Genomic DNA, 56,536 nt, shown 5'->3' with positions numbered 1-56,536 from the left:
CGGCGACTTCCTGAAGGGCCGCGACAGCTATCTGGACGCCACCACCGGCTATGCCTCCAGCAGTCACCAGAAGATGGCCGGCTTCACCGGCGCCCTGCGCAGCGGCGAGTTCGAGAACCTGCTGCGCTACACCTGGCGTGACGGCGGTGTGACCCAGAACTACGACGGCGACAAGAACGAATTCGACATCGCCAGCCAGGCCGTGCTGTTCAAGAGCAAGTGGAACCTGAGCGAGGATCAGTTCCTCAAGCTGACCGCCGACTACTTCAGCGAGGGGCAGGATCCGGATGCCGTCGATCTCACCAAGGCCGCCTCCGTCTTCAATCAGCCGATCACCGACAAGGACACGGACAACCTCTCGCTGGTGCTGGATCACGGCATCGCCCTGAACGCGCCCTGGGTCGATCGCATCGACAGCAAGCTCTACTACGCCCGCACCAAGCAGACCCTGGATCAGTACGCCTCGTCCAAGTACCCGGTCAAGCCGACCAACCCCTATGTGACCAAGAACTCGCTGGACAGCAACGGCTTCGAGCAGAAGAGCCTGGGCGCCCAGGTGAAATTCAGCAAGGCGCTGGCCAGTCAGCGTCTGGCCTGGGGCCTGGAGTATGAGCATACCGACAACGAGCGGACCCGCTTCAAGGCGCCGACCGTGCCGGGGGACTTCGTCGGCTACAACGAGTTGAGCTTCCCCTCCACCACCAGCGAGCACGGCGCCCTGTGGGCTTTCGACGAAATCAAGTTTGGCGAGCGCTGGGTGCTGACCCCGGGGGCCCGTTACGACTATTACCAGATGACGCCGGATGAGGATCCCGCCTACACAGGTGAGAAGCTCAAGCAGTTCTCCGAAGGGGAGTTCTCGCCCAAGCTGGGGCTGGTGTTCAAGGCGCACGAGGCGGCCAACCTGTTCGCCCAGTACAGCCACGGCTTCAAGGCGCCCATGTATGACAACGCCTTCTCCACCCTGAACCATCAGGCATACGGTTATCGCATCGAGCCGAACCCGAACCTCAAGCCCGAGAGCAGCGACGGCATCGATCTGGGGGTGCGCGGCAGCGCCGGCGGTTTCAGCTATGAAGTGGCGACCTTCTACAACAAGTTCGATGACTTCATCGAGTTGACCGAGATCGGTACCGAGGGCCGAACCGCGCTGTATCAGTACCAGAATCTGGACAAGGCGACCACCAAGGGGGCCGAGGCCAAGGCGGATTACTGGCTCAATGATCTGGTCAACGTCTGGGGCAATCTGGCCTACATCGAGGGCAAGGATGGCGATGGCAACTACATCAACAGCCTGAGCCCGCTCAACGGCAGCCTGGGAGTACGGCTGGAACAGCCCAACTGGAACATCAACACGGCGCTGCGCTTTGCCGACGACATGGACAAGGTGGGCAAGGATGCCAAGGGCAACGACAACATCAAGAGCGCGGGCTGGGGCGTGGTGGACATCTATGCCCAGTTCAAGCCGATGCAGGATCTGCAGCTCAACGTGGGTGTCTTCAACCTGTTTGACAAGGAGTACGTCAGCTACGAGAGCATCACAGGTCAGAGCGCCAGTGCCAACACCAGCAACCAGACAGAGCCGGGCCGCAACCTGAGCGCACGGGTCAAGTACATATTCTGATCCCACAGCACGGCAGTACATTGAACAGGGGGTCGTCAGGCCCCTTTTTCATGGGGTGAAACCGGCCCATGCCAGCTAAATGGCAGCCAAAAAGAAACCCGCCGGAAGCGGGTGGAAGGATTGCAACACTAACCAGGAGGAGGTGTTACTCAATAGACACCGGCCTTGCGGCAATAGTTCAATTTTATTGATGTTTTTCATTTCGGCTTGCGCCTGGCTCGCAGGATCCCCGTCCTAAAATCGGTTATCATTTGTGCCCCTTCTGCTCGTTGTCGAGGATCTATGCCCGCCTTCTCCTGGTTAGCCCTGTTCTTTGGCGCCTTCTACTTCGTCTATGGCGCCTACCTGCCGTTCTGGTCGCTCTGGCTGGAGGGCATAGGCGTGAGCGCCGAGATGATAGGTCTGCTGCTGGGGGCCGGGATGGCGATCCGCTTTGCTGGCAACCTCTTGGTGATGGGGCAGATCAAGGGAGCCGGGCACCTGCTGCCCGTTACCCGGCTGCTCTGTCTGCTGAGCCTGCTGGCCTTCCTCGGCTTTTATCTGAGTCACAGCCTTTGGTGGCTGGTGGGGCTGACCCTGGTGGCGAACTTCATCTACCCGACCCTGATGCCGGTGGGGGAGGCGCTGGCCACCCGCATGGTGGTGCAGGCGCACCTCGACTACGGCAAGGTGCGGCTGTGCGGCTCCTTTGCCTTCATAGTCGCCTCGACCCTGGTCGGGGCCCTGGTGGGCAATTTTGGCAGCGACTGGGTGCTGCACACCATGGTGGCAGGGCTGGTGCTGATGTTGCTGCTCAGCTGGCTGCCGCTGCATCCGGCGCCGCGGGACATTCAGGGGGAGCGGGCGAAAGCCTCCCTGCTCGATACCCTCAAGTCCCCCTCGGTGCGCCGCTTCCTGCTGATCTCGGCCCTGCTGCAGGGCAGCCATGCCGCCTACTACGGTTTCAGCGCCATGCACTGGAAGGCGGCGGGTTACAGCGGCACCACCATAGGCTATCTGTGGGCGCTGGGGGTGGTGGCGGAGATCGGCATGTTCGCAGCCGACAAGCGCTTCCTCAACCGGTTCGGCGCCCAGACCCTGTTTCTGGTGGGGGCGATCGGGTGCGTGGTGCGCTGGATCCTGCTCGGTGCCTCCACCGAGATCCTGGTGCTGGTGGCGGGCCAGCTGCTCCATGCGGTCACCTTCTGCGTCAGCCACCTCGGCGCCGTGCGCTTCATGACCCGCCAGCTGCCGGCCGAACAGCTGATCCCCACCCAGGCGCTCTATGCGGCGCTCGGCCTCGGCATGACGGTGGCTGCCCTGATGACCCTGTGCGGCCTGCTGTTCGAGCCGCTGGGTGGCGGCATCTTCTTCATCATGGTGCTGGTGGTGGCGCCCGTCTTCTTCCTGCGGCTGCGCCCTGGCGAGGTGGCGTCAGCCTGAACCGGATGGAAGATGAAGGCGCCAGCCGGAGAAAAGGGGAGCATATGCTCCCCTTTTTCATGGCACTTGCGTCACTTCTGCCCGCTCAGATAGCGGCGGATCAGGGATTGCCAGACCTCGTTGCCCAGGGTACCCGCCAGCAGTGCGCTGGAGGAGGCATCGAAGCGGCCGTCCTCTTGCCAGGAGAGGCGTGGCAAGAGTGCCGACAGGGTGCGGTGATGAGGTTGCAGGGCCAGCTCCAGTGCCTCCCAGAAGGCACTCCCCTTGAAGTAGAAGAGGGGATAGTAGGAGAGATCCCCCGCCTTGACCGCATCATTGGCCCGATAGAGGCCCGCATCGGCATGGGGCAAGCGGGTGCCATGCTGCGCCAGCTCGTCGGCGGCCGTGGTGCTGTCCAGGCGGAAGCGGCGCAGCGACTTGATGGCAAGGTATTCCGCCAGGCTCTCGGCGACCCAGGTCGGTCTGGCCCGGGTGTCGAGCATGTGCACCGCCTCGTGGGCACTGGTACGCAGCAGGCGCAGTGGGGCATCGGCGGTGGGCTGGTTGTCGCTGACCGGATAGTTGGCGACAGCCGCCCCGGCCCCGGCGGCGCCCCCCAGTGAGTGGGTACTGATGTCGCGTGCCAGCCACACCAGATGCCAGGGTTGGCGCGCGGGCGGGGCATCGAGCTGGAAGGCGAGGTAATCGACAATGGCCTCCAGCTGCTTTTGCAACTGTGGGATGTCCAGTGCGTCGGCCATCCGATCATGATGAATTTGCAGACGGGACCCTTGCCGTAACTGGGTTGTCACGGGCAGGGCGAAGGGCAGGATCAGCGGCGGCTCCTTCATGCCGGGCAGGGGGCTGCACCGGCCATCCGGCAGACAGACCCGGCCCGGTTCTGCGCCCTGTTGGCGTGGAAAATCGCCCCATTCGGTGACTAGCCAGCCGCCTTGCGAAAAGTAGAGGTTCTGCTGTGCCGAGGCATCAGCCCCGCTTGCCGGCACGGGCTTGAGCGTTATCTGCCAGCTCAGCTCGCGGCACTTGATGGGCTGATCCGGCGTGACTCTGGCGCCGCTCTCCAGACAGGTGAGGGTAGGCAGCGCCCGCTGTGCTGTACCACTCAGGGTACGGGCGGGCAGCAGGGTGAACGGCTGCGTCCCTTCCGGGGTGAAGCGAACCAGCAGGGTGTCGGGCCTGGCGCCGGCCACGAGCTGGTAGCTTGGGCCAGGGATGCCCTCGGTGGCCGCTCCCCAAAAGGGGAGCAGCAACAGACTCTGGATGAGGGTATCAAGGGTCATGGCGGTATTCCTGCGGGTTAGCGCTCCTGCTCATAGCCCAGCAGGTCGCCCGGCTGGCAGCCGAGCTCGCGGCAGATGGCTTCCAGGGTGGAGAAGCGGACCGCCTTGGCGTGGCCGTTCTTGAGGATGGAGAGGTTGGCCTCTGTGATGTCGACCCGCTGGGCCAGTTCACGGGCTGTCATCTTGCGCTCGGCCAGCAGGGCGTCGAGCCGGATTATGATGGGCATGGGATCCTCACACCGTCAGTTGTTGTTCGTCGGCCAGTTGTTTGGCCTCGCGCATCACCAGGGCCAGTGCCGAGACAATCAAGCCGGCCAGCAGCAGCCTGAAATCTGATGAGCCTATGCTGATGGTGCCATGCAATTCAGGCCCCTGCATGGTGAGGGCTATGTCGACGAGCGGCATTGTGATGATTTCTGCGACGAAGCTGGCACACAGCAGCAAGCCGAGCCAGCGATAGCGGCGGATCTGGCCGAAGGTGAACAGCATGGCGTGCCGATAGCCGCGAAACAGCTGGTGCAGTTGCCACAGGATCAGCATGAACACCAGATCGGGGAGCAGCATGATCAGGGTGGCCAGCAGGCGAGTGCCGAAGGTGAGCGGATAGTCGCTAAGCACAGGTGCCGGCGGGGTTAGCAAGGTGCCGAGGGCCTGATCTTCCTGAGTCTGGCACGCCGTTGAAGACCTTGTCACCGTTGTGGCCGAGCGCCTTTACCAGTTCGTCGTGCAGGCTGTCATTGCCGCCAAGCAGATGAGACCAGGTATCCGTCAGCGTCATGAGCGGGGTGGCCAGCAGGGCGAACAGCAGGATCCATTCGATCAGGCTGCTCATGCGTTCTAGCTTGTTGTATTTCATCCTAACTACCTCGTGATAGATGCCATGGGGCACAGTGCGGCATTTGCTTACTGTTTATCGATAACCTGGCGCCAATGTTTATCGTTTTTCGATATTCAGTCAAGGGATTTTTTATTGAAAAACGATAAGGCGTGATGCACAAGAAGGAGATGACATTTTCCGGGCACCTCTCTAGACTGGCAGCTGCCGCGCTTAAATATTCAACATGGACAAGAGGTTACAGATGCACCAGGGATGGCTGCTGATCGGGTTGTCGCTCGCCTATCTGGGGCTGCTGTTTCTGATCGCTTACGTGGCGGACAAGAACAAGCGCCGCCGCCTCAAGGGGCAACCCCTGCTCTACAGCCTGTCGCTGGCGGTCTACTGCACCTCCTGGACCTTTTTCGGTACCGTCGGTCAGGCCAGCGAATCCCCCTGGTCGCCGGTGCCCATCTACCTGGGCCCCATGCTGGTGTTCCTGTTTGGCTGGCGACTGCTGGCCCGCCTCATCCTGGTGGCCAAGCGCGAGCACATCACCTCCATCGCCGACTTCATCGCCGCCCGCTACGGCAAGTCCCAGCGTCTGGCCATGGTGATCGCCCTGATCGCCATCATGGGCATACTCCCGTACCTGGTGTTGCAACTGAAGGCCATAGTGACCGGGCTGGATCTGCTGATGGCCAACTCTGTGTCTGCCGGCCCCACCGGCAATACCGCCGGGCTGGCCCTCGGCGTGGCCCTGCTGCTGGCACTGTTCAGCATACTGTTCGGCACCCGCAACCTGGATGCCACCGAGCACCACAGAGGCATGGTGGTGGCCATAGCCTTCGAATCCGTGGTCAAGCTGCTCGCCTTCGTGACAGTGGGGGGCTTCGCGCTCTGGCTGATCCTGAGTAAGCCGAGCCAGGCGCGCACCCTGGTGGCCAGCGACTTTCTCGATGCCGTGGTGGCGGTGACGCCGGGCGGTCTGCTGGAGCTCGCCATCTACACCCTAGTCGCCATGTGCGCCGTCATCTGCCTGCCGCGCCAGTTCCACGTGACCGTGGTGGAGAACAACCAGGGCCAGGATCTGCACTGGGCGCGCTGGCTGTTCCCGCTCTACCTGTTCGTGATGGGGCTCTTCATCTGGCCGCTGGCGCTGGCGGGCAAGCAGTGGGTGGGGGCCGGCATGGCCTCGGATACCTATGTGATCAGCCTGCCCATGTCGCTCGGTTTCGACGGCATGGCGATGCTGGCGTTTCTCGGCGGCACCTCGGCGGCCACCGGCATGGTGATCGTCTGCACCATAGCCCTGGCCATCATGGTCAGCAACGATCTGGTGCTGCCTGTACTGCTGCGCCGCTTCTGGCAGCAGGGGCGGGACGAGCGGCTGGTTAGGCTGCTGCTGCAGGTGCGCCGGGGCGCCATCCTGCTGATCCTGCTGGCGGCCTGGGGGCTCTACCTCTGGCTCGGGGATCTCACCAGCCTGTCGCGCATCGGCTATCTGTCGTTCGGCGCCGTGGCCCAGTTCGCACCGGCCCTGCTGCTCGGCCTCTACTGGCGGCACGGCAATCGCAAGGGGGTCTATCTCGGCCTCGCCCTCGGGGTCAGCCTCTGGTTTGCGACCCTGCTGGCGGAGAGCGGCCTGCTGGCCGGTTCGCCGCTGGAAGCCCTGCTGGCGCCACCCGACTGGCCCGCGGTGCGCGATCTGAGCCTGGGGGCCTGGTGCATCTTCCTGAGCCTCTTGCTCAACCTGCTCGGCTATGTGGCGGGCTCCCTGCTGTCGCGGGCGGCGGTGAGCGAGCGACTGCAGGCGGCCAACTTCGTCGGCAAGCCGAGCCGCGACACCACGGCCCTCTATCAGGCGCGGGTCTCGGTCAAGGAGCTGGAGATGCTGGCGGCCCGCTTCGTCGGCTCGAGCCGGGTCAAGCGCGCCTTCGGCCGCTTCGCCGGAGAGCGGGGCGGTACTCTGGCGCCCCAGATGCAGGCCTCGGCCGAGCTCATCGCTCACACAGAGCGGCTGCTGGCCGGGGTGTTCGGCACCTCGTCCGCTCGGCTGGTGCTGGCCTCGGCCCTGCAAGGGCGCAACATGCAGCTCGAAGAGATAGCCACCATAGTGGACGAGGCCTCGGACGTGTTTCGCTTCAACCGCGGCCTGCTGCAGGGGGCCATAGAGCACATGGGGCAGGGGATTTCCGTGGTGGACAGGGAGCTCAAGCTGGTGGCCTGGAACCGGCGCTACATAGAGCTGTTCCACTACCCGCCCGGCCTCATCCAGATGGGGCGATCCATCGAGGAGATCATCCGCTACAACGCCGAGCAGGGGTTGTGCGGCCCGGGCGATATCGAGGCCCACGTGGCGCGGCGGGTCGCCTTCATGCTGCGCGGCAGCCCCCACATCTCGGCGCGGGAGCGCCCCGATGGGCGGGTGATAGAGATGCAGGGCAACCCCATGCCGGCCGGTGGTTTCGTCATGACCTTTACCGATATCACCCCGTTTCGCGACGCCGAGCGGGTGCTGCGCGAGGCTAACGAGCACCTGGAGGCACGGGTGGCCGAACGCACCCACGAGCTCTCCGAGCTGAACCGTCAGCTGCTGCTGGTGAACCAGCAGGTGGAGCGGGCCAACCACTCCAAGAGCCGTTTCCTGGCGGCGGTGAGCCACGATCTGACCCAGCCGCTCAACGCCGCCAAGCTGTTTACCTCTTCCCTGCTGGAGATGCTGCCGCCCCGGGATGAGACGGCCCGCATCGCCCGTCACATCGACGATGCGCTGGGGGCGACCGAGGATCTCATCACGGATCTGCTCGATATATCGCGGCTCGAGGCGGGCAAGTTCAAGGCTAAAAAGCTCGATTTCGCCCTGCACGACGTGTTCGACAACCTCAAGGCGGAGTTCGGGGTGCTGGCCCAGGCGGGGGGCATACAGTTCTCGGTGGTGGAGAGCAAGCTGGCCGTGTACAGCGACGTGCGCCTGTTGCGGCGGGTGCTGCAAAACTTCCTCACCAATGCGTTTCGCTACAACCCGGGCGGCCGTGTGCTGCTCGGTTGCCGTCGGCTGGGGGACAAGGTGCGCATCGAGGTGTGGGACAACGGCCCCGGCATCCCGGCCGACAAGCAGGAGGCCATCTTCGACGAATTCTCCCGCCTCGATCACTCCCGCACCGCCAAGGAGCAGGGGTTGGGGCTGGGGCTCGCCATCGCCCGCGGCATCGCCCTGGTGCTGGGCCACAACCTGACCCTGCGCAGCTGGCCGGGGGCGGGGTCCGTGTTTGCCATCACCCTCAACCTGGCGACCCGTCCTGTCGCAACGACGCAGGTGGCGGCCCCCGCCCTGCGGGACAGCCAGCTGGAGGGGATCCGGGTGCTCTGCATCGACAACGAGAGCGACATTCTCATCGCCATGCACTCCCTGCTGGGGCGCTGGGGTTGCGAGGTGGTCTGTGCCCAGAGTCAGGCTCAGGCGGAAGATCTCATCGCCGGCGGCTTCCTGCCGCAGCTGGTGCTGTCCGATTACCACCTGGATGACGGCAAGACAGGCTTGCAGGCGCTGCACATGCTGCGCCTCGCCCATGGCAACGACATAGGCGGCATCATCATCAGCGCGGATCGCAAGAGCGAGTTGCAGGCGCAGATCCGAGAACACGGCTACGGCTATATCAGCAAACCGGTCAAGCCGCTCAAGTTGCGAGCGCTGATGAACAGCATATTGCAGCCGGCCAAACTTGATGATGATCACGAAACAAGTAATTCATCTGATTTTTAATCTCGGCCCCTCAGGCGGCAAGATCGGCACTTTCTGACACGATAAGGTGCCTTCTCTTCTCGTTTGAGGCTCTTTTTAGATAAAAAGTGGTTTATTAATAACCTATCTGGGGTTTGCTCTCCCTCCTTTGACTCCCTTATAGTCAGGTCGCGATTATTTTTTGTCGCAAATCAAGTTGTGCAAAAGGCAAACCGGACGAAAGTCCGGGACGCAAAGCTTCCGGTCTAAGGGTCAGCAGTACCTAAGATAGCGGGGCCACCACAGGTTGTTTCGTCCATGGGCCAAGCCATGGCGCGATGTTGTCTGCGTTACCTGTCAGGTTGGCGTTGCCTTTTTCGTTATTTATTCCAAGAACGAAATAAGGATATTCAACTATGTTAAGTCCAAAACCCTCAGTACTGGCGTTGTTGGTCGGGGGTCTGTGTGCCTCCTCCGCCTTCGCTGCCGCCCCCGGCAAACCCACCATAGGCTGGGGCGAAACCAAGTTCGCCATCGTCGAAGTGGATCAAGCCGCCACCTCCTACAACAAGCTGGTCAAGGTACACGCCGATGGCGCGCCGGTCAGCGTGAGCTGGAACCTCTGGTCCGGTGATGTCGGCCAGACCGCCAAGGTGCTGCTCGATGGCAAGGAGGTGTGGTCAGGTGCCGCCTCCGCCGCCGGCACCGCCAACTTCAAGGTGACCAAGGGTGGCCGCTACCAGATGCAGGTGGCCCTGTGCAACGCCGATGGTTGCACCCTCTCCGACAAGAAAGAGATCCTGGTGGCCGATACCGACGGCAGCCACCTGGTGCCGCTCAAGGCGCCGCTGCAGGAGAACAACAAGCCTTACGCCAACAAATCCGGCAAGGTGGTGGGGGCCTACTATGTGGAGTGGGGCGTCTATGGTCGCAAGTTCACCGTGGACAAGGTCCCGGCCCAGAACCTGACCCACATCCTCTACGGCTTTACTCCCATCTGCGGCGGCAATGGCATCAATGACAGCCTGAAAGAGATCGCGGGCAGTTTCGAGGCGCTGCAACGCTCCTGCGCCGGGCGCGAGGACTTCAAGGTCTCCATCCACGATCCCTGGGCCGCCATCCAGATGGGGCAGGGCAATCTCACCGCCTATGACGAGCCCTACAAGGGCAACTTCGGCAACCTGATGGCGCTCAAGAAGGCCTATCCGGACCTGAAAATTCTCCCCTCCATCGGTGGTTGGACCCTCTCCGACCCCTTCTTCTTCTTCGGTGACAAGACCAAGCGCGACACCTTCGTCGCCTCGGTGAAGGAGTACCTGCAGACCTGGAAATTTTTCGACGGGGTGGATATCGACTGGGAGTTCCCGGGCGGTCTGGGGGCCAACCCCAACCTCGGCAGCGCCTCCGATGGCGAGACCTATGTGCTCTTGATGAAGGAGCTGCGCGACATGCTCGACGAGCTGAGCGTAGAGACGGGTCGCACCTACGAGCTCACCTCCGCCATCAGCGCCGGCGGTGACAAGATTGCCAAGGTGGACTATCGCGCCGCCCAGCAATACATGAATCACATCTTCCTGATGAGCTACGACTTCAACGGCGCCTGGACCAATACCGGGCTGGGCCACCAGACAGCGCTCTATGAGGCGAGCTGGGATCCCAACACCAAGTACACCACCGACAAGGGGGTCAAGGCGCTGCTGGGCCAGGGCGTGGATCCGGGCAAAGTCGTGGTGGGTGCGGCCATGTATGGCCGTGGCTGGACCGGCGTCAGCGGTTATCAGGGCAACAACCCCTTCACCGGCACAGCCACAGGCCCCATCGCGGGCAGCGAAGCGGAAGGGATCTGGGAGAAGGGGGTCATCGACTACCGCGGCATCGCCAAGGGCAAGATGGCCGGTGACTGGCAGTACAGCTACGACGAGGTGGCCGAGGCGCCCTATGTGTTCAAGGCATCCACCGGCGAGCTCATCACCTTCGATGACGATCGCTCGGTCAAGGCCAAGGGGCAGTACGTACTGGCCAACCAGCTCGGCGGCATGTTCGCCTGGGAAATCGACGCCGACAACGGCGACATCCTCAATGCGATACACGAGGGGCTGGGCAACGGCGAAGGCACAACACCGCCGGTCAACAAGCCGCCTGTGGCCAACGCCGGCACCGATCTCGCGGTGACCGGGCCGGCCGAGCTGGTGCTGGATGGTTCTTCTTCCCGCGATCCGGAAGGGGCCGTACTGAACCACAGCTGGGCCCAGATCTCCGGTCCCAAGGCGACCCTGAGCGATGCCACCCAGGCCAAAGCCAAGGTAAGTGTCGATGCGGTCAGCCAGGACGTGAATCTGGTGTTCGAACTGACGGTGACCGATGATCACAACCTCAGTGCCAAGGATCAGGTGGTTGTGACCAACAAGGCGCCGCAACCCAACCTGCCGCCTGTGGTGACTGTGCAGGACAAGGTCTCGGTCCAGGCCGACAAGCAGGTGAGCATCACAGCCAGCGCCACCGACCCCAACGGCGACACCCTCAGCTATCAGTGGAGCGTGCCGGCAGGCCTGACCGCCAGCGGTCAGAACAGCAAGACCCTGGTGGTGACTGGCCCTGCCGTGACAGTGGAGACCGGCTATGACCTCACGGTCACAGTGACCGACGGCGCACTGGATGCCCAGGGCAAGACCCGTCTCACCGTGACCCCGGTCAGCGGTGGTGGCGACTGTGGTGCCACGGATCCCGATGCCGCCAACTGGCCGGCCTGGAAGGCCGCAACCACCTACAACGGTGGCGAGAAGGTGAGTCACAACCAGCTGGTGTGGCAGGCCAAGTACTGGACCCAGGGCAATGAACCGAGCCGCACCGCCGATCAGTGGAAGCTGACAAGCCAGGTGCAGCTGGGCTGGGATGCCGGTGTGGCCTACAACGCCGGTGACCTGACCACCCACAACGGTCGCAAGTGGAAGGCCCAGTACTGGACCCGCGGCAATGAGCCCGGCAAGCACGACGTCTGGCAGGATGCAGGCGCCGCCAGCTGTAATTAACTTATTTGTCAACTAGCCTTTCTGTGAACCAACCGGGGCATGCTTGCATGCCCCTTCTTTTTCCCACAACAACAGCGAGCGTCATGATGACCATACACACTACCCGTATTGCCAGCCTGATCACCGCAGTGCTGGCAAGCGGTTCTCTGCTGGCCGCTACTCAGGCTGTCCCTGCCCTGATCTTCGACGGCACCCAGCCACAGAACGATCTGCAAGGTTCGCTGGCCGCCAGGGTGCAGTTTGCCCAGAGCCAGATCCTGCCCGCCCATCCGCGTGAGGGGGACAATCAGCCCCATCTCACCGCCCTGCGCAAGAGCCTGTTGCTGGTCAGACCGATGCAAGCCGACAGCACAGCTCCCATGGTGGTGATGGCCTATGATGGGACGGGTAAGTTGCTTGGTTCTATGGGTCTCAATCCACCCTCTCGACTACCCAAAACCGCCTACTACCTGGAGGGTTCCCCCGAAGAGGGGGTCGATTTCACCCCGGGCCCCGGTACCACGGGTGTCATCAACAGCAGCAGCGAACTGGCACAGCTGGGCGATCCGGGCGGAGCCTTCCTGTTGAGCAAGTTGCGACTCCATGCGCTTGTGTCCATCCAGACCGCAGACGGGCGCTGGGTGCGCAACATGTATCTGCCGACGGATGGGACCCTGGAAGGCAAGATGGTGCGCCTCGCCTCCAATGCCGGCTACGACTCGACCGTCTTTTTCAGTGGCCGCCAGGTGACCCTCTCCCGCGGCCAGAGCCAGCAGTTCAAGTTCGTGCGTGGCCAGTGGATCCGCGATGGCGAGCTGGAAAACAACGGTATCACCTACGCCAGCGATGCCTGGAGCGGGGTATTGCCCTCCAAATGGATAGTACCTGGACTCAGCTTGTGGTTCAGTCATAACCAGCTTCACGGCGAGCTGACAGACCTCAAGGTGGGGGCGCCGGGTGAGCTGCTGATCCACACCATAGACATCGGCATGTTGACCAGCCCGCGCGACCAGTTTGCCTTTGCCAAGGATAAAGAGGCTCAGCGGGAGTATTTCCAGACCATTCCCGCCAGCCGGCTCATCGTCAGCCAGTACGCGCCCCTGTCACTGCCGGAGGTGATGCTGCCGGATGGCACCCTGCTCACCGACTTCGATCCGAGCGAGGGGGGCTGGCACGAGGGCACCATGCGTCAGCGCATCGGCAAGGAGCTCATCTCCCTTGGCATCGACAATGCCAACTACGGCATCAACAGCACGGCCGGTGAGGGGGAGAGCAGCCATCCCTATGTGGTGGCCCAGCTGGCCGCCCACAACAGCCGTGGCAAGTACGCCAACGGGGTACAGGTGCATGGCGGCTCCGGCGGGGGCGGCATAGTCACCCTGGACGCATCCCTTGGCAACGAGTTCAGCCACGAGGTGGGCCACAACTACGGCCTCGGCCACTACGTGGGCGGCTTTGCCGGCTCTGTGCATCGCAGCGCCGACCAGATCAATGCCACCTGGGGCTGGGATGGCGACAAGAACCGTTTCATCCCCAACTTCTTCGCGACCCGCAGCGGCCAGAGCACCTGCCTGGAAGGACAATGCCAGGCCCCCTTCCATGACCGCACGTTTGGCCTGGATGCCATGGCCGGCGGGGCGCCGCTCTCCGGCTTCAACCGCTTCACCCTCTACACCCCCAACTCGGCCGCCATCATCCAGCGCTTCCTCGAGAGCAAGGCGGTGTTCGATGCCGGCTCGCCCACGGGTTTCAGCAAGTGGAACGAGAGCCAGGCCAGGATGGAGCCTTACCGGCACAGGGTCGATCTCTCCGAGCAGATAACTGCACCTGTGAGCGATCTGGGCGAGGTGAGGCTGGCGGCCCTGCTGGCCGAGTACGATCTGGTCAAGGTGGCCATGTGGGATGGCAACTGGACCCGCAACATTCAGCTGCCGCCGGCCTCGGCGGTCAATCGCGGCCGCGTCGTCAGCATAGATCACGACGCCGGCTACAACAGCACCCTCTTCGTCAATGGCCAGCAGGTCACCGTCTCGCGCGGCTTCAAGAAGAGCTACCGCTCGGACGGCAGCCGCTGGAACGAGGGGCCGCCGGCGGACTTGGCGGTGGATCGCAAACCCGTGGCCTTCGGGGTGCCGGTGACGACCCTGGTCGGTTATTACGATCCGCAGGGCCAACTGCCGAGTTACCTCTATCCGGCGCTGCACGGCGCCTACGGCTTTGCCTATGGCGATGACGGCGAGCGGCTCGGTAACAGTGATTGCCAGCTGCAGGTGGAGACCCGTGATGGCCTGCTGCGTTTCCGGCTCGCCAATCACCGCCTGAGCGCCAACGTGATGAACAAGTTCCACGTCAACGTGCCCACCGCCAGCGAGCCGCGCAGTGCCAGCCTGCTGTGCCGCAACCAGCAGCAGAACGAGGCCCAGCTCGCGCCGGCACCGGCCGGGCTCGGCTACACGGTCAACGGCATGCCGCTGGCGGCGCGCTGAGACGTTTTTTTCCTCGCGCAACGCGAGGTGCCACTGGCGGGGGCCAAGCCCCGCCTTTTATCTAGCAAGAGGTAAAGATGATGATAAGAAAGTCCTCTGTGGCCAGCCTGCTGGCCGGACTCTGTCTGAGCGGTCAGCTGTGGGCCGCCGCCCTGTATGACATCAATCAGGGATACGGTGGCGGCAGCCAGGTCAGTTTCAACGGCAAGATCTATGAAGCCAAGTGGTACGCCAATCCGGGCCAGAGCCCTGGGCTGCAGGTCGCCAACGAGTGGGACTCTCCGTGGGCCCTGATGGGTGACGGCGAGGCGACCCCGCCCGATGGAGGCGCAGGCATCACGCCCCCGGTGGAGGGGGGCAGCGGTGCCACCGAAGGCTCGCCCGTCTACCTGAGCCAGAGCGAGCTGGATGCCAGGGAGAAAGCGCTCACCGACTTCCCGGCCATGGCGGCAGTCAAGGCCTCCATCGCGACCCGCGACAACGCCGTGGTCGAGGCGGTGGCCCCCGGGCTGCCGCTCAATCCCGCCAACGTCAAGCGGGTCGAGGGGTTGATCAGCGAGTCGCAGTTCAACTTCCTGTTCCCGCTGCGGGCCCCGGAATACACCTATCGCGGCTTCCTGCAGGCGGTGGCCAAGTTCCCGGCCTTCTGCGGCGACTACAGCGACGGGCGCAACGCCGAGGCCATCTGCCGCAAGTCGCTGGCCACCATGTTCGCCCACTTCGCCCAGGAGACCGGCGGCCACGAGAGCTGGCGACCCGAGCCCGAGTGGCGCCAGGGGCTGGTGTGGGTGCGGGAGATGGGCTGGACCGAGCAGATGCGCGGCGGTTACAACGCCGAGTGTCGGCCGGATGTGTGGCAGGGCCAGCAGTGGCCGTGCGGCAAGTTCGAGAACGGCGAGTTCAAGAGCTACTTCGGCCGTGGCGCCAAGCAGTTGTCGTACAACTACAACTACGGTCCCTTCTCCGAGGCCATGTTCGGCACAGTGCGCACCCTGCTGGACAACCCGGAGAAAGTGGCGGACACCTGGCTCAACCTGGCCAGCGCCGTCTTCTTCTTCGTCTATCCGCAGCCGCCCAAGCCCTCCATGCTGCACGTGATCGACGGCACCTGGCAGCCCAACGCCCACGACCGGCAGAACGGCCTGGTGCCGGGCTTCGGGGTGACCACCCAGATCATCAACGGCGGGGTGGAGTGCGGCGGTGCGGCCGAGCATGCCCAGTCCCAGAACCGGATCACCTACTACCAGGCCCAGGCCCAGTATCTGGGGGTACCCGTGCCGGCAGACGAGGTGCTCGGTTGCAAGAACATGAAGTACTTTGACGAGGCGGGCGCCGGCGCCCTGCCCATCTATTGGGAGAACGACTGGAGCTATGTGCCGGGCAACCCCAACGGCGGCAAGAGCTACGCCTGCAAGCTGGTGGGCTACCAGACCCGCTTCAGTGCCTTCAAGGCGCGGGACTACAGCCAGTGCGTGCAGCACTTCTTCCCCGAGGTGGTGATCGAGGACAACGGCGGTGGCACCAATCTGCCGCCGGTGGCCAATATCAGCGGCCCGAGCGAGGCGCTGGGCGGTGCCACCGTGCTGCTCTCCGGCCAGGGTTCGAGCGATCCGGAAGGCAAGCCGCTCGGCTACGCCTGGACCCTGCCTGCCGGGGCCAGCGCTTCGGATCTGAGCCAGTCCACCCTGAGTGCCACCCTGCCGGCTACCCCGGTCAGCGACACCCGCTACGGCTTCGTGCTCAAGGTGACCGACGAGAAGGGGCTCAGCCGCAGTGCGACCCACGAGATCCTGATCAAGGGCAGCGGCGGTACCACGCCGCCCGATGGCAACCCGCCCTACAAAGCAGGTACGGCCTACAAGGCCGGTGACAAGGTGAGCAATCTGGGGGGCAACTACCAGTGCAAGCCGCACCCCTACACCGGCTGGTGCGCGGGCGCAGCCTGGGCCTATGAGCCCGGCAAGGGCACGGCCTGGGGGGATGCCTGGATCAAGCTGTGACGTCTGTATTCGTTCAATAAAAAAGGCCCGTCAGGGCCTTTTTTCATGGGAGGATGCGCCATCAGAGCGGCTTTTGCCACAGGCTCAGCAGCAGATCCTGTTCCAGCTCGTCCGGTCCCTGCTGGGTAAAGGCGTGGCGCTGTTCCCCGCTGGCGCGCCAGCCGAGGCGGCTGGTTTCCAGGATGAAGCTGCGCAGGGACTGATCCATGGTCATGGCGAACTGGCAACGCTCCTGGCCCAGGGGGGTGAGACCGCCGAGGGTGGGCCAGCTGAGGGGGTGTTCCATGCTCACAGGGTTGAGGCTGACCCTCAGCTGCCACTGGTGGCGCGGGCCCGGTTGCAGGTAGAGCAGGTAACCACCCGGTGCCAGCCAGCTGACCAGCTGTTCGGTCTTGACCTTGAGGTCGTTGACCAGCAGCACCTGGGCCGTACCCGGCAGGATAGGGGCGCGGGCCGGATCGGCGATGACGAACTGAGCGTCCGGCTGCGCCTTGTTGGCGGCGAAGATGGTGTTCTTGGCGATGTCGACGCCGGCAAATTGCCAGCCCGGCAGGCGCTCGGCCAGGGCGCGGCAGTAGTAGCCTTCGCCGCAACCCAGGTGGATCAGCTCGCGGGGGCCGAGCGGGGCGAGCATGGCCGCCATGGCATCCACCAGCGGCGCCTGGTGACCCTGTTCCAGGAAGTTGCGCTTGGCGCGCATCAGGGCGCGGCTGTCACTGTCCTTGGGGTTCTTCTTGCCGGGAATGAGATCCAGATAGCCTTCTGGAGCCGGATCGAAATGGTGCTTGTTGTCGCAATAGACCCCGCGGGATGCTTCGTGAAGATGCAGGGGACTGCGGCAAAGGGGACATTGAAGATGCATACACACTCGCTTGGTTGAGGCCGGGGAAGGGCGTGCAGGATTATAGGGGAGACGATCAGAAAAGGCTGCCGTGGCAGCCTTTTTTATCCAACGGCCCTGTGCTGAGCCGTCAGGGAACCCTGTCAGCGGGTGCCAAACACCACTATGGTCTTGCCGTGGGCGGAGATCAGCTCCTGCTCTTCGAGCATCTTGAGGATCCGGCCTACGGTTTCGCGGGAGCAGCCAACGATCTGGCCTATCTCCTGACGGGTGATCTTGATCTGCATGCCATCCGGGTGGGTCATGGCATCCGGCTGTTTGGCCAGATTGAGCAGGGTCTGGGCGATCCGGCCGGTGACGTCCAGGAAGGCCAGGTTGCCGACTTTCTGACTGGTGTGCTGCAGTCGAGTCGCCATCTGACCGGAGAGACGCATCAGGATTTCCGGATTGACCTGGATCAGCTGACGGAACTTCTTGTAGGAGATCTCGGCTACTTCACAGGAGCCCTTGGCGCGCACCCAGGCGGAACGCTCCGGATTCTCGCTCTCCTCGAACATGCCCATCTCGCCCAGGAAGTCGCCCTGGTTCAGATAGGAGAGGATCATCTCCTTGCCTTCATCGTCCTTGATCAAGACGGCCACAGTGCCCTTGACGATGTAGTAGAGGGTTTCCGCTTTCTCACCCGCATGGATCAGGGTGCTCTTGGCGGGATACTTATGAATGTGGCAGTGCGACAAGAACCATTCCAGGGTGGGATCGCTTTGCGGTTTGCCAATGACCATGAGAATTCCTCTGTAGTGTCTTTTTATGGACTCGTGCGTCCGGGCAAGCTGCCAACCTTGCCATTCCTTGTATTAGTCGCAGTAGGATAAGAGCCTTTGTCTGTGCTGACAAGGCTTTGAGGGCTTTTGCCAGATCCCCTTGTTGCCTGCTGCGCTATCCCGCCCATTTTAGGGAAGATGGCGGCATCAGATGTTGATTTTGATCTAGTTCGCCTGCAAGTTCGCGAAAATGGCTGACATGTGCCGCTATAGCTCCGTCTGGGGTATGCTATGTCAGTCAGATCTGTCGTCATATAAGAGGAAATGTGAGATGAAAGCCAAGGTCAGCTGGGTGGAAGGCATGAAGTTTGTCGGCGAGAGTGAGTCCGGTCATCAGGTGACCCTGGACGGCGCCAACCCCGGCGAAGGTGCCAGCCCGATGGAGATGATCCTGCTGGCGGTGGGCGGTTGCAGCTCGATCGACGTGGTCTCCATTCTGGAGAAGGCGCGTCAATCCGTGACCGCTTGCCATGTGGAGCTGGAAGGGCAGCGAGTGGAGTCGGTGCCGCGGGTATTCGAGAAGATCCACCTCAACTTCGTCGTGACCGGCAAGGGGCTGGCGGAGAAACAGGTGGCCCGCGCCGTGGATCTGTCGATGGAAAAGTACTGTTCCGTTTCCCTGATGTTGGAAAAAGCGGTAGAAATTACCCATAGTTATCAAATTCTTGAAGCCTGATAGCCGTGACTCTTCCGATTGAATAACACCATGACATAAGGAAAGTGCAATGAAAAACATGATCGTGTTACTTCCCCTGCTGGGGCTGGCGGCCTGCAGCATGCCGCAACCGACCCAGTACCAGTACAGCCAGTACCAGTGCGGGGAAGAGTTGTTGGCCGTGACCTATGATGCCCAGGCCGACATGGTGCAGTTCCCCTATGCCGGCGTGTATCACAAGCTGGGCCGGGTGGAGGCGGAATCCGGTGCCAAGTATTCCGACGGTGTCACCACCTTCTGGAATCAGGAAAAGCAGGCCCTCCTCACGCAGAAAGGGATGACCCTGCTGACCTGTCAGCGCAAGTGATCGTCATGGTGTGATCGCAACGGCCTGCTCGCGCAGGCCGTTTTGTTTTATGGGGAAGGGCGTCGTATCAGCGGGTCGGCAGGGCGTTCAGCATCTGGCTGGCCAGTTGCTGGCTCAGTTGCTGACGCTCCCCTTCGGCGATGGCCACGTCGCTGGCGAGGGAGATGGCGCTGCTCCACACCGCCTGCTGGGTACGCCGGTCGAGCAGCACTATGGCCAGGGTACCCTTGCGATCGCCTGCCTTGGCCTGCAGCCCGGGCGTCATGCCGAGGCGGGCGAAGATCTCGCCATCGCTCAGATCCTTGCTGCCCGCGACGCCGATGGCAACCCAGACATCGGCCTCGGCGAGCGGCACGCTCTGCCAGCCCTTGCTGCCCAGCTCCTGGTTGACCGCCTGCTGCACCGGCTCCAGCCAGCCCTCGGCACTGTCACCCGCATACTGGAACTGCTCGGCCAGCGCATAGCGCGGCGTCGCCCCGAACGGCCAGCTGGCCGCCGGTCGCACCACCATGGTGCCCGACTCGACGGTCGGGGCGGCGGGGCCGCTGCTGCAACCGCCCAGCAGGGCGGCCAATACCACAGAGAGAAACGCTAACCGCATCATAAACTCCTTGGCTCAGGTGATCTTGCCGGTTTCGAGCAGTTGCTGGATCAGCGGGCGCAGGATCAGCTCCATCGCGAAGCCCATCTTGCCACCCGGGACCACTATGGTGTTCATCCGTGACATGAAGGCGCCATCTATCATCGACAGCAGGTAGGGGAAGTCCACCTGCTTGATGCCACGAAACCGTATCACCAGCATACTCTCGTCCAGACTCGGGATCACCTTGGCACTGAAGGGGTTCGAGGTATCCACGGTCGGCACCCGCTGGAAGTTGATGTGGGTGCGGGAAAACTGCGGTGTGATGAAGTTGATGTAGTCGTCCATGGAGCGGACGATCGAATCGGTCACCGCCTCGCGTGAGTGACCCCGCTCCGAGGTGTCGCGAATGAGCTTCTGGATCCACTCCAGGTTGACGATGGGCACAACGCCGATGAGAAAGTCCACGTGGCGGGCCACGTTGTGATCCTCGGTGACCACGCCGCCGTGCAGCCCCTCATAGAACAGCAGGTCGGTGTCGGCTGACAGGTTTTGCCAGGGGGTGAAGGTACCCGGCATCTGGTTGAAGGGCACCGCCTCGTCGAAGCTGTGCAGGTAGCGCCGATACTGGCCGCTGCCGTTCTGGCCGTACTCCTGAAAGAAGCTCTCCAGCAGGCCGAAGTCGTTGGCCTCGGGGCCGAAATAGCTGATGTGGCGCCCCTGTTCGCGCGCCTTGCGGATCGCCACGTCCATTTCCGGTCGGGTGTAGCGATGAAAACTGTCCCCTTCCACCACCGCCGCTTTGTACCCCAGCTGATGAAACATGGAGCGAAAGGCGTTGGTGGAGGTGGAGGTGCCGGCACCGGACGAACCGGTAACCGCAATGATGGGATGCTTGGCCGACATAGAATTCTCTCTTCCTTGGGAGTTCCGTTATAAAGGCATGTTCCGAGTGCGGTCAAGTGCGCCGCTTGTCGGTACTGTCTTGCAACAGGCAGCCTGGCGTGACACTTGTCACCGGGTACTCAGTGATGAAGGGGGAGCGCAGGGGGAGTCGCGACACAAAAAAAGGGCTGACGATGCAGCCCTTATTGAGATGGCGCTGGCGCGCCGTCGTTTCGTATAGCCGGGGCTAGCTGGCGCCTTGCTTGCTCGCCGGTTTTATCCCCACCAGCACGGCCCCCAGCAGGATGAAGATCACCCCCACCGCCTTGCCCGGCTCCAGCGATTCGGCAAAGCTCGGTATGCTGACCGCCAGCAGATAGACCAGCGCATAGCTGGTGCTGAGCAGGGGATAGGCGATGTTGAGCGGAGTGGAATGCAGCGCCGCCAGCCAGCAGAGCAGCGACAGGGCGTAGCAACCCACCCCGGCGAGGATGACCAGCAGCGGCAGCGGATGGGCCAGCATGACGGCGAGATCCGCCTGCCAGGCGGGCAACTGGATCACCCCCCACTTCATGCCGAGCTGGGCCAGGGTCACCAGCAGTATGCTGCCGAGCACATAGAGATAGCCCTTGAGCGCGGGCTTCCCCGTCACCTCAGGTGCTTTGCCAACCCCACTCATAGCAAGCCTCCCAGCAAGAGGGCGCCAATGATGATGGCGCCAGCCCCCAGCCAGTTGTGATAGGTGATCTGCTCGTGAAAGAACAGCCGCGAGCCTATCAGCACCAGCACCAGATTGATGCTGAGCATGGGGTAGGCCATGCTCAGCGGCAGCCGCTGCAGCAGGTAGATCCAGAGCAGCATGCCGCTGCCGAGAGCCGCCACGCTGGCGATCAGCCAGGGTGACAACAGCTTCTGCCAGTGGCTGCAGGGCTGACGCTGCCAACTGATGACCGCCTGCTTTTGCAGCATCTGACCGCCGCAGGTCAGCAGGCACACCAGCAGCAGCAGCAGTATGTCCATCACTGGACCCCGTGATAGATCAGCAGGGTCAGCCGATGACTCACGATCGTCTCGTCAGCGGGGGGAACTGGGCCCGTGTTGCCGTCCCGATCCGTCTTCATCAACAGGGCAACCTGACCTTTTTTGCGCGCCTCTGCCAGCAAGGCAGGGAAGTCGGCGCGCGCCACGTAGCGCCCCTTGGCATCCGGGTAGCCCAGACCGTAATGCACCTCGCCCTTGCTGTCGAACAGGGTGATCTCGCTGCGCCGGGTTTCCCAGGCGAGGGAGGACGCCAGCCCCACATCGTTGGCCAGCAGGGTGGTGGACTGCATCAGCACGGCCTGGTTGGCCTCGATGAAGCGCTCCGGCAGCTTGGAGTCGATCAGGGATTGCGGCAGTGCCCAGGGCAGGCCTATGGCCAGCACCATGGGGCAGAGCGCGCTCAGGGTCCAGCGGCGGCTGACATCCTTCAACTGGATGAAACCGAGCAGAGCCCAGCCGGCAAAGATGACCATGGCCACCGCCAGCGCCCCATGATCCTCTTCGCCGTAGACGGCGTGGCTGGGGGAGAAGGCCAGCACGGCGAGCACCGCCAGGCAGATGAGGCCGAACAGGCCGTTCAGCCAGGCATTGACCCTGAAAGCTCGCTCTTTACCTTCCTTGAGCAGATCGACGGCGCTGGCGGCCATCAGCATGGCCAGCGGGGCGAAGCAGGGCAGAATGTAGGTGAGCAGCTTGCCCTTGGCGATGCTGAAGAAGAGGAACGGCAAGATGACCCAGGCCAGCAGATAGAGGGTCTCCGGGCTTATCTTGCGATCCTGCCAGCCCTTGCGCAGAGCACCTGGCAACAGGCCGAGCCAGGGCAGGGTGCCGAGCAGCCCCATGGGCAGGTAGTACCAGAATGGCGCCTTGTGCTGGGCGTTGTCCGCCGCGAAGCGCTGTATGTGTTCAATCCAGAAGAAGTAGTGCCAGTAGTCGGGCTCGCGCAGGTGCACGGCGATGGCCCAGGGGGCGGTCAGCAGGACAGCGCTCAGGATGGCCAGCGGCCCGAAGCGCACCAGCTCGAGCAGACGGCGTTGATAGAGGACGTAGGGCACTATGACGATGACGGGCACCGCCAGGGCGATGAAGCCCTTGGTGAGAAAGCCCATGCCGCAGGCGAGGCCGAACAGCAGGTAGCCGCCGATCCGGCTGCGTAGCGATCCCTCCTTGCGGATGATGTAGAAGCTGACCATGGCCGCGTTGAGCCAGAGGGTGACCATGGCATCGAGCACGCTGTAGGTGCCTATGCCGTAGACGATCAACAGCGACAGATAGATGAGGCTGGCGAGGAAGGCCTTGCGCCGGCACTGCCACAGCTGCAGCGCGAACCAGAAGATCAGCACGGCGCTCAGGCCGGTGGCGGCAGCCGAGGCGAAACGCACGGCGAAGTTGGTGTCACCGAACAGCTGCTGGCTGATGCTGTTGAACCAGTAGCCGGCGATGGGCTTCTCGAAGTAGCGCAAGCCCAGGAAGTGGGGCACGACCCAGTCTCCTGTGCTCACCATCTCCCGGCTTATCTCGGCGTAGCGGTTCTCGTCGGGGCTCCATAGCGGCCGCTGGTCGAGCGGCAGCAGGTAAAAGAAGAGAAAGAACAGGGGCAGGGCCCACTTGGTCAACGTCATGACATCCTCTGTAGCATTGTGTGGTGAGCGCAATGGTTCATCATGCCGCCCTCAGGGGCCCGATGTGCTGCGTCATGGTTCATCCTGCCACTGTCTGGTGGCCTGACTTGTTGTGTCTGGTCTATGCGTCGGCCTTGCAGCCAAGCCAGCCCTCTCGCCCTGGCAGGGTGCCGCGTACCAGCCGCCCGGCGCCCAGCTGAGCGGGGTCGGATGGTAACAGATCCCCCAGCGGAACGAAGCGGATGCCGCGCTCCCTGGCTTCGCCGAGCAGGGCATCGAACTGCTCCGCCATCACGATCCCTTCCACTTCGGCGTGAATGGTGTAGACGTGAGGCGCCACCTGCGGCGGCGTGCAGAGCCTGCCCAGGATGAAAGCGTTGAACTGCGCCGCCGTCACCTCGGGGCCGACAACTTCATCGAAGGTGGGCAGATTGACCGGGATCTGCGGCGTACCGAGCCGCCCGTCCTGCAGCAGGGGCCGAAACAGGCCGCTGCCGCGACAGTCGCTGTTGTAGCGAAAGCCGAAATGTTCCTTGGCCTGGGTGGTGAGCGGGTCTGCCCGCCAGCCGGCGGCGGCGGAGCAGTCCACCTCCCGTCCCAGGATCTGGTTGAGCGCATCCACCCCGAGCCGGGTCTGGCGGATCAGTTCGGCCTCGCCCCAGCGTCCTGTGTTGGCCTGCCAGCCGTGGTGATCCCAGGCGTGCAGCCCCACCTCGTGGCGGGCGCTGTCGGTGTCGCGCATCAGGGAGCCCAGCTGTTTGCCGATGGACTTGCCGGGCCAGGCGGTGCCGGCCAGCAGTATGTCCAGCCCATAGAGGGATGCTGCGTTGGAGCGCAGCATCTTCAGCAAAAAGCGGGGTTTGAGCAGGCGCCACAGGTGGCGCCCCATGTTGTCGGGGCCGACCGAGAAGAAGAAGCTGGCCTTGACCTGATGCTTGTCGAGCAGTTGCAGCAAGCGGGGAACCCCGTCACGGGTCCCCCTGAAGGTATCAACGTCGATCCGCAGACCCACATCAATCATGCTCGACTCCCGTGGTGACCGCCCCTTGCAGGAAGAAGTCCAGGGTCTTGCCTATGGTCTCTTCCATTTCGATGGTCGGTTCCCAGTCGATCAGGCGGCGGGCATTCTTGATGCTCGGACGACGGTGGGAGACATCCTGATAGCCATCGCCGTAGAAGGACTTGCTCTCCACCATCTTGAAGCCGGCAAACGGCGGGAAGTGGTGGCGCAGCGGGTGTGCCTCGAACTTGGTGAGCAGCACCTCGGCCATCTGCTGGATGCTGGCCTCGTTGTCCGGGCTGCCGATGTTGATGATCTGGCCATCACAGCGGTTGCCCTTGTTCTCTATGATGCGGAACAGGGCCTCGATGCCGTCCTCTATGTCGGTGAAGCAGCGCTTCTGGGCGCCGCCATCCACCAGCTGGATCGGGGTGCCGTCCACCAGGTTCAGGATCAGCTGGGTGATGGCGCGGGAGCTGCCGATGCGGGCGGAGTCCAGGCTGTCGAGGCGCGGGCCCATCCAGTTGAAGGGACGGAACAGCGTGAAGCTGAGACCCTCTTTCTTGCCATAGGCCCAGATCACCCGATCCAGCAGCTGCTTGGAGACGGAGTAGATCCAGCGCTGCTTGTTGATGGGGCCGACGATGAGGCGGGATTCGTCTTCATCGAAGCTGTGATCGTCGCACATCCCGTACACCTCGGAGGTGGAGGGGAATATGATGCGCTTGTTGTACTTCACGCAGTAGCGAACGATCTTGAGGTTCTCTTCAAAATCGAGCTCGAACACGCGCAGCGGGTTGCGGGTGTATTCGATGGGGGTGGCGATGGCCACCAGCGGCAGGATCACGTCGCACTTCTTGATGTGATACTCGATCCACTCGGTGTGGATGCTGATGTCCCCTTCCACGAAATGGAAGTTGGGGTGGCCGATGAAGCGCTCCAGTGCGCTGGCGCCTATATCCAGCCCATAGACCTCGTAGCGGCCATCCTTGAGCAGGCGCTCGGTCAGGTGGTTGCCGATGAAGCCGTTGACCCCGAGGATCAGCACCCGGGTCAGGCGCTCCTTGCGCAGGGCATTGCTGGCCTTGGGGCCGAGCCGCATGCCGGCCACCAGACCCAGTTCACGGGCGAGCTGGGCGCCACGCACATAGAGGCCGCCTTCCGCCTGGCCGGCCACGATTTCCAGCACCCCTTCACCGCAGGCGATGCGCAGCGGATCCTGGCTGAGGATGGTGCCGGGCAGCTTGTCGCTGGTCTGCTCGAGATGATTTGCCTTCCACACCGTCAGTTTGCGATCGCCGGCGAAGCTGAAGGCGCCCGGATAGGGCTGGGTGACGGCGCGCACCAGGTTGTAGAGCGCCTGGGCCGGGTTATCCCAGTGCAGCTCGCCATCGGCCGGGGTGCGGCGGCCATAGTAGCTGGCCTTGCTCTCATCCTGCGGGGTGATCGAGATGTCGCCGGCGCGCAGTTTCGGCAGCTCGGCCTCCAGCAAGGTCCTGGCGGCGAGGCGCACCTTGCCGTGCAGGGTCAGCGCAGTGTCGGCGTCTTTTATCTCGACGGCCTGCTGGGCGACGATGGCGCCGGCATCGGGCCGCGCCGTCATCTGGTGCAGCGTGATGCCGGTTTCGGTCTCGCCGTTGACCAGACACCAGTTGATGGGCGCGCGGCCGCGGTAGGCGGGCAGCAGGGAGCCGTGCAGGTTGAAGGCACCGACGGTCGGAATGTCCAGGAGCGCCTGCTTGAGCATGTTGCGATAGTAGAAGGAGAAGAGGGCCTGGGGCGCCAGCTCCTTGATGCGCTCGACCCAGAGCGGATGGTTGACATCCTCGGGGGAGTAGACCGGCAGATCGTGCTCGGCGCAGAGCTGGGCCACCGAGCCGAAGAAGCGGTTCTCGCCGGGATCGTCGGCGTGGGTGAAGACGGCCTGGATCTCGTAGCCTGCCTCGAGCAGGGCCTCGATACCGGTACAACCGATATCGTGATAAGCAAAGACGACAACTTTCATTATTCAGCTTCCTGTTGCGAAGGAGTGGAGGCGCTGCGCACGACCTGATGGATGAAGTAGCGGGGACGGGCGCGCACGTCTGTGTACATGCGGCCTATGTATTCCCCCAGCAGCCCCATGCCCAGCAGCTGTACGCCGACGAAGGTGAAGAGAATGGCAAAGAGGGTGAAGACGCCATCGGCGGCCCAGTCTGCGCCCATCACGAAGCGCATCAGGATCAGCAGGATGGAGAAGGTGAAACCTATGCCCGCCACCACGCTGCCGACTATGCTGAGCAGCCGCAGGGGGGTGGTGGTCATGCAGGTGACCAGGTCATACATCAGGTTGATGAGGTGCATCAGGCCGTATTTGGATTCGCCGTGGGCCCGCTCGGCATGGCCGACTTCCAGTTCTATGGTGCGGCGGGCGAAGCTGTTGGCCAGGATGGGGATGAAGGTGCTGCGCTCCTGGCAGCAGAGCATGGCGTCTATGATGTGGCGGCGGTAGGCCCGCAGCATGCAGCCGTAGTCGCTCATGTGCACGCCGGTGGCTCTTTGCACCGATTTGTTGATGAGGCGGGAGGCAGTCTTGCGGAACCAGGAGTCCTGGCGGTTGCGACGCACCGTCCCCACCACGTCATAACCCTGCATGGCGGCCTCCACCAGACGGGGGATCTCCTCCGGCGGGTTTTGCAGATCCGCATCCAAGGTGATCACCAGATCCCCCTTGGCGGTCTCGAAGCCGGCCATGATGGCGGCATGCTGGCCATAGTTGCGATTGAGCAGCACCCCGACCAGCTTGCTGCCGTCTTTGGCGGCGGCCTCGCTGATGATTTCGGTGGAGCCGTCGTGGCTGCCGTCATCGATGAGGATCACCTCGTAATCCTGGGGCAGGAGCTCGCAGGCGGCCGTGACCCGGCTCAGCAGCACGGGCAGGCTGGCCTCCTCGTTGTAGACGGGGATGATCACCGAAACCAGCTTGATGTCTGTGTTGTTCACGTGTCGTTACTCCAATATGTCGATGAGTGCCGCGACCACACGGTCAACGTCGGCCAGCGTCATGTCCGGGAAGAGTGGCAGGGTGCACAGGCGCGATGAGTTCCACTCGGTATGAGGCAGGCTGAGCGTCGGGTAGCGCTCGCGGTAGTATTTCTGGGTATGGGCGGCCCTAAAGTGCAGCCCTGTGCCTATGCCGCGCTCCTGCAGCGCCTGCATCAGCCGATCCCGGTCCAGACCACAGCGTTCGGGGTCGACCCGTACCATGAACAGGTGCCAGGCGTGCAGATGGGAATAGGCGGGCACGGCGAGCGGCATCAGTGGCAGGCCGGCCAGTTTTTCCTGATAGCGGGCCACTAGCTCGGCCCGTCTGGCATTGAGCTCGGGCAGACGCGCCAGCTGCACCAGGGCGATGGCGGCGTTGATGTCGGCCAGGTTGTATTTGAAGCCCGGGGTGATCACTTCCGCCTGCGGCTTGCGGCCCAGGCTCATGCGATCGAAGGCATCCACCCCCAGCCCGTGAAACTTCAGCATGCGGGCCTTGTCCGCCAATTCCTTGTCATCGGTCACCAGCATGCCCCCTTCGGCGCAGGTCAGGTTCTTGATGGCATGGAAGGAGAAGATGGCGGTGCCGGTGGCGCCAATCCAGCGCTCCCGGTAGCGGGTGCCGACCGCGTGGGCCGCATCTTCGATGACGGGGATGCCGTGCTGGCGTGCCAGGTCGAGGATAGGGTCCAGATCGACGGGGGCACCGGCGTAGTGGACCGGTATGATGGCTTTGGTCCTGGCAGTGATGAGCGGCGCTATCAGTTCGGCGCTGGTCATCAGCGTGTCCCTGTCCACGTCGACGAAGACGGGCTCGGCGCCGAGCAGGGTGATGATGTTGATGGTGGAGACCCAGGTCTGGGAGGGGGTGATCACCTCATCCCCCGGGCCTATCCCCAGCGCCATCAGGGTGACGTGCATGCCGGCGGTGGCGGAGCAGAGTGCGACCGCATGCTGGCAGCCGAATGTGTCACAGAATTGCTGCTCCAGCTCGTGATTCTTCGGGCCGGTAGTGATCCAGCCCGATTTCAGCACCTCACAGACAGCACTTATCTCGGCATCGCCGATGGCGGGCCTCGAAAATGGCAGAAAATCTTGCATAAGCGATCCAACAATGAATATTAATCAGTGCCCAGCAGGCGGGGCAGCCCTAAAAATGATGCTCAACATATCGTATATAAAAGCGGGCCTGCAATGGGCCAGAAACAGCTGGTAACAATTAACTCATGCTGTCATCTTAGGTAATGTGGTAAATATTTATAACCCCCCAGATTCTTGTTTTTCCAAATTACATCATCTCTGACATTTTGGTTGTATCAATATGAATATTACTGTATTTGGAAGTGGCTACGTGGGCCTGGTCCAGGCCACAGTACTGGCCGATGTCGGCCACCAGGTTATCTGTGTCGATGTCGATGAACAGAAGGTGGCTGAATTGATGGCCGGCCAGGTTCCCATCTATGAACCCGGGCTGGAAGCCCTGCTTCAGCGCAATATCAAGAGCGGTGCCCTGGTGTTTACCACGGATGCCGTGCTGGCCGTCAAACACGGCGAGGTACAATTTCTGGCGGTCGGCACGCCGCCGGGGGACGATGGTTCCGCCGATCTGCGCCATGTGCTGGCGGTGGCCGAAACCATAGCCCTGCATCGCGATGCCCCCGTCGTCATAGTCAACAAGTCGACCGTGCCGGTGGGCACAGCCGACAAGGTGACGGCCAGGGTGAATGCCATCTTGCAGCAGCGGGATGTTTCCTTTGCCTTCGATGTGGTCTCCAACCCCGAGTTTCTGAAGGAGGGCTCCGCCATCCAGGATTGCCTGCGGCCGGATCGCATCGTGGTCGGCACCCGCAACGAGTCCTCCCGCCAGCTGATGCGCGAGCTTTACGAGCCGTTCAACCGCAACCATGATCGCATCCTGTTCATGGATGTGCGCAGCGCCGAGCTGACCAAGTACGCCGCCAACTGCATGCTGGCTACCAAAATCAGCTTCATCAACGAGATGGCCGGACTGGCCGAGCGGGTCGGTGCCGACATCGAGATGGTGCGCCAGGGCATAGGTTCGGATCAGCGTATCGGCTATCAGTTCATCTACCCTGGCTGTGGCTATGGCGGTTCCTGTTTTCCCAAGGATGTCAAAGCCTTGCTGGCAACGGCCCAGGAGCTGGAGTACGACACGCCGCTGATTCGGGCGGTGGAAAGGGTCAATGAGCAGCAAAAATCGCGGCTTTTTCAGCTGCTGTCAGAGTTCTTCCGATCCGAAGGGGAGACCCTGTCCGGCAAGACAATCGCCCTGTGGGGGCTGGCGTTCAAGCCCAATACCGATGACATGCGCGAGGCACCGAGCCGGGCCCTGATGGAGGCGCTCTGGCAAGCCGGCGCCACTGTGCAGGCCTATGATCCCGAGGCCATGCAGGAGGCCCAGCACCTCTATGGCAACTGTGACAAGCTGCGGCTGATGGGCACCAAGGAGGCCGCCCTGTTCGGTGCGGATGCCCTGGTAATCTGCACCGAATGGAACCACTTCAAGGCCCCCAACTTCGTCGCCATCAAGCAGGCGCTGAGATGGCCGCTGATCGTGGATGGTCGCAACCTGTTTGATCCGGGTCGCATGAAGGAGCATGGTTTTCATTACTACGGCATTGGTCGCGGCGAGTCGGTAACGAAATAAGGGATGGGCGCGCCGATATGAGCGCCCGCCATTGCATCGCACGCCTGTGATTTACCTATCATCAGGACTCTGCTTGCCATCGATTGCAAATATGGGGGCTGGTGGTGCCGGGCCAGCCATAGATGGACATGAACCCCGTATTGATATGGGGGAATTGTCTTGTCATATTGCGGCAATATTGTGATGAGATTCTCTGTTTCTTAATTATATTTCCGCTATGGATTTTCCCGCCCAGCCGGGAAGCATGAACACCCATTTATATCAGCGTGAACGACATCTATTTTTATTTGGTGTGATCAAGGCTGGCTCTCTATTCATTCAAAATAGAACCGGGATCGCTGAATAAATTCCGCCGCCCAGGCACATAATTTGCCCCAAATGGCCCTCCGATGACTCGGCGGGCCATTTTTATATCCGGGAAATGCGCGGATCCGGGGCGGGAACTGTCGGGTCCGTGGCGCCATCCTGCGGGTCGCGCTGGCAAGACCGAGATTGGGATGGAAATGGCAGGGCTATTCCGGTATATCGTCCACCGGTGCGCTGCTGAGGGTGGCCTTTGACACTATGTTCACGCTCTCGTGCAGCTCGCTGTAGACGATCACGGCCAGGCCTTGTTGCAACTGTTGTCTGACATCGTCGACCTTGTCAGCCAGACTGACATCATGCTCACCGTACTCGGTGCCTTCCCGCAGTACGAAGTGCTCGAGCAGGCTGTTGAGGGTATCGGAGTCCAAGTCTTGCCAGGGGATAATCATGGGTTCATCTTCAGTTACCAGAGAGTGGATATTGTCTATCTGTTGCCAGCAAGCGCAAGGGATTTATGGGGCTGTCAGCGGGTGTGCACATGCTGTCTGATGAACAACGCCGCCTCTCCACCCACTTCGATCAGCACCTGTGCGAGTCACGCCGCCTGGCCCTGAGCAAGGGGTTGCACTGGTTCTGGGCCGTCAACCAGCTGGCGATCCTGTTCCTGCTTGCCCGCTTCTATGTCTATCGCGATGCCCATCTGGTGATCGCCCGGGTGCTGCCCTGGAGTTACGAGGTGCAGGTTATCCTGATGACCCTGGTCTGCCTGCTGTTTCCGCTGTTCTGGCGCTGGCTGTCCCATCAACCCCTGACCGTCTGGCCGCCCTGTCTGCGGGCTGGCGCCCTGCTGTGGGGGATCGCCTGGGCGCTGCTCGGCTACGCCATCGCCCTGATCGAGCTGAGGGGAGGCTTCAGTCTGGCCTTCGATCTCATCAGCTTGCTGCTGATGACGGCGCTGGTGGCCCTCTATTGCGAGGTGAGGCTGTTTTACTGTTTCAGTGTGCCTCCCCTGCTTTTCCTGTTGCTGGAGGCCTTGTTCGTCAAGGTTCCTTTCCCTGCGGTGCACTGGCTGGCGGTAGGCTGCCTCATCATCATGCTGGAGACGGGACGTCGCATGCTGAACGGCTGGTTCGTGCTGGCTGTGTCTCGCGAGCATGAGAACCTGGCGCTGGCCCGTCAGCTCGATGGCATGGCCAAGCAGGATCCCCTGACGGGCTTGGCCAACCGGCGTCACTTTGCCAAGGTCAGCGAGCAGATCCTGGCCGAGGCGCAGCAGCGGCATGGCGAGTTTGCCATCCTGCTGCTGGATGTGGATTTCTTCAAACGTTTCAACGACCACTACGGTCATCTGCAGGGGGACAACTGCCTGATCGCGGTCGCCGATTGCCTGCGGGAGGCGGTGCGGCAGCCGGCCGATGTGGTGGCTCGCTATGGCGGGGAGGAGTTCGTGATCCTGCTGCCCGGCGCCGACGACGGGATCGCCGGACAGATTGCCAGGCGCATCGCCGCGGCCCTGGCCGTGCGCGCCATTCCCCATGCCCTGTCGGAGGTCTCTTCCTGCGTGACTGTGAGTCAGGGCATAGCCCTGTGGCGGGGGCAGGAGTCGGTTGCCGACATGCTGGTGCGGGCCGACGAGGCGCTCTATCGGGTCAAGGAGACGGGACGCAACGGCTACCTGCTCGCCCCCTGAGTCTGCTCCTTCACCCACTGGCTGATACGCTCCTCCAGCCAGAAGCGGGGGCGCCAAGGCGTGCCGTGCAGGAAGCCCACATGGCCGCCCCGTCGGCTCAACTCGTAACGCACCATGGGTGAGAGCTGCTCCGGCCGCGGGATCACGGCCTCTGTCATGAAGGGATCGTCGGCGGCATGGATCACCAGAGTGGGAATGGGGATGCGGGCCAGCAGCCCCAGGCCGGAGCAGCGCTGGTAGTAATGGTCGGCGCTGGCAAAGCCGTGCAGCGGCGCCGTGACCTGCTCGTCGAAGTCGCGCAGGGTGGCAATCTGTTGCACCTGCTGCGGCTGCCAGCGTTTGCCAGCCTCGGCCTGATGCCGGATCTTGTTTTGCAGGTTGTCGCGCATGGTGCACAGCAGATAGCTCTGATAGACCCGGGAGAAGCCCTGATTGACCCGATCGGCGCAGCTGTCCAGCCGCAGCGGTGCCGAGATCACCACGGCCGCCTGCAGTTCACGGGGGCAGGCCCGCGCCAGCAGATTGACCAGCATGTTGCCCCCCAGCGAATAACCGATGGCGATCAGTGGCTTGCCAGGAAAGCGCCGGCCCAGTTCGACGATCAGCGCCTGTGCATCCTCGATGGCGCCGGAGTGATAAGCCTGCAGCAGGCGGTTCGGCTCGCCGCTGCAGCCACGAAAATGCATCAGCACGGCCTCGTCCCCCTGTCGTTGCAGATGGACGAACAACCCCTTGGCATAGTGGGAGTGGATGCTCCCCTCCAGCCCGTGAAACAGCACCATTAGTGGTCGCGCGTTCTGGCTGATGTCGCCGCTCCAGGCGAGATCGACGAAATCCCCGTCTGCCAGTTCGAAACGTTCGGCCACGAAGCGGGCCGGCGCCCGTCGCAGCCACTTTGGCAATATGGTTTGCAGATGGGGATTGCGCGCCCACCAGGGGGCGTGGAAGTGACTCTCTATGAGCATTATGGGGTCCGAAACAGGCATCAGGGCAGTCAAAAAGTGCGGCGAGAAGGGGGCTTCTCGCCAGCTTGTCAGGCCAGCAGGCTGTCGTGGTGCTCGGCACCGCGCAGCATGGCCTGGATCAGTTCGTTGGCCTCAAACTTGGTCAGCGCCTCGTGGGCGCCCACCTGGTGGGCCCGCTCCACGCTGATCTCGCTGGAGAGCGAGGTGTGCAATATGATGTAGGCCCCCGCCAGCGTCGCGTCGCTCTGTACCTCGAAGGCCAGCTCGTAGCCGTCGAGCCCCGGCATCTCGATATCGCTCACCAGGATATCTATGGGGGTCTTCTGGCTGGCGCGAGCCTGCATCAGGGCCAGCGCATCCTTGCCGTTGGTGCACACCTCGTAGGGGATGTTGATGTAGTCCAGCGCCGCCATCAGCTGGCGGCGGGCGACGGAGGAGTCGTCCACCAGCAGGATCCGCATCGGCTTGATCCGCTCACGCTGCACGTCGGTCAGCACAGGGTAGAGGTGGCTGGGATCGTCCGGGTAGACCCGCGACAGGATCAGCTCCACGTCCAGCAGCTGGATCAGCTGGTCGTTGACCCGGGTCACCCCGGTCACGAACACGTTATGGCCGAGCGCGGCGGGCGGGGATTCGATGTCGCGCCAGTTGCACTCAGTGATCTTGTCGATGCCGCGCACCAGAAAGCCCACCAGGGTACGGCGGCAGTCGGTGATGATGATGAAGCAGTTCGGCATCTCCTCCTTGCTGATCGGGCGATAGCCCACCGCCATGGCCATGTCGATCACCGGGATTGTGGTGCCCCGCATGCTGGCGGCGCCGAGCACGGTCGGGTGCGAGTGCGGCATGGCCGTGAGCTGGGTGTAAGGCACTATCTCCTTCACCTTGAGGGTGCCGATGGCGAAGGATTGTTTGGCCGAGAGATGAAACAGCAACATGCCCTGGGATTGGTTGGCTTTGCTTTTCATGGCAGATGTCCTGTGAGTCAAAACGGTATCAGTCAATTCAGGCCCCTAGCATAAAGGATTATAGGAGAAATGACCCTCCCGTTATTAGCGGCCGTTTGCCGCAAAACTGGACTCATTTTCCCCATTTTTCGCCTGGCCGGCCCGGTTTTCGGCCCGTAGGGTCAGGCGGCTTGCTGTGCATCCAGGCTGGCGCCAAGCCAGCGTTGGCAGGCCTGGGCGAGGGCCTCTTCATCCCGGTAGCCGAGCTTGCTCACCACCTGTGCCCGCTTGCTGCCGCTCTTGAGCAGGCGTACCGCCTGCAGCAGCTGCCACTGGGCGCTCAGGGTATCGGCCGCGAGGCCCGGATCCGTGATCCCGCGCTGGGAGAGACAGGCCTGCCAGGCGGCGTCACTGCCCGCTTGCTGGCTGATCAATGCGCGCCAGGCGCCTTGCAGCGGCTGATCCGCGTGTTGCGACAGGGGGCAGGCCTGCAACTCGTCGAGTATCACCTGCAGGCGATGACCATAGGCCCCTTGCCAGTCGCGGGGACGCTGCCACTGGGCCAGGCTGTCGAACAGGGCATCCAGCAGCGGGGTCGGTTGCAACCAGCCCGCCTGGGCTGGCTGGGCAACCCGCAGGGAACAGGTCAACAGATCATGGTGGCAGCCCGCCAGCGGGCTGAAGGCGGCGAGGGCATCGGCGCAGAGCCAGAAGCTGTTGCCCGCCGTCAGCAGCAATTCATGCTGGCCGAGTCGCAGCAGTGCCGCGCCCCGGGTTATCCGCAGCAACTGGCCCACCGGCGTGCGTTTGCGGCCGCCGACTTGCAGGTACGGAGAGGAAAAATGCTGGCATTCGATGGCGTGATGCATGTAAAAACCCTGATATGATGCTGCCTGGAGGTAACAAGAATGGAAACCAGACGTAAAAAACGCTTCATTGCCGGTGCGGTTTGTCCGGCGTGCGGCAAAATGGACACCATGATGCTGTATATGGAGCATGGAGTCGAGAAGGTGACCTGTGTCGACTGCGGTGATACCCAGGTGCAGACCCAGGCCGAGGTGGACAAGGTGACCCGGGAGACGGAACAGGTGATAGGTGTGTTTCGTCCCGAATGAGGGTCCAGCCGCAATACCCGGGGGTGAGGTGCGGGTCAGGCCCATGCCGCTTCACATTGATGACTTTTTCATCACGACTGAGCCGGACCTGCCATATGCTTGGCCGCCTTTTTGAGGTATTCTGGGCCCGTTTTTTTCTATCCGCAGGATCCCTGACATGAAAGTAGCTCCCCTGAGCGTGGTTACGCTGGAATACACAGTCACCGACGAACACGGTGAAGTCATCGACACCACTGTCGGTAAAGAGCCTCTGGTGTATCTGCACGGTACCCGTTATCTGGTCTCCGGCCTCGAAGCCGAGCTGGAAGGCCGTAGCGTGGGCGAGGCGTTCGACGTCACGCTGGCACCGACCCAGGCCTATGGCGAATACGACGAAAGCCTGGTGCAAGAAGTACCTGGCGAGCTGTTTGACGGCATGGAAGTGTCTGAAGGGGATACTTTTGTGGCCGAGACTGACGATGGCCACCGCCCGGTGACCGTCATCGAAGTGTCCGAAGAGTTCGTCAAGGTGGATGGCAACCATCCGCTGGCTGGCGTGACCCTGGGCTTCAAGGTCGAGATCAAGGACGTGCGTGCCGCCACGGCTGAAGAACTGGCTCACGGCCACGTTCACGGTGCCGGTGGTTGCGGTCACGATCATGGTCACGACCATGACCACGATCACGGCCATGAGCACGGCGGTTGCTGCGGTGGTGGCCATGGCCACGATCACGGTCATGACCACGGCGACGAGCAGGGTCATGGCGGTTGCTGCGGTGGCGGCGGCTGCGGTGGCAAGGGTCACCAGCACTGATCTGTGCCCCGGGCATAGCCCGATAAAAAAACCCGCGTCTATCGCGGGTTTTTTTATGGCCGGGTGGCGGAGGGCGTTGCGGCTCAGTAGTGCGGGGGCGGCGTCTCTTCGGCCATGCTGGCGATCTGGCTCGGCTGCACGCTCTGCAGCTTGTCCACCAGCAGCTGGATCTGATGCTTGAGCCGATCCAGCTCGCGGCCCTGGGTGGTGACCTCGTCGTTGAGCTGCTCCACCGTGTATTCGGCGAAGGCGAGGCGGCTTTCCAGGGTTTCGAGGCGATCGTTAAGTTGCTGACTCATGGGCCTTTGGGTCCTTACTTGATAGTCCAGATTTCGGCCAGGCCACTGGAGCTGGCGCTGACAAGGTGGCTATTGTCGCGCAAAGCCACGCCGTAGACCACTGCGCTCGGTGGTTTCACTCTGGGATGGGGCGAGACGCGCCAGCTTTGCAGCAGGCTGCCATCGCTCACCCGCCACAGGGAGAGCTGACGGGAGGGAGCGCCCGTGATAAGCCAGTTGCCGTCGTTGGCAAAGCGCGCCGTGGTGTAGACCTCGAAGCGGTGATCAAACTGCAGCCGGCTCACCTCCTTGCCGGTTTTCAGATCCCAGATGCTGGCCTGGCGGCTGTCGGCGGTGAAGGCGAAACGGCCCTGGGGATCCAGCCTCGCCATCACCACCCGGCCGGCGTGGTTGAATCGCCACACCACCTGGCCGGAACGGGTATCCCACAGATAGGCGCTGTAGTCGTTGCCGCCGGTGAGGGCGTAGCGGCCATTGGCGGAGAGATCCACCGTATTGACCTGCTCGGTGTGACCGAGGAACTGCAGCCTGCGGCCGGTGCGGGTATCGACCAGCTCCGCCTTGCCATCTTCGCGGCCGATCAGCACCTGACGGCCATCGGCCGACAGGGCTATGTCCCTCAGCCTGGATTCAGGAAGCGAGTAGTAGCCTTGGGATTGACCATCTTGCAGACGCCAGATGGCGAAGGTATCCAGGGTGGCGGTCACGGCATGGCTGTTGTCTGCCGAGAAGCGGGTGATGATGACGAAGTTGTCCTGATTGTCGGACTGGCGCCAGCGCCAGCGCTCCTTGCCCTGTTCCAGGTCCCACACCACTGTGCCCTGGCTCAGGCTGGAGACGATGGCCTGCTTGCCGTCGCTGGTGAGATCGGCGCTCAGCAGTCCCTGATGGGCGAGGGTGACTTGCCGGCCCGGCAGTGAGCTCTGTTCGCAACCTGTCAGTATCAGGCAAATACCGATGAGATAAATGGCACTTTTTATCATTTTTCCTGTCTCATGCTTTCGTTACCTGCGATCACGGCGTTAGTATAAGGCGCTTATCACGATAAACCTCTCATTTCACGAAGGAACCGAGAGCGGTATTTAGAGTTTTGGAGAAACTGATGAACAATTTTCTGAAGGTGTCCCTGTTGGCTGCGGCAGTTGCCGTGAGTCTGACTGCTTGCCAAAAAGACGAGAAGACTGCTGCGAATACCGCAGAGGTCAAGGCAGAAGCCAGCAAGCCGGCAGAGGCCCCCAAGGCTGATGCCAAGAGCTTTGAAGAGCAATCCGGCTATGCAATTGGCCTCTCCATGGGTCGTTATATCGCCAATACCCTGGAACGTCAGCAGGAACTCGGCATCAAACTGGACAACGGCGTCATCCTCAAGGGTGTGACCGACGGTCTGGGCAAAGAAGCCAAGATGACTGACGAGGAAATCCAGAAGGTTCTGCAGCAGTACGATGCCAAGATCAACGAGTTGACCAAGGCCAAGGCTGACAAGGATGCCGTGGATAACCAGAAGAAGGGTGAAGAGTACCTGGCTGCCAACGCCAAGAAAGAAGGCGTGAAGAGCACCGAATCCGGCCTGCAATACCAGGTCGAGAAGATGGGTACCGGCGCCAAGCCGAAGGCTACCGACATCGTCAAGGTTCACTACACTGGCACCCTGACCGATGGCACCAAGTTCGACAGCTCCGTCGATCGCGGCGAGCCGGCCACCTTCCCGCTCAACCAGGTGATCCCGGGCTGGACCGAAGGCGTGCAGCTGATGCCGGTGGGTTCCAAGTTCAAGTTCTTCCTGCCGTCCAAGCTGGCCTATGGCGAGCACGGTGCAGGCTCCATCCCGGCCAATGCCGTGCTGGTGTTCGATGTTGAGCTGCTGGCGATCGAGAAGCCGGCTGCCGATGGCGACAACGCCAAGAAGTAAGCGCTCATCGTTGAAAAAACGGCTCCTTAGGGAGCCGTTTTTACTTGTATCTCCCCGCGAATGGCGGGATAAAAGAGAGAGTCGCCAACTGTGCTAACATGGCGTACAAGACCCGAAATAGACAACAAAATCAATTGCAAGGATGGCTCCCGTGGCTGAAAGCAAACCTCGAGTCCTGTTGGTGGAAGATACCCGCAGTCTGGCGGTGGTCTATGAACAGTATCTGGCCCAGGATGGCTATGAGGTAGTGCTGGCCGATTGTGGTCAGCAGGCGTTGGCGCAACTGCTGACCAGCCCGCCGCCTGTGGTGCTGCTCGACCTCGAACTGCCCGACATGTCCGGCATGGACATTCTGCAGCAGATCACCGAGCAGCAACTGCCCTGCTCGGTAGTGGTGATCACCGCCCACGGCTCGGTGGATGTGGCGGTGGAGGCGATGCGCCTCGGCGCCTTCGACTTCCTGACCAAGCCGTTCGACGGCAAACGGCTGTGCGCCACCGCCCGCAATGCCCTCAAGCATCAGCAGCTGAGTTCGCTGGTGGCCCAGTACCGGGAGAACTTCGAGCGCAGCTCGTTTGCCGGTTTCATCGGCGCCTCCATGCCGATGCAGGCCGTCTATCGCATCATAGAGAGCGCGGCGCCGAGCAAGGCGACCGTGTTCATCACGGGGGAGAGCGGCACCGGCAAGGAAGTGTGCGCCGAGGCCATTCACCAGTGCAGCCCCCGCAGCGAACAGCCCTTCATCGCGCTCAATTGCGCCGCCATTCCCCACGATCTGATGGAGAGCGAGATCTTCGGTCACGTGAAGGGCTCCTTTACTGGCGCCCAGGGGGATCGCAAGGGGGCGGCCAGTCTCGCGGACGGTGGCACCCTGTTTCTGGACGAGATCTGCGAGATGGATCTCGACCTGCAGAGCAAGCTGCTGCGCTTCATCCAGACCGGCACTCTGCAGCGGGTCGGCAGCGGCAAGCTGGAGACGGTGGACGTGCGCTTCGTCTGCGCTACCAACCGGGATCCCCTGGTGGAGGTGAAGGCGGGGCGTTTTCGCGAGGATCTCTACTACCGGTTGCACGTGATCCCCCTCAGCCTGCCGCCGCTGCGCGAGCGGGGCGAGGATATACTGCTGCTGGCCCGCAACCTGCTGCAGAGCTACGCCAGGGAAGAGAACAAACGCTTCAAGGATTTCGATGCCGAGGCGGCGCGGGTGCTGCTCGATTACCCCTGGCCCGGCAACGTGCGCGAGCTGCAAAACGTGGTGCGCAACATAGTGGTGCTCAACGATCGCGAGCTGGTGAGCCCGGACATATTGCCGCCGCCGCTCAGCGGCCGCAGGGGCCTGACGGCGGCCATGGCGCCGGTCAGCACGGCCAGCAGCAGCGCCGCACCTTTGCTCAATACGCCGATCCGCCCGCTCTGGCTGGTGGAGAAGGAGACCATAGAGCAGGCCATCGCCAGCTGTGACGGCAATATCCCCAAGGCGGCGGCCCTGCTGGAGATCAGTCCCTCCACCATCTATCGCAAGAAACAGAGCTGGGAAGAGGCGAGCCTGGTCTGAGTGGCGGGGCATGGTCAATGCTCCGATTGGGCCGCCGGTGGAGAAGGAGACCATAGAGCAGGCCATCGCCAGCTGTGACGGCAATATCCCCAAGGCGGCCCTGCTGGAGATCAGCCCCCCCAATCCTCCCATCTATCGCAAGAAACAGAGCTGGGAAGAGGCGAGCCTGGTCTGAGATGGGGGCTGATATGGTATTCGTCACTCTGGGAGTGAAGTGTTCGGGGCGGCCAACTGGCCGCCCTGCTGCTTTGCTAGAGGCTGTTTGCTAGAGCTTGGCCAACTGCTTGAGCCTGGCCAGTCGCTCTGCCTCATTGGCTCTGAACCAGCCATCCCGTGACAGCAGAAACCAGGCGCGGGCGAAATATTCGGCCGCCGCCGGATCGTCCAGTACCAGCGCATTTTCCCCCAGCTCCTCGAACAGATAGCCATCCTCCGGCTCGCCGGCTTCCACCATCTCCGCCTGCAACTGCGTCAGTTCGGCCAGCGCCTGCTCGTGCAAGCCTTGCGCCCGGGTCAGCCGCGCCAGACTCCAGCGGGCGATGAAGGCCTTGGCCGGGTTGTGGTGCTGTTCGTGCCAGGCCAGGCATTTTTGCTGACACTGGCGGGCCTCTTCCAGGCGGCCCAGTTCGAACAGGGTCCAGCCCTGATTGTTGTAGAGGCTGGGCAGCCAGCCGCGCACTTTTTTATCCTGGCTGCGCTCCGCCAACTCCATCGCCAGCTGGTGCCAGCGGCTCTGCTCCTCCAGCGGTGCGGCTATGGCCACCATGTGGGCCGCATCGATGGCGAGATAGAGCTCCTTGCTCTTGAGCCCCTGCTGCCAGGCCTGCTCGAACAGGGTTCTGGCACTGGCCTTGTCGCCGGCGGAGTTGAAGGTGCGGCCGCGCTCCAGCAGGACGCGAAGGCGGGCTCGCGGGGTGGCATCGGTGAGGCGGGGCTCTATTTCGTCGAGCAGCTGGTGCGCCTCGGCAAACTGGCGTTGCAGCGAATGGGTGCGGGCTATCTGGGTGAGCAGCTCCAGTTCGAGTTGCAGGTCGGCGGCGGCACGCGCCTCGGGCAACAGAGCATGGAAACGCAGGGCGCTGGCGGCGGGATCCTTGTAATCCCACTGCGCCATGAAATCGGGCGGATTGTCCATTTGGCCTCCTTGCTGGCTATCCTTCCACCAAGATGCCTGCCGGCCATTGTTTGTACAAGGGGCGCTCGTCACAGAGCGCCCCTTGGGTCATGCAAAAGTGTTCAGCACATTATGTCAGTAGACCATGGCCAGGCTCATCAGCATCAGGCCGAGGGCGGCAAAGGCCCCCTCCTTGATCGCCAGACGCGGCACCAGTGCCTTGGGCAGGGCCGGAAACAGGCTGAGTGCGAAGCCGAGCCCCGGCATCAGCCAGTGAAAGGCCGGGTTGCGCAGGCTTGGGTCTGCCGCTCCGTTGATGATGATCAGCAGGATAAACAGGGTGAAGGCGGGCAGGATAAACCAGCGGGCGCTGCCGGCGGCGACGGCCCGCAGCGGCGAGATGCGATAGAGCACCAGAGTCACGATAAACAGCACCAGAGGTGCCAGCAGATAGAGCGGAGCCGGGTTCATGGCGGGTGTTCTCCAGACGGTGGGTAAATGGGGTCGGGGTTCAGTCATCGCACATGACCGGCGGTATGGGATCAGCCCTGGCCGGCGAGGCGCCGTGGCGCGGGTTCAAGCTTTGGAAGCGATTCCGGGCAACGCCTTGCCATCGGGGGATCAGTGCAACCAGAACCAGGCGGCGGCAAAGCCCAGCCAGCTCAGCAGCAAGAGGAGCCAGGGCAGGGGGTGCTGGCGGGAGACCTCGACAAGTTCGATCTCGCTCTCCTCTACCTGTTCGGTGTGCGGTTGCTGCTTCGCCTTGCTCTGCAACTTCTTCTGGCGACTGGCCTCCCGGGCCCGCGCCTTCATCTGTTTCTTGTACTCGTCTATGCCTTTCTGGATCCCCTGGGCGATCAGCTGGGTCTGCTCCTTGGTCTGTCCCGGCTTCTGGTTGGCGCGGGCGATCTTCAGCGCATCCTGCTGGGTCTCGGGGGATATCTTGTCGTACTTCGCCATCAAAGGGTCTCCTCGGCATCGATTGGCGGGGAGTATGCCATAAAAACGGCGCCCTCAGGCGCCGTTGTAGCAGGTTGTGAGCCGGATCAGGGCTTGTTGTAGGTCACGGTCGCATAGGGCAGCGGATTGAGGGTGCCCTGGGACTCGGCGTACTCCATGAACATCTCGTTCTCACCGACGCCGGAGTCGACATAGTCACCCTTGTTGGGCAGCTCTTCGCGCTTGAGCAGGCCGTTGTAGCCATCCTTGCCGGAGGCGATATAGGTGTTGGCACCGACCCGGTACACCTTCTCGTCGTCCAGCGGCAGCCACTGGCCGTTGGCATCCAGCAGCTCCAGCTTGGTGATGCGGGAACCCTTGGCCAGTTTGCCGTCATAGCTGTAGCTCAGGTGGCCGACGTAGGGGAAGGCACCGCTGGAGGCGCCGATCCCGGTCTCCAGGCCGATGGAGTAGTCAACGGCGTACTCCAGGGTGGCGCGCACGTCCTTGCCCTTGAGGTTGAAGGCGGCGATCTTGTTGCCAAATGGCAGCAGGGTGCCCATCACGTAACCGACCGAGAGGGGGCCCGCGTTCACATCGGCGCGCACACCACCAGCGTTCTGGATGGTGAAGTCGACCTTGGTGTTGAGCTTGTTGAGCTTCCAGTACAGGGATTCGGCCACCAGGGGATCGATCAGACCCGCGCCATCCGGGGTGAGCGGCACGCGCACGTGGGGCAGCTTGGTCGGCACCTCGGCGATGATCTTGGCCTCGAGCTCGGCCACGGCTGGCTTGTACTCTGTGTCGATCACATCGCGCATGGCGGTGTTCTCCGGCACGATTTCGATGACGGGTGACTTGGTGATGAAGTCAACCACGTTGGTCTGCTCGCTGCCGGTCAGGGGTACCTTCTTCTTGGCCACTTCCTTGGTGAAGTCGTCGCCCGTCATCAGGGTGTTGCGACCCTCGCACTTGGTGATCTGGCCTTCCTTGCTCAGGGAGACGTTGACCAGGCCATAGCCCTTGGCCCATTCGCCAGCCTGCACGATACAGGTCTTGCCGCCGTCCGGATTGTTGATCAGCTGGGCATAGGTGTTGTCGTCGGCCGGGTTCTGGTTGTGGGCCGTGTAGCCGACGCTGTTGATCTCGTTGATGTCGCCGAGGAAGGTCTGGGAGTGACCGCCGACGATCAGGTCGATACCGTTGACGGCCTTGGCGACGGCCTGGTCATTTTGCAGCCCGATATGGGTGACCATGATGATCTTGTTGGCGCCTTTTGACTTGAGGGTGTCGACCATTTTCTGGGCGGTCTCAATCATCGGCAGGAATTGGGTATCGGTATCCGGTGAAGAGATGTCATGCATATTTTCCAGCACCAGCCCGAAAATACCCACGCTCTCGCCATTTACTTCCTTAATGACATATTCATGAATATTTTCACTGTCTTTCAGGGTGGCGCTACTGGATTTCACCATATTGGAAGCCAATACAGGGAAATTCACCCGTGAGACGAAATCTTTAATAGCCTGGTTGCCCAGATCGAATTCGTGATTGCCCAGCACCATGGCATCTATGCCCATGTCGGAGAGCAGGCGAGACTCCTCTTCCCCCTTGAACTGGGTGAAGTAGAGGGTGCCCTGGAAGGCATCGCCACCGTTGAGCACCATGAAGTTGCGACCTTCATTGGCAGCCTGGCTGCGCAGCTCGTCCAGCTTGAACTTCAGGCGGGGATAGCCGCCTAGCTTGGCGTTGAACTTGAACAGCTCCTGGCCGGTGGGCTGGATGGCCAGCGCATTTTCGGTCGGGTCCAGGTGGGCGTGGGTATCATTGATGTGGGCAATGGTCAGATCCAGCGGAATATGTTCCTTGCTGCTGTTTTCTGAATTGCAGGCGGTCAGCCCGAACAGGGTAATAGAGACGGTGACGGCCAGTAGCGTCTTCTTCATCGGTAATAATCCTCTTGTTGTTATTGTCCTGTATATCGTTCCTGCATGACAGGAGTGTGGCGATTCTAGGCAAAAAGCAATAATTGGAAATAAAGAGAGCTGATTCCTTTGAGCTACTGCACATTAATAAAGCGAACAAACGTTTGCGAGATTGCGCAACGCCCTGACTACAGACTAATGACAAGTTTCACATCGCCCTATCTGTGGCTGGCTGTATCAGGGATCAGGCACTGCCGGGCCGGGCCGCCGGCTCTGTGGTGACGGCGGGCAGCAGTCGCAGAAACTGCGCCGGGGTGAGCGGGCGACCATAGAGATAGCCCTGCAGGTAGTTGACGTTGCGCTCGGTCAGGAAGTCCGCCTGCTCCTGGGTCTCGACCCCTTCGGCTATGGTCTCCAGCCCCAGCCGGGTGGCCAGGCTGATGGTGCTGTCAAGAATATGACGGGAGAGGGCATTGGTGCCTATCATGGCGACGAAGCTCTGATCGATCTTGAGATAATCGACGTGAAACTGCTGCAGATAGGTGAGGCTGGAGTGGCCGGTGCCAAAGTCGTCCAGCCCTATCTTGACCCCCATCTGCCGCAGCTCGCCAAACAGCCGGTCGGTCAGCTGGCTGGGGGGGATCAGCTCCCGCTCGGTCAGCTCCAGCACCAGGGTTATCGGATTGCCGGCGAAGGCGGCGAGGAAGACGCGGCAGTCATCGATCAGGCTCAGATCCTGGCAGTGCTGGGCGCAGATGTTGAAGCCGAAGTGAAAGCGGGTCGGCAGCTGCGCCGCGTGGGGGGCGAACTGCAGGCGCACCTGCTGCATCAGGGTCTGGGTCATGAGTATGATGAGGCCGCTCTCCTCCGCCAGCGGGATGAAGAGATCCGGCCGGATCAGCCCCTGGCGGTGGTGTTGCCAGCGCATCAGCACCTCGCAGCCATGCAGCTGGCCACTCTTGCTGAAGACGATGGGTTGCAGATAGGGGATGAACTCCTGCTTGATGATGGCGCGCTTGAGTTCCAGGGTCGGGGTCGAGATATGGCTCCACCAGCGGTAGGTGGCGAGGCCGGCCAGGCCGCCCAGCGTCAGGATCAGTATGATGAGGGAGCCCTGCTTTTGCAGGGTCAGGGCCAGCACGGCATGCAAGGGGAATCCCTGGTTGAGGTTGTAGTCGAATGCGGTCGAGTTGAGCCGATAGTTGAATCCCCGCAATCTTGGAGGCTGGCCGTCGTGGATCTTGCCCTGGAGGTCGAGCCACTGTTCGCCGATCTGCACCCAGCTATGGGCGCCGGCGAGCCGCCACTGCAAGGGTTTGCTCAGGTGGTAGGGGTTGATGGCGACCATCACCGAATGCTCCCCTTCGCTCAGGTGATAGAACAGCAGAGAGGGCTTGCGCCCGAGCCGGGTGACGGCGCTGAGCTTGAACCGCTCGTGCTGGCCGTCTTGCAGCTCATCGCTCAGGTCTATCTCGTCGAAGATGGAGGAGCAGTAGAGGCGGCCGTGGCGGGAGAGGTTGACCGAGCGCACATAGGGAGAGGTGGCGACCAGCACCCGCAGCTCGCGGGCAACCTCGGCACAGGGCCGGCTCGCCAGCGGCAGGGCGGCCCTTGCCGCCTGGGTCGAGTGGCGCAGGGCGCTGTCGATCTGCACCATGGCGCGCTCGGCGGCGGTCTGTGCCTGCTGGCGAGTCAGAGACCAGGTCTGCCAGTAGAGGGTGGCGAGGGATATGAGGATCAAGGAGGCGCAGCACAGCAGGCTGGCCAGCAGACGAGGCAGGTTGCTGTGACGCAGAAAAGAGAGAGCCATGGACCACGCCTCGGTGAACGGAAATTGAACAAAAAAAGGTCGGTCATACTACACAATCAGGCACCATTCTCATAGCCACCACGGGGTGTCAATGGCAGGGGTGTCCAGGGGGAGGGAGGCGGAGAGGGGAGATGGGGACTCAAAAATAACAGAGGCGGCCCAGGGCCGCCTCTGTTGTCATCGCAGACAAGGGAGTGCTTACAGCTGCTCGATGCCGACTATGTGCCAGGGCGCATTGTCCTTGGCCAGGTTGCGTTCGAGGTGCCACACCTCCTTGATGTCCTCCTCGACCTGCTCCTGGCGATCCATGTAGCGGCCGCTGAAGCGAACGCTGACCTGGGCCCAGTCACTGCCGTAGTCGGCACGTACCAGCTGGGTATCCACATACATGACTTCGGTATGCTGCTCACCGGTCAGCTCGGCACGTTCGGCTTTGAGCTGCTCGAACAGCTCGGGGCTTACGTACTCGCGTACCTTTTCCAGATCGTTTTTATTCCAGGATTCTTGCAGGGTGCGGTAGTGATCACGGGCACCTGACAGGAAACCGTTCATGTCAAAACCTGGCGGCAGACGGAAGGGCACGTCGCTGTCGGCAAAGCCGGTCGCTTGCGGCGCACTGTTGCTCTGCTCGAACTGCTGGGGGGCGGCCGATGGCGGCTGATAGCCGGCGTAGGCTGCCTGTGGCTGGAGCGAGGCCGCCTTGCTCCTGCGCATGGCACGGAACAGGAAGACGGCGCCCAGCGCCAGGGCGGCGATCAGCAGCATGTCCATGCCTTGCAGACCTTCGAAGGCGCCGCTACCCAGCAGGTAGGCGAACAGGCCACCGGCCAGCAGGCCGCCGAGCAGACCGCCCATCATGCCACCCTTCTTCGGTGCGGCCTGAGCCCCGACCGCCGGGTTCTTGGTGTCGACGGGCTTGGCCGCCGGTTGGGCCGGAGCCGTCTTGTAGCTCTTGCCAAAGGATTTACCGCCGCCAAACTTCTTGGCTTCGGCAATGGGTGCCCCCAGGCCAATGGCCAGGATCACGGCAAACAGGGTCAGCATCTTTTTCATTTTGACTCTTTTCACTCTCATCAGTGGGTGGGGCATGCTCTGCTTTGGCAAGCTCAGCGAGGCGCATGGCAGGCTGCCTGTCCCTCGTTGTATTGCAGCTTGCGACTATGATTAACATGGTTGGCATGAATTATTCATGAACAGATTGTCCCGATCGGGGGCATCAGAGGAGCAGCGCAATGAAAAGTCGACGACCGAGCCGCAAGGAGCGCAAGCTGCGCAACAAGGCGAGAGCCAAGCCCCATGACCAGACCCTGGTCTGGCCCTTCCTCATGGTATGAAGCCGGGGTGAGCCCCTGGCACAGTTCATCGGCAAGCGGTGCCAGCCACCATCAGGAGGAGGGTTGCACCAGACAGAAGTGAATAGCGTGCATTAGCACTCGCGATGGCGGGGTTTCTTTTGTAAAATTCCCGTCCCCTTCCCGCTGCGGTTTTTATGTGTATGGCAGAGCAAGTGACGGCGAAAAAAGACGCCAAGACACAACAGCTGAAAGTCCCTCCCCACTCTTTTGAGGCCGAACAGTCCGTACTGGGCGGCCTGATGCTGGATAACGACGCCTGGGATCGGGTCGCCGAACGGGTGATCGACAAGGATTTCTACAGCCGTCCTCACCGGCTTATCTTCCAGGCCATGACCCGCCTCTCCAATGTGGGCAACCCCATCGATCTCATCACGCTGCAGGAGGAGCTGGAACGCTCGGAGCAACTGGAAGAGTCCGGTGGCTTCGCCTATCTGGTGGAGATCGCCAAGAACACCCCGAGTGCCGCCAACATCAATGCCTACGCCGAGATCGTGCGTGAGCGGGCGGTGGTGCGGGAGATGATCTCGGTCGCCAACGAGATAGTCGAAGCAGGCTACGAGCCGCAGGGACGCACCTCGGGCGATCTGCTCGATCTGGCCGAAAGCAAGGTGTTCCAGATCGCCGAGCAGCGCACCAGCGCCAACGAGGGGCCGCAGCCGCTCAAGCTGATCCTCGAGCAGACGGTCGACAAGATTGAAGAGCTGTTCAAGACCCCCCACAACGGGGTGACCGGGGTCTCCAGCGGTTACGGGGATCTCGACAAGATGACCGCCGGTCTGCAGCGCTCGGATCTGATTATCGTGGCGGCCCGTCCCTCCATGGGCAAGACCACCTTTGCCATGAACCTGTGCGAGCACGCGGCGCTCACCGCCGACAAACCGGTACTCATCTTCTCGCTGGAGATGCCCTCCGAGCAGATCATCATGCGTATGCTCGCCTCGGTCGGGCGCATCGACCAGACCAAGGTGCGGACCGGTCAGCTCGACGACGAAGATTGGGCGCGCCTCTCCTCCACCATGGGGCTGCTGCTCGAGAAGGGCAAGATGTACATAGATGACGCCTCCGGCCTGACCCCGACCGACGTGCGCTCCCGTGCGCGCCGCATCGCCCGTGAGCACGGCGGCCTCTCCATGATCATGATCGACTACCTGCAGCTGATGCGGGTGCCCGCGCTCTCCGACAACCGGACCCTGGAGATAGGTGAAATCTCCCGCTCCCTCAAGGCGCTGGCGAAAGAGCTGCAGTGCCCGGTGGTGGCGCTCTCCCAGCTGAACCGAAGCCTGGAACAGCGCGCCGACAAGCGCCCGGTCAACTCGGATTTGCGGGAATCCGGCTCCATCGAGCAGGACGCGGATTTGATCATGTTTATCTACCGTGATGAGGTGTATCACGATGACAGTCCCGACAAGGGGATTGCCGAGATCATCATAGGCAAGCAGCGTAACGGCCCGATCGGAAGAGTACGGCTTACCTTCCAGGGGCAGTTCTCCCGGTTCGACAACTATGCCGGCCCGGCGTTTGATGACGATTACTAAGTAGGGAGGGGCCGGTCTGCGCACCCATATAGGTGACTATGCCCCCCAGATCCAAGACACAGTTTTCCCGGTTCGACAATTATGCCGGTCCGGCCTTAGACGATGACAATTAAGGGCTGACACCACACGGTGCCTGGCGCATTCAAGCGCCATCATGCCCTCGTAAGGGAAAACAGATGAAAGCGGCAATTGCTCAAATCAATACAGCGGCCCTGCGCCACAACCTCGCCGTGGTCAAACGGCACGCCCCCGATTGCAAGATCATCGCCGTGGTCAAGGCCAACGCCTATGGCCATGGCCTGCTGCCGGTCGCCCGCACCCTAGTGGATGCCGACGCCTATGCGGTGGCCCGCATCGAAGAGGCGCTGATGCTGCGCTCCTGCGCCGTGGTCAAACCGATCGTGCTGCTGGAGGGCTTCTTCTCGAGTGCCGATCTGCCGGTGCTGGCGGCCAACAACCTGCAGACGGCGGTGCACACCTGGGAGCAGCTCGAAGCGCTGGAGCAGGCAGAGTTGCCCGCCCCCGTGGTGGCCTGGCTCAAGCTCGACACCGGCATGCACCGGCTCGGGGTGCGCGCCGATGAGATGCCCGCCTTCATCGCGCGTCTCGCCAGGTGCAAGAACGTGGTGCAGCCGTTCAACATCATGACCCACTTCAGCCGCTCCGATGAGCTCGAACAAGCCACCACTCGCGAGCAGATCGACTTGTTCAGCAAGTTGACCGCCCCGCTGGCGGGCGAGCGGGCCATGGCGAACTCGGCGGGCATTCTGGCCTGGCCCGATTCGCACTGCGACTGGGTGCGCCCCGGCGTCATCTTGTATGGCGTATCCCCCTTCCCCAATACGGTGGCGGCGGATTACGACCTGCAACCCGTGATGACCTTGAAGACCCAGCTCATCGCGGTGCGGGATCACAAGGCGGGCGAACCTGTGGGCTATGGCGCCAACTGGGTGTCGGATCGCGATACCCGGCTCGGCGTCATCGCCATCGGCTACGGCGATGGCTACCCGCGCATGGCGCCAAACGGCACCTCTGTGCTGGTCAATGGCCGCATAGTGCCGCTGGTGGGCCGCGTTTCCATGGACATGACCACAGTGGATCTGGGGCCGGGCGCCACCGACAAGGCCGGTGACGAAGCCGTGCTCTGGGGCGAGGGGCTGCCGGTGGAGCGGGTCGCCGACGAGATTGGCACCATCCCCTACGAACTCATCACCAAGCTTACCTCCCGGGTCTTTATGGAATACGTCTAGGCACGGCCGGCACCAAACGTCAAAAAGCCCCGCATGCGGGGCTTTTTCTATGACGTTGTTGCGACCTGCCGACCGTTTATTGCCGGTGCATCCGCACAAACCTCTCCAGCAACTGCTCTTTGGTCTCCACATGGGCGGGATCCCGGATGATGCAGTCAATGAGCCGCAGACGCTGATGCTACTGCCGGTGCATCCGCACAAACTTCTCCAGCAACTGCTCCTCGGTCTCCACATGGGCGGGATCCCGGATGATGCAGCCTATGAGCCGCAGACGCTGATGCTACTGCCTGTGCATCCGCACAAACTTCTCCAGCAACTGCTCTTCGGTCTCCACGTGGGCGGGATCCCAGATGATGCAATCGATGGGGCAGACGCTGATGCAGGTCGGCTTCTCATAGTGACCGACGCACTCGGTGCAGCGACTGGGATCTATCTCGTAGATCTCCTCCCCCAGGCTGATGGCCTGGTTCGGACACTCGGGATCGCACATGTCGCAGTTGATGCACTTGTCGGTGATGAGCAGGGACATATCAGGCCGCCGAGTGCGGCTGACGGGTATCCTGGCGATCGCCGAGGTTGCGCAGCAGTATGCCGTAGTTGATGTCGATCTCTTTGGGAACAGGCACATAGACCACATGGCCGTTGCCCGGCGCCGTGTCGATGAGCTCACCCTTGCGGTTCTGCATCTGCTCCAGATTGAAGCTGACGTTGCCCTGCGGCGTCATCAGCTCCAGGCTGTTGCCCACCAGGAACTTGTTCTTCACTTCCACTTCCACCATGTCGCCCTGGCGACCGGTGATCTCGCCGACGAACTGCTGGGTGTCGGAGACGGAGTAGCCGTAGTCGTAGTTCTGGTACTCGCTGTGGTTGTGACGGCGCAGGAAGCCCTCGGTGTAGCCACGGTGGGCCAGGTTCTCGAGGGTGCCCATCAGGGTCGGGTCGAACGGACGACCGGCGACCGCGTCGTCGATGGCCTTGCGATAGACCTGGGCGGTGCGGGCGCAGTAGTAGAAGGACTTGGTGCGGCCCTCGATTTTCAGCGAATGCACGCCCATCTTGGTCAGGCGCTCCACGTGCTCGACGGCGCGCAGGTCCTTGGAGTTCATGATGTAGGTGCCGTGCTCATCCTCGAACGCCGTCATGTATTCGCCGGGGCGGTTGGACTCTTCCAGCAGCACCAAGGCATCGCTCGGCTTGCCGAGCCCCAGGGTGTTGTCCGGGCGCACGGCGATGGGCTCCTGACGGTGCACAATCTGGCCCACGTCATCTTCCTTGCCCTCGTGCACCTTGTACTCCCAGCGGCAGGAGTTGGTGCAGGTACCCTGGTTGGGGTCGCGCTTGTTGATGTAACCGGAGAGCAGGCAGCGGCCTGAGTAGGCCATGCAGAGGGCGCCGTGGACGAAGACTTCCAGCTCCATTTCCGGCACCTGCATGCGGATCTCTTCGATCTCGTCCAGGGACAGCTCGCGGGAGAGGATGGCGCGGGTCAGGCCCATCTGATGCCAGAATTTCACCGTGGCCCAGTTGACCGCGTTGGCCTGCACCGACAGATGGATCGGCATGTCCGGGAAGGCTTCGCGCATCATCATGATGAGGCCGGGGTCTGACATGATCAGCGCATCCGGCTTCATGTCCACCACGGGACGCATGTCGCGGATGAAGGTCTTGAGCTTGGAGTTGTGGGGCTGGATGTTGGCCACCACGTAGAACTGCTTGCCGAGCGCGTGGGCTTCGTTGATGCCGAGCTGCAGGTTCTCGTGATCGAATTCGTTGTTGCGTACCCGCAGGCTGTAGCGCGGCTGGCCCGCATAGACGGCGTCGGCGCCATAGGCATAGGCGTAACGCATATTCTTGAGGGTCCCGGCGGGGGAGAGCAATTCTGGTCTGAACATGTTGGACTCTTAGTATCTGATTGCAAATCAGGACGGCGCCACCTGATGGCGCCGGATTGGTTGAGCCGTGGTACGAGACGGCGCTCGCGTCACAACTACCCGATGGCGTACATCATTATGCAGGATCACAGGGGATGCACCTGATATACGGGGTGCGAGATTGTACTCGCCCCCACGCCATCATGCAATTTGGCAGGCAATGGTTGCCGGCGCGAGCCGCGAATGAATGTCCGGCCCGATCAGGCCCAGCGGGAGAGGGGGGAGGGCATGGCGTAGGCGTAGCCTTGCTGGTAGTCGCAACCTAGCCGGTTGGCTATCTCGATATGTTGCAGTGTCTCGACCCCTTCACACACCACCTTCATGCCGAGTCGCTGCAGGTACTCCACCAGACCGGTCAGCATCTTGAAGGCGTGGGGCGTGCGCGCCGCCTGCAGCAGCAGGGAGCGATCCAGCTTGATGATCTCGTAGGGCAGCGCCATCACCCGCTGGAAGTTGCACTCCTGGGTGCCGAAGTCATCGCAGGCGATGTGGGCGCCATGAGCGCGCAGCACCTCGATCAGCGCCCTGTGCTTGCTGTGCAGCGGGGCGTGTTCCAGCACCTCGAACCAGATCTCCATGCCCACCTTGTGCGCCTGGATCAGCACCAGCAGCAAGAGGTTCTGATAGGTCGGGCTGCACAGCGTCGGGTTGAGGTTGATGGAGAGCAGATAGGGGCCAGCCTTCGCCAGGGTCGGCAGATCGCGCATGATGGCCCTGAGCATGACGATGTCCAGATGCAGGGATTCATCCTGGCTGAGGGAGAGAAAGTCGATGCCCTGATAACTCTGCTGCGCCGGCTCCCAGCGCCGGGCCAGTACCTCATAGCCTTTGACCTGACGGTCGCGGCCTATGATCGGCTGGTAAAAGGGCACGGCCACCTCGGCCACCGCCACGGTTGCCATGTCACTCATCGGATACTCTTCTTTGAACGCAAACATGGCACTCACCTGATAGACGGATATGGCTGCGCATAATACAGGAGGGACAGGGGGATGCTATGTAGGAATCCTCTGATAATTCGGCTGAATTTGCCAAGTCAATATAGGACTATTCTGATTAACTTCCCCCCTGGTTCTACATAAACTGTCTCCAATGATATGCAGCCAGTTTGTCTGTTGTTAATCAATCATCGTAACAAGACAAACATCTGCATGTAAAAACCAGTCTGGAATCGTCATGAAGAAAATATATTTTATCCTGTCGCTGATATTCAGCGGCAACGCGCTGGCATCGGCCGAAATCAGCATAGGCACGCTTTATGACTATATGTCTGGTCAGCAGAGCACTTATTTGAAGCGCATTCGTAATCAGGGTGACGCCACCGCCTTCGTCAAGGTTGCCATTCACGAGATCAGCTACGACGCGGCGGGTCAGCCGCAGGAGTCGGCCGAGCTGACCGAGGGACGCCGGGCGCTGATTGCCAGCCCGTCCCGCATGATTATTCCGGCCAACGGGGTGCAGGCGACCCGGCTGCTGTTTATGGGAAAGCGGGACAAGGAGCGCTATTTCAGGGTCCGCTTTATTCCGGTATTGCCAAAACAGGAGGATGGGTTCGATCTGGATGCCAATACGGTTCAGGAGAGTCAGCCGCAAGTCTCGGCCGGGGTAAATATATTGACCGACTTTGGCGCCATTATTTTTGTGATGCCAAAAGAGAGCCGGTTTGATACCCGTTTGATAAAGACAGACACCATGACGACTGTCGTGAATAAAGGTAATGCAATGATAATGTTTGACGGTTTATTTTTATATTTACTCCATATCAAGGTATCCACTGCAGTTCATGATGTTTAGAAATGAAAACTTGATATTGAATGACATAATATGACCCTTAACCTCCTACACGTCGGATCCGTTTGGTTATTATTCTGGCTGGTGTTTAGCGGAAGAGAGCATCAAATGGTGACAACCTGGGTTGCCGGTGAGGTTCTGACTGCACGGCTTGTGCCAGCCAGGCCCAGTCGAGCAGGGGTTTATCCGCCTTGAAGCGCTGGTAAGCCAGTCCCTGATCGACGGTCAGGAACAGAGTCGTCGGCAGGCCGATGCGATTGGTGTAGCGCACCATGACTTCGCCTCGATAGCTGGCCAGCCGCTGCCGCAACTGTGGTAGCGTCAAGCCGTTTGCCTGTCCCGTCTCATCCCAAATCTCAAACATGGCGATCCATGACTCCGAACTGTGTGAGCACTACTGTTTCCAAAAAGAGTAGCTGATGCAATTGTCAGATCTGACAGTGTCAAATGGAGTCATTTTTACAAAGCAAAAACCCGGCTCTGGGCCGGGTCTTTTAAATGATGGTGGAGGGAGAAGGATTCGAACCTTCGAAGGCAGAGCCGTCAGATTTACAGTCTGATCCCTTTGGCCGCTCGGGAACCCCTCCACAGGGGCAAAGCATAGGTTATTCAGCCATTGCAATCGGGAAAATGGTGGAGGGAGAAGGATTCGAACCTTCGAAGGCAGAGCCGTCAGATTTACAGTCTGATCCCTTTGGCCGCTCGGGAACCCCTCCACGGGGTATTTCCTGATTGTCACTACTTTTGCACTTGAATGGTGGAGGGAGAAGGATTCGAACCTTCGAAGGCAGAGCCGTCAGATTTACAGTCTGATCCCTTTGGCCGCTCGGGAACCCCTCCCCAAGTGCGAGGCGCATACTATCAGATCCGGCAGCTTTGTGAACCCCTTCTGGTGATATCTGGCGACAAAAAAGTGCGAGTCGGTCATTTTTTGATATCTTTCGCTCATTTTTCATCCTTATCAACGACTTCTATGTCGATTCCCGGCATGAATACGACGAGAGACCCGTGCCGGCAGGCACTGATGGGGTGGGCGGGGCTGTGTATGACTCCTCAGCATTTTCTACTGAAAATATGGTCTCATCTTGTAACTGTGATGGTTGACCGGTTCACGGATGGACATTGCTGCTGCACCATTTTACTCTCACCATGTTATTCAACTGTTAACATGGATTGTGGACTCTTCTATGCAGGCTCTCGATATCGCCGTGTTGCGCGGCCAGTTTCCCGCCCTCAATCAACTGGTTGATGGCAAGACCCCCATCTTCTTCGACGGCCCGGGCGGCGCTCAGGTGCCTCGCCCCGTGCTCACGGCCATGACCGACTATCTCGGCCACTTCAACGCCAACCTGGGTGGCCCCTTCTTCTCGGCCCGCGCCACGGAGCAGCAGGCACAGCGAGCAAGGCAGGCCGTGGCGACCCTGCTGGGAGCGGATCGGGCTGAAGAGATCGTCTTTGGTGCCAACTTCACCACTCTGACGTTTGCGGTCAGCCGTGCCCTGTCTCGGGAGTGGCAGGCGGGGGACGAGATCATCGTCAGCGCACTGGATCACTACTCCAACGTGTCGAGCTGGCAGCAGGCGGCGGCCGATCGCGGCGTTGTGGTGCATCAGGTGCGGGTGGATGTGGCGAGCGGCGGGCTCGACTATGCGCATCTGCTGACGCTGCTGGGCCCCAAGACCCGGCTGGTGGCGGTGACGGCGGCATCCAATACCACGGGCACCCTGGTCGATATTCCCCGCATTGCCGATGCCGTGCACGGGGTCGGGGCTCTGCTGTATGTGGATGCGGTCCACTTTGCACCCCACGAGCGCATCGACGTGCAGGCCTGGGATTGTGATTTCCTCGGCTGCTCCGCCTACAAGTTCTTCGGCCCGCACCTCGGCATCCTGTATGGCAAGCACCGTCATCTGGAGCGGTTCACGCCCTACAAAGTCGAACCGGCCAAGAATGTGGCGCCCTACAAGTGGGAGACCGGCACCCAGAACTGGGAAGCCCTGGCCGGGGTGGAGGCGACGGTCGAATATCTGGCTTCGCTGTCCGGGCTGGACGCTGCCGAACATGATCTGGAGGCGCGTCTCGATCTGGCATTTGCCCGCAGCCGGGCCCATGAGCAGCAGCTCGGCGCCCATCTGCTGGCCAGGCTGGCCGAACGGCCCTGGTTCACCCTGCACGGCATCAACGACAGCCTGGGGCGCACCCCGACCTTCGCCATTACCTCGAGCCGCCATACGCCGACCGAGATGGCCGAGTATCTCGGCCAGCATCAGGTATGCAGCTGGGCCGGCCACTTCTATGCGCTGGCGCTGGTGGAACAGTTGGGGGTGAGTGAGGGAGTGTTGCGGGTGGGCTGCATGCACTACAACACGCAGGCCGAGATCGATCGGCTGTTCGCGCTGCTCGACGACATGCCGCATTAAAACAGCACAGCCCGGGGATGCCGGGCCGTGTCGCCTCATATGGCTGCTGCCTGCTAGCGACCCACTATGGCATGGTGAATATCCTGCAGTGGCAGTATGTGGCGGGCGGCCCCGAGCTTGATGGCCTCCTTGGGCATGCCGAACACCACGCAGGAGGCCTCATCCTGAGCGAAGGTGTTGGCGCCTGCCTCCAACATCTCTCTTAGCCCGCGCGCACCATCATCCCCCATCCCCGTCATTATGATGCCGGTGGCATTGCCACCGGCAAACTTGGCCACGGATCGAAACAGCACGTCCACCGAGGGGCGGTGACGGTTGATGAGGGGGCCGTCCATCACATCGACGTGATAGTAGGCACCGTTGCGCTTGAGCAGCATGTGCTTGCCCCCCGGCGCTATGAGCGCCAGACCCGGAATGACCCTGTCATTGCTCTTCGCCTCCCTGACTTCGATCTGGCATATATTGTTGAGCCGCTCGGCGAAGGAGGCGGTGAACTTCTCCGGCATGTGTTGCACTATGACGATGCCGGGACAGACGCGGGGCAGGGTCGTCAGCACGGCTTCCAGCGCCTGGGTGCCGCCGGTGGAGGTGCCGATCGCCACGATCCGCTCCGTGGTCTGGGCCATGGCATGCTGGCTGGCCGCGGGCATGATGGCGTCGGCGTTGAGTTTGGCGGCGACTGTGGCCACAGGCGCCTTGCCCAGTCGTTTGACATTGGCCTGGGCGGCGGCGCGCACCGCCATGGCCAGCGCTTGCGCCGACTCCTGCAGAAAGCTTTTGAGGCCGACCGTGGGCTTGGTGATGATGTCCACTGCGCCGGCGTCCATGGCCTGCAGCGTGGTTTCCGCCCCCTTCTCGGTGAGGGAAGAGCAGATCACCACTGGGGTGGGGTGCTCGGCCATGATCTTGGTGAGAAAGGTGATGCCATCCATGCGCGGCATCTCCACATCCAGCACTATCACGTCGGGCCACTCTTTTTTTAGCTTCTCCAGTGCAAACAGCGGGTCAGACGCGGTGGCAATCAC

At 61.8% G+C, this 56,536-nt stretch carries 48 protein-coding genes, 3 tRNA genes, 3 pseudogenes and 1 riboswitch (2 of these 55 cut by a window edge); of the genes and pseudogenes, 19 read left to right on the top strand and 35 right to left on the bottom strand.

All coding sequences use genetic code 11. The annotated features are described in order from the left end of the window. Both IU367_RS16930 and IU367_RS16925 read left to right on the top strand, forming a co-directional pair. Positions 1-1,624, top strand: the 3' portion of a protein-coding gene (locus tag IU367_RS16930) for a TonB-dependent hemoglobin/transferrin/lactoferrin family receptor (RefSeq protein ID WP_274452516.1). The gene continues 470 nt to the left of window position 1, outside the view; 1,624 of the gene's 2,094 nt are visible here — the last part of the coding sequence; its start codon lies off the left edge, out of view; the stop codon is at positions 1,622-1,624. A gap of 282 nt (positions 1,625-1,906) precedes the next feature. Further along, entirely contained in the window at positions 1,907-3,046 is a 1,140-nt protein-coding gene (locus IU367_RS16925) for a 3-phenylpropionate MFS transporter (protein ID WP_274452515.1), read from the top strand. Positions 3,047-3,117: 71 nt separating this feature from the next. Here the strand turns inward: IU367_RS16925 and IU367_RS16920 are convergent, their stop codons facing one another. The 3 genes and pseudogenes from IU367_RS16920 to IU367_RS16910 form a co-directional block, all read right to left on the bottom strand. Then, the gene (locus IU367_RS16920; RefSeq protein WP_274452514.1) at positions 3,118-4,326 is read right to left on the bottom strand and encodes a hypothetical protein; all 1,209 of its coding nucleotides are present in this window, start codon (positions 4,324-4,326) and stop codon (positions 3,118-3,120) included. A 17-nt stretch (positions 4,327-4,343) separates the two neighbouring features. Continuing rightward, the gene (locus tag IU367_RS16915; RefSeq protein ID WP_005311752.1) at positions 4,344-4,553 is read right to left on the bottom strand and encodes a helix-turn-helix domain-containing protein; all 210 of its coding nucleotides are present in this window, start codon (positions 4,551-4,553) and stop codon (positions 4,344-4,346) included. Between the two features lie 7 nt (positions 4,554-4,560). Continuing rightward, positions 4,561-5,182, bottom strand: a pseudogene (locus IU367_RS16910) (DUF2975 domain-containing protein). 223 nt (positions 5,183-5,405) lie between these two features. Between IU367_RS16910 and IU367_RS16900 the strand changes: the two are divergent. The 4 genes from IU367_RS16900 to IU367_RS16885 all read left to right on the top strand — a co-directional run bounded on the left by IU367_RS16900 (position 5,406) and on the right by IU367_RS16885 (position 16,358). Beyond that, positions 5,406-8,906 (top strand): hybrid sensor histidine kinase/response regulator, encoded by a 3,501-nt coding sequence (locus IU367_RS16900; protein WP_274452511.1) that lies wholly within the window; start codon positions 5,406-5,408, stop codon positions 8,904-8,906. Between the two features lie 175 nt (positions 8,907-9,081). After that, a riboswitch (cyclic di-GMP riboswitch) is annotated at positions 9,082-9,169 on the top strand. Positions 9,170-9,280: 111 nt separating this feature from the next. Beyond that, on the top strand, positions 9,281-11,893 hold the full coding sequence (locus tag IU367_RS16895) for a glycosyl hydrolase family 18 protein (RefSeq protein WP_274452510.1): 2,613 nt from the start codon (positions 9,281-9,283) through the stop codon (positions 11,891-11,893). A gap of 86 nt (positions 11,894-11,979) precedes the next feature. Then, positions 11,980-14,358: a M66 family metalloprotease gene (locus tag IU367_RS16890; RefSeq protein ID WP_111589235.1), complete on the top strand. Its 2,379-nt coding sequence runs from the start codon at positions 11,980-11,982 to the stop codon at positions 14,356-14,358. 77 nt (positions 14,359-14,435) lie between these two features. Next, positions 14,436-16,358 carry a glycoside hydrolase family 19 protein gene (locus IU367_RS16885; protein ID WP_337999314.1) on the top strand — a complete coding sequence of 641 codons (1,923 nt, stop codon included), beginning with the start codon at positions 14,436-14,438 and terminating at the stop codon, positions 16,356-16,358. A 61-nt stretch (positions 16,359-16,419) separates the two neighbouring features. Here IU367_RS16885 and IU367_RS16880 read toward each other — a convergent pair whose 3' ends face one another. Both IU367_RS16880 and crp read right to left on the bottom strand, forming a co-directional pair. Further along, positions 16,420-17,220 carry a putative RNA methyltransferase gene (locus tag IU367_RS16880; RefSeq protein ID WP_241279975.1) on the bottom strand — a complete coding sequence of 267 codons (801 nt, stop codon included), beginning with the start codon at positions 17,218-17,220 and terminating at the stop codon, positions 16,420-16,422. Between the two features lie 122 nt (positions 17,221-17,342). Next, positions 17,343-17,981, bottom strand: coding sequence for a cAMP-activated global transcriptional regulator CRP (crp, locus tag IU367_RS16875; protein ID WP_042870085.1), 639 nt, complete (start codon positions 17,979-17,981; stop codon positions 17,343-17,345). Positions 17,982-18,291: 310 nt separating this feature from the next. On the opposite strand from crp, the gene IU367_RS16870 reads away from it, so the two are divergent. Continuing rightward, a complete protein-coding gene (locus tag IU367_RS16870; RefSeq protein WP_005311765.1) occupies positions 18,292-18,696 on the top strand; it encodes an OsmC family protein in 405 nt (134 codons plus the stop codon). Positions 18,697-18,745: 49 nt separating this feature from the next. Next, positions 18,746-19,042 (top strand): MliC family protein, encoded by a 297-nt coding sequence (locus IU367_RS16865; protein ID WP_274452508.1) that lies wholly within the window; start codon positions 18,746-18,748, stop codon positions 19,040-19,042. A 67-nt stretch (positions 19,043-19,109) separates the two neighbouring features. Here the strand turns inward: IU367_RS16865 and IU367_RS16860 are convergent, their stop codons facing one another. From IU367_RS16860 to arnB, 9 genes are all read right to left on the bottom strand, one after another. Beyond that, positions 19,110-19,643 (bottom strand): DUF4136 domain-containing protein, encoded by a 534-nt coding sequence (locus tag IU367_RS16860; protein ID WP_241279973.1) that lies wholly within the window; start codon positions 19,641-19,643, stop codon positions 19,110-19,112. A gap of 15 nt (positions 19,644-19,658) precedes the next feature. After that, positions 19,659-20,528, bottom strand: a complete 870-nt coding sequence (locus IU367_RS16855; RefSeq protein ID WP_042870090.1) for a phosphoribulokinase — start codon at positions 20,526-20,528, stop codon at positions 19,659-19,661. Positions 20,529-20,754: 226 nt separating this feature from the next. Further along, a complete protein-coding gene (arnF, locus tag IU367_RS16850; RefSeq protein WP_043135092.1) occupies positions 20,755-21,186 on the bottom strand; it encodes a 4-amino-4-deoxy-L-arabinose-phosphoundecaprenol flippase subunit ArnF in 432 nt (143 codons plus the stop codon). Next, a complete protein-coding gene (locus IU367_RS16845; RefSeq protein WP_043135091.1) occupies positions 21,183-21,527 on the bottom strand; it encodes an EamA family transporter in 345 nt (114 codons plus the stop codon). The genes arnF and IU367_RS16845 overlap by 4 nt, the downstream gene beginning before the upstream one ends. Beyond that, positions 21,527-23,170, bottom strand: coding sequence for a lipid IV(A) 4-amino-4-deoxy-L-arabinosyltransferase (gene arnT / locus IU367_RS16840; protein ID WP_274452506.1), 1,644 nt, complete (start codon positions 23,168-23,170; stop codon positions 21,527-21,529). Before arnT ends, IU367_RS16845 begins: the two co-directional genes overlap by 1 nt. A 121-nt stretch (positions 23,171-23,291) precedes the next feature. Next, entirely contained in the window at positions 23,292-24,191 is a 900-nt protein-coding gene (gene arnD, locus IU367_RS16835; RefSeq protein ID WP_274452505.1) for a 4-deoxy-4-formamido-L-arabinose-phosphoundecaprenol deformylase, read from the bottom strand. Beyond that, complete coding sequence (arnA, locus tag IU367_RS16830; RefSeq protein ID WP_103471499.1) at positions 24,184-26,175, bottom strand: bifunctional UDP-4-amino-4-deoxy-L-arabinose formyltransferase/UDP-glucuronic acid oxidase ArnA; 1,992 nt, start codon at positions 26,173-26,175, stop codon at positions 24,184-24,186. The genes arnD and arnA overlap by 8 nt, the downstream gene beginning before the upstream one ends. After that, on the bottom strand, positions 26,175-27,152 hold the full coding sequence (arnC, locus tag IU367_RS16825; RefSeq protein ID WP_098980609.1) for an undecaprenyl-phosphate 4-deoxy-4-formamido-L-arabinose transferase: 978 nt from the start codon (positions 27,150-27,152) through the stop codon (positions 26,175-26,177). The genes arnA and arnC overlap by 1 nt, the downstream gene beginning before the upstream one ends. 6 nt (positions 27,153-27,158) lie before the next feature. Continuing rightward, positions 27,159-28,295, bottom strand: a complete 1,137-nt coding sequence (arnB, locus tag IU367_RS16820) for a UDP-4-amino-4-deoxy-L-arabinose aminotransferase (protein ID WP_103471498.1) — start codon at positions 28,293-28,295, stop codon at positions 27,159-27,161. 220 nt (positions 28,296-28,515) lie between these two features. Between arnB and IU367_RS16815 the strand changes: the two genes are divergently transcribed. Further along, positions 28,516-29,862 carry a UDP-glucose dehydrogenase family protein gene (locus IU367_RS16815; protein ID WP_274452504.1) on the top strand — a complete coding sequence of 449 codons (1,347 nt, stop codon included), beginning with the start codon at positions 28,516-28,518 and terminating at the stop codon, positions 29,860-29,862. A 512-nt stretch (positions 29,863-30,374) separates the two neighbouring features. Here IU367_RS16815 and IU367_RS16810 read toward each other — a convergent pair. Then, on the bottom strand, positions 30,375-30,617 hold the full coding sequence (locus IU367_RS16810; RefSeq protein ID WP_042870108.1) for a YheU family protein: 243 nt from the start codon (positions 30,615-30,617) through the stop codon (positions 30,375-30,377). A gap of 89 nt (positions 30,618-30,706) precedes the next feature. Between IU367_RS16810 and IU367_RS16805 the strand changes: the two genes are divergently transcribed. Beyond that, complete coding sequence (locus IU367_RS16805) at positions 30,707-31,858, top strand: GGDEF domain-containing protein (RefSeq protein WP_274452503.1); 1,152 nt, start codon at positions 30,707-30,709, stop codon at positions 31,856-31,858. Here the strand turns inward: IU367_RS16805 and IU367_RS16800 are convergent. The 3 genes from IU367_RS16800 to IU367_RS16790 all read right to left on the bottom strand — a co-directional run bounded on the left by IU367_RS16800 (position 31,840) and on the right by IU367_RS16790 (position 34,639). Beyond that, entirely contained in the window at positions 31,840-32,823 is a 984-nt protein-coding gene (locus IU367_RS16800) for a hydrolase (RefSeq protein WP_274452502.1), read from the bottom strand. The two genes, IU367_RS16805 and IU367_RS16800, sit on opposite strands and share 19 nt — an antisense overlap. A 68-nt stretch (positions 32,824-32,891) precedes the next feature. After that, positions 32,892-33,791, bottom strand: coding sequence for a chemotaxis protein (locus IU367_RS16795; protein ID WP_042870112.1), 900 nt, complete (start codon positions 33,789-33,791; stop codon positions 32,892-32,894). 161 nt (positions 33,792-33,952) lie between these two features. Next, on the bottom strand, positions 33,953-34,639 hold the full coding sequence (locus IU367_RS16790; protein WP_274452501.1) for a hypothetical protein: 687 nt from the start codon (positions 34,637-34,639) through the stop codon (positions 33,953-33,955). Between the two features lie 39 nt (positions 34,640-34,678). On the opposite strand from IU367_RS16790, the gene IU367_RS16785 reads away from it, so the two are divergent. Further along, positions 34,679-34,885: a YheV family putative zinc ribbon protein gene (locus IU367_RS16785; protein WP_042035019.1), complete on the top strand. Its 207-nt coding sequence runs from the start codon at positions 34,679-34,681 to the stop codon at positions 34,883-34,885. A gap of 157 nt (positions 34,886-35,042) precedes the next feature. Then, complete coding sequence (locus IU367_RS16780; RefSeq protein WP_042870118.1) at positions 35,043-35,678, top strand: FKBP-type peptidyl-prolyl cis-trans isomerase; 636 nt, start codon at positions 35,043-35,045, stop codon at positions 35,676-35,678. Between the two features lie 83 nt (positions 35,679-35,761). Here IU367_RS16780 and IU367_RS16775 read toward each other — a convergent pair whose 3' ends face one another. Together IU367_RS16775 and IU367_RS16770 are read right to left on the bottom strand one after the other, a co-directional pair. Then, entirely contained in the window at positions 35,762-35,977 is a 216-nt protein-coding gene (locus IU367_RS16775) for a SlyX family protein (RefSeq protein WP_011704936.1), read from the bottom strand. A gap of 14 nt (positions 35,978-35,991) precedes the next feature. After that, complete coding sequence (locus IU367_RS16770) at positions 35,992-36,960, bottom strand: WD40 repeat domain-containing protein (protein WP_274452500.1); 969 nt, start codon at positions 36,958-36,960, stop codon at positions 35,992-35,994. A gap of 119 nt (positions 36,961-37,079) precedes the next feature. On the opposite strand from IU367_RS16770, the gene fkpA reads away from it, so the two are divergent. The 3 genes from fkpA to IU367_RS16755 all read left to right on the top strand — a co-directional run bounded on the left by fkpA (position 37,080) and on the right by IU367_RS16755 (position 39,616). Next, the gene (fkpA, locus tag IU367_RS16765) at positions 37,080-37,886 is read left to right on the top strand and encodes an FKBP-type peptidyl-prolyl cis-trans isomerase (protein WP_043554684.1); all 807 of its coding nucleotides are present in this window, start codon (positions 37,080-37,082) and stop codon (positions 37,884-37,886) included. A 151-nt stretch (positions 37,887-38,037) separates the two neighbouring features. Further along, positions 38,038-39,441 carry a sigma-54-dependent transcriptional regulator gene (locus tag IU367_RS16760; RefSeq protein ID WP_274452499.1) on the top strand — a complete coding sequence of 468 codons (1,404 nt, stop codon included), beginning with the start codon at positions 38,038-38,040 and terminating at the stop codon, positions 39,439-39,441. A 10-nt stretch (positions 39,442-39,451) separates the two neighbouring features. Further along, entirely contained in the window at positions 39,452-39,616 is a 165-nt protein-coding gene (locus tag IU367_RS16755; RefSeq protein WP_420796485.1) for a helix-turn-helix domain-containing protein, read from the top strand. 90 nt (positions 39,617-39,706) lie between these two features. On the opposite strand, the gene IU367_RS16750 is transcribed toward IU367_RS16755, so the two are convergent. The 6 genes from IU367_RS16750 to IU367_RS16725 form a co-directional block, all read right to left on the bottom strand. Then, the gene (locus IU367_RS16750; RefSeq protein ID WP_274452498.1) at positions 39,707-40,576 is read right to left on the bottom strand and encodes a tetratricopeptide repeat protein; all 870 of its coding nucleotides are present in this window, start codon (positions 40,574-40,576) and stop codon (positions 39,707-39,709) included. A 114-nt stretch (positions 40,577-40,690) separates the two neighbouring features. Then, positions 40,691-41,026, bottom strand: coding sequence for a hypothetical protein (locus IU367_RS16745; RefSeq protein ID WP_042035006.1), 336 nt, complete (start codon positions 41,024-41,026; stop codon positions 40,691-40,693). Between the two features lie 150 nt (positions 41,027-41,176). Next, complete coding sequence (locus tag IU367_RS16740; RefSeq protein WP_274452497.1) at positions 41,177-41,515, bottom strand: DUF2956 domain-containing protein; 339 nt, start codon at positions 41,513-41,515, stop codon at positions 41,177-41,179. An 86-nt stretch (positions 41,516-41,601) separates the two neighbouring features. After that, a complete protein-coding gene (locus tag IU367_RS16735) occupies positions 41,602-43,440 on the bottom strand; it encodes a bifunctional metallophosphatase/5'-nucleotidase (RefSeq protein ID WP_098984927.1) in 1,839 nt (612 codons plus the stop codon). 223 nt (positions 43,441-43,663) lie between these two features. Then, positions 43,664-45,229, bottom strand: coding sequence for an EAL domain-containing protein (locus IU367_RS16730; RefSeq protein ID WP_274452496.1), 1,566 nt, complete (start codon positions 45,227-45,229; stop codon positions 43,664-43,666). A gap of 198 nt (positions 45,230-45,427) precedes the next feature. Then, positions 45,428-46,282: a Tim44 domain-containing protein gene (locus tag IU367_RS16725; protein WP_274452495.1), complete on the bottom strand. Its 855-nt coding sequence runs from the start codon at positions 46,280-46,282 to the stop codon at positions 45,428-45,430. Between the two features lie 442 nt (positions 46,283-46,724). On the opposite strand from IU367_RS16725, the gene dnaB reads away from it, so the two are divergent. Beyond that, positions 46,725-48,119: a replicative DNA helicase gene (gene dnaB, locus IU367_RS16720; protein ID WP_043554690.1), complete on the top strand. Its 1,395-nt coding sequence runs from the start codon at positions 46,725-46,727 to the stop codon at positions 48,117-48,119. 176 nt (positions 48,120-48,295) lie between these two features. After that, positions 48,296-49,369 carry an alanine racemase gene (alr, locus tag IU367_RS16715; protein ID WP_043135075.1) on the top strand — a complete coding sequence of 358 codons (1,074 nt, stop codon included), beginning with the start codon at positions 48,296-48,298 and terminating at the stop codon, positions 49,367-49,369. 76 nt (positions 49,370-49,445) lie between these two features. Here alr and IU367_RS16710 read toward each other — a convergent pair. From IU367_RS16710 to IU367_RS16690, 4 genes and pseudogenes are all read right to left on the bottom strand, one after another. Then, positions 49,446-49,529 (bottom strand): annotated as a pseudogene (locus IU367_RS16710) (YfhL family 4Fe-4S dicluster ferredoxin); the annotation flags it as partial. Between the two features lie 120 nt (positions 49,530-49,649). After that, complete coding sequence (locus IU367_RS16700) at positions 49,650-49,898, bottom strand: YfhL family 4Fe-4S dicluster ferredoxin (RefSeq protein WP_021140912.1); 249 nt, start codon at positions 49,896-49,898, stop codon at positions 49,650-49,652. A gap of 1 nt (position 49,899) precedes the next feature. Next, positions 49,900-51,261, bottom strand: a complete 1,362-nt coding sequence (gene trhP, locus IU367_RS16695; RefSeq protein ID WP_033130937.1) for a prephenate-dependent tRNA uridine(34) hydroxylase TrhP — start codon at positions 51,259-51,261, stop codon at positions 49,900-49,902. Positions 51,262-51,500: 239 nt separating this feature from the next. Further along, positions 51,501-52,238: an EAL domain-containing protein gene (locus tag IU367_RS16690; RefSeq protein ID WP_043554692.1), complete on the bottom strand. Its 738-nt coding sequence runs from the start codon at positions 52,236-52,238 to the stop codon at positions 51,501-51,503. A 238-nt stretch (positions 52,239-52,476) separates the two neighbouring features. Here IU367_RS16690 and IU367_RS16685 point away from each other — a divergent pair. After that, a pseudogene (locus tag IU367_RS16685) lies at positions 52,477-53,037 on the top strand (hypothetical protein); the annotation flags it as partial. A 142-nt stretch (positions 53,038-53,179) separates the two neighbouring features. On the opposite strand, the gene IU367_RS16680 reads toward IU367_RS16685, so the two are convergent. From IU367_RS16680 to IU367_RS16665, 4 genes are all read right to left on the bottom strand, one after another. Continuing rightward, positions 53,180-53,455 carry a hypothetical protein gene (locus IU367_RS16680; RefSeq protein ID WP_274452492.1) on the bottom strand — a complete coding sequence of 92 codons (276 nt, stop codon included), beginning with the start codon at positions 53,453-53,455 and terminating at the stop codon, positions 53,180-53,182. A gap of 138 nt (positions 53,456-53,593) precedes the next feature. After that, positions 53,594-53,678, bottom strand: a tRNA-Tyr gene (locus tag IU367_RS16675). Between the two features lie 44 nt (positions 53,679-53,722). Beyond that, a tRNA-Tyr gene (locus IU367_RS16670) sits at positions 53,723-53,807 on the bottom strand. 39 nt (positions 53,808-53,846) lie between these two features. Beyond that, positions 53,847-53,931 (bottom strand) — tRNA-Tyr (locus IU367_RS16665). A gap of 347 nt (positions 53,932-54,278) precedes the next feature. Here IU367_RS16665 and IU367_RS16660 point away from each other — a divergent pair. Then, positions 54,279-55,511 carry a cysteine desulfurase-like protein gene (locus IU367_RS16660; RefSeq protein WP_241279948.1) on the top strand — a complete coding sequence of 411 codons (1,233 nt, stop codon included), beginning with the start codon at positions 54,279-54,281 and terminating at the stop codon, positions 55,509-55,511. A gap of 53 nt (positions 55,512-55,564) precedes the next feature. On the opposite strand, the gene IU367_RS16655 is transcribed toward IU367_RS16660, so the two are convergent. Continuing rightward, a protein-coding gene (locus tag IU367_RS16655; RefSeq protein ID WP_241279946.1) for a protein-glutamate methylesterase/protein-glutamine glutaminase crosses the window boundary here: on the bottom strand, positions 55,565-56,536 show its 3' portion. Its footprint extends 90 nt past the window's final position; the window shows 972 of its 1,062 coding nt (coding positions 91-1,062); its start codon lies off the right edge, out of view; the stop codon is at positions 55,565-55,567.

It is taken from the genome of Aeromonas bestiarum (genome assembly GCF_028751155.1).
Classification (GTDB): domain Bacteria; phylum Pseudomonadota; class Gammaproteobacteria; order Enterobacterales; family Aeromonadaceae; genus Aeromonas; species Aeromonas bestiarum.
The sequence above is the reverse complement of the archived record's forward strand: the minus strand, read 5'-3'. Positions and strand labels throughout refer to the sequence as shown.

Excerpts from the sequence above, each read along its gene's own strand:
- IU367_RS16660 (WP_241279948.1), top strand. The coding sequence starts at position 54,279 with ATGCAGGCTCTCGATATCGCCGTGTTGCGCGGCCAGTTTCCCGCCCTC.
- IU367_RS16860 (WP_241279973.1), bottom strand. The coding sequence starts at position 19,643 with ATGCGGTTAGCGTTTCTCTCTGTGGTATTGGCCGCCCTGCTGGGCGGT.
- IU367_RS16880 (WP_241279975.1), bottom strand. The coding sequence starts at position 17,220 with ATGCATCTTCAATGTCCCCTTTGCCGCAGTCCCCTGCATCTTCACGAA.
- dnaB (WP_043554690.1), top strand. The coding sequence starts at position 46,725 with ATGGCAGAGCAAGTGACGGCGAAAAAAGACGCCAAGACACAACAGCTG.
- IU367_RS16790 (WP_274452501.1), bottom strand. The coding sequence starts at position 34,639 with ATGCATCACGCCATCGAATGCCAGCATTTTTCCTCTCCGTACCTGCAA.
- IU367_RS16925 (WP_274452515.1), top strand. The coding sequence starts at position 1,907 with ATGCCCGCCTTCTCCTGGTTAGCCCTGTTCTTTGGCGCCTTCTACTTC.
- IU367_RS16920 (WP_274452514.1), bottom strand. The coding sequence starts at position 4,326 with ATGACCCTTGATACCCTCATCCAGAGTCTGTTGCTGCTCCCCTTTTGG.
- IU367_RS16870 (WP_005311765.1), top strand. The coding sequence starts at position 18,292 with ATGAAAGCCAAGGTCAGCTGGGTGGAAGGCATGAAGTTTGTCGGCGAG.
- IU367_RS16855 (WP_042870090.1), bottom strand. The coding sequence starts at position 20,528 with ATGTCGGCCAAGCATCCCATCATTGCGGTTACCGGTTCGTCCGGTGCC.
- IU367_RS16755 (WP_420796485.1), top strand. The coding sequence starts at position 39,452 with ATGGTCAATGCTCCGATTGGGCCGCCGGTGGAGAAGGAGACCATAGAG.
- arnF (WP_043135092.1), bottom strand. The coding sequence starts at position 21,186 with ATGAGTGGGGTTGGCAAAGCACCTGAGGTGACGGGGAAGCCCGCGCTC.
- IU367_RS16740 (WP_274452497.1), bottom strand. The coding sequence starts at position 41,515 with ATGGCGAAGTACGACAAGATATCCCCCGAGACCCAGCAGGATGCGCTG.
- IU367_RS16780 (WP_042870118.1), top strand. The coding sequence starts at position 35,043 with ATGAAAGTAGCTCCCCTGAGCGTGGTTACGCTGGAATACACAGTCACC.
- trhP (WP_033130937.1), bottom strand. The coding sequence starts at position 51,261 with ATGTTCAGACCAGAATTGCTCTCCCCCGCCGGGACCCTCAAGAATATG.
- IU367_RS16730 (WP_274452496.1), bottom strand. The coding sequence starts at position 45,229 with ATGGCTCTCTCTTTTCTGCGTCACAGCAACCTGCCTCGTCTGCTGGCC.
- arnB (WP_103471498.1), bottom strand. The coding sequence starts at position 28,295 with ATGCAAGATTTTCTGCCATTTTCGAGGCCCGCCATCGGCGATGCCGAG.
- IU367_RS16915 (WP_005311752.1), bottom strand. The coding sequence starts at position 4,553 with ATGCCCATCATAATCCGGCTCGACGCCCTGCTGGCCGAGCGCAAGATG.
- IU367_RS16890 (WP_111589235.1), top strand. The coding sequence starts at position 11,980 with ATGACCATACACACTACCCGTATTGCCAGCCTGATCACCGCAGTGCTG.
- IU367_RS16785 (WP_042035019.1), top strand. The coding sequence starts at position 34,679 with ATGGAAACCAGACGTAAAAAACGCTTCATTGCCGGTGCGGTTTGTCCG.
- IU367_RS16885 (WP_337999314.1), top strand. The coding sequence starts at position 14,436 with ATGATGATAAGAAAGTCCTCTGTGGCCAGCCTGCTGGCCGGACTCTGT.
- IU367_RS16680 (WP_274452492.1), bottom strand. The coding sequence starts at position 53,455 with ATGTTTGAGATTTGGGATGAGACGGGACAGGCAAACGGCTTGACGCTA.
- fkpA (WP_043554684.1), top strand. The coding sequence starts at position 37,080 with ATGAACAATTTTCTGAAGGTGTCCCTGTTGGCTGCGGCAGTTGCCGTG.
- arnA (WP_103471499.1), bottom strand. The coding sequence starts at position 26,175 with ATGAAAGTTGTCGTCTTTGCTTATCACGATATCGGTTGTACCGGTATC.
- IU367_RS16805 (WP_274452503.1), top strand. The coding sequence starts at position 30,707 with ATGCTGTCTGATGAACAACGCCGCCTCTCCACCCACTTCGATCAGCAC.
- IU367_RS16700 (WP_021140912.1), bottom strand. The coding sequence starts at position 49,898 with ATGTCCCTGCTCATCACCGACAAGTGCATCAACTGCGACATGTGCGAT.
- IU367_RS16690 (WP_043554692.1), bottom strand. The coding sequence starts at position 52,238 with ATGTTTGCGTTCAAAGAAGAGTATCCGATGAGTGACATGGCAACCGTG.
- IU367_RS16770 (WP_274452500.1), bottom strand. The coding sequence starts at position 36,960 with ATGATAAAAAGTGCCATTTATCTCATCGGTATTTGCCTGATACTGACA.
- alr (WP_043135075.1), top strand. The coding sequence starts at position 48,296 with ATGAAAGCGGCAATTGCTCAAATCAATACAGCGGCCCTGCGCCACAAC.
- crp (WP_042870085.1), bottom strand. The coding sequence starts at position 17,981 with ATGGTCATTGGCAAACCGCAAAGCGATCCCACCCTGGAATGGTTCTTG.
- IU367_RS16725 (WP_274452495.1), bottom strand. The coding sequence starts at position 46,282 with ATGAAAAAGATGCTGACCCTGTTTGCCGTGATCCTGGCCATTGGCCTG.
- IU367_RS16800 (WP_274452502.1), bottom strand. The coding sequence starts at position 32,823 with ATGCTCATAGAGAGTCACTTCCACGCCCCCTGGTGGGCGCGCAATCCC.
- IU367_RS16900 (WP_274452511.1), top strand. The coding sequence starts at position 5,406 with ATGCACCAGGGATGGCTGCTGATCGGGTTGTCGCTCGCCTATCTGGGG.
- IU367_RS16815 (WP_274452504.1), top strand. The coding sequence starts at position 28,516 with ATGAATATTACTGTATTTGGAAGTGGCTACGTGGGCCTGGTCCAGGCC.
- IU367_RS16775 (WP_011704936.1), bottom strand. The coding sequence starts at position 35,977 with ATGAGTCAGCAACTTAACGATCGCCTCGAAACCCTGGAAAGCCGCCTC.
- IU367_RS16750 (WP_274452498.1), bottom strand. The coding sequence starts at position 40,576 with ATGGACAATCCGCCCGATTTCATGGCGCAGTGGGATTACAAGGATCCC.
- IU367_RS16735 (WP_098984927.1), bottom strand. The coding sequence starts at position 43,440 with ATGAAGAAGACGCTACTGGCCGTCACCGTCTCTATTACCCTGTTCGGG.
- IU367_RS16745 (WP_042035006.1), bottom strand. The coding sequence starts at position 41,026 with ATGAACCCGGCTCCGCTCTATCTGCTGGCACCTCTGGTGCTGTTTATC.
- IU367_RS16795 (WP_042870112.1), bottom strand. The coding sequence starts at position 33,791 with ATGAAAAGCAAAGCCAACCAATCCCAGGGCATGTTGCTGTTTCATCTC.
- IU367_RS16895 (WP_274452510.1), top strand. The coding sequence starts at position 9,281 with ATGTTAAGTCCAAAACCCTCAGTACTGGCGTTGTTGGTCGGGGGTCTG.
- arnT (WP_274452506.1), bottom strand. The coding sequence starts at position 23,170 with ATGACGTTGACCAAGTGGGCCCTGCCCCTGTTCTTTCTCTTCTTTTAC.
- IU367_RS16810 (WP_042870108.1), bottom strand. The coding sequence starts at position 30,617 with ATGATTATCCCCTGGCAAGACTTGGACTCCGATACCCTCAACAGCCTG.
- arnD (WP_274452505.1), bottom strand. The coding sequence starts at position 24,191 with ATGATTGATGTGGGTCTGCGGATCGACGTTGATACCTTCAGGGGGACC.
- IU367_RS16865 (WP_274452508.1), top strand. The coding sequence starts at position 18,746 with ATGAAAAACATGATCGTGTTACTTCCCCTGCTGGGGCTGGCGGCCTGC.
- IU367_RS16845 (WP_043135091.1), bottom strand. The coding sequence starts at position 21,527 with ATGGACATACTGCTGCTGCTGCTGGTGTGCCTGCTGACCTGCGGCGGT.